The sequence below is a fragment of the Aeromonas taiwanensis genome, from assembly GCF_000820165.1.
GTDB lineage: Bacteria > Pseudomonadota > Gammaproteobacteria > Enterobacterales > Aeromonadaceae > Aeromonas > Aeromonas taiwanensis.
Map to the genome: position 1 here is coordinate 1 of NZ_CDDD01000059.1, position 56,128 is coordinate 56,128.

Sequence of the window (56,128 nt, forward strand, 5' to 3'; positions counted from 1 at the left end):
CGCTCTGGGTGATGGCGGCCAGTGCCTCGGGCAGGTGGCGCACCCGCAGGGCGGGCTCGCGGCCGCCGCGGATGAGCTGCAGCGCCTGGGCGATGAACTCCACCTCGCGAATACCGCCCGCCCCCAGCTTGATGTTGCCCTCCAGCCCCTTGCGCCGTACCTCGGCGGCGATCATCGCCTTCATCTGGCGCAGACCGTCGATGACCCCGAAGTCGATGTAGCGGCGAAACACGAAGGGGCGCAGCAGTTCGGTGAGGGCCTGGGCATGCTCGCACTGGGGCCCCAGCACCCGCGCCTTGACCATGGCGTAGCGCTCCCAGTTGCGACCGTGGTGCTGGTAGTAATCCTCCATGGCGGCGAAGGAGATGGCGAGCGGCCCGGCGTCGCCGAAGGGGCGCAGCCGCATGTCGACCCGGAACACCTGGCCGTCGACCGTGCTCTGGTGCAGGGCATTGATGAGGCGCTGCCCCAGCTTGATGAAGAACTGCTGGTTCGCAAGCTCCCGCCGCCCCCCGACCGTGTAGCCGTTCTCCGGGAAGGTGAAAATGAGGTCGATGTCCGATGAGAAGTTGAGCTCGCCGCCACCGAGCTTGCCCATGCCGAGGATGAGCAGGGGCTGGGGGTTGCCGTCGCCGTCCACCGGGGTGCCGAGCTCGTTGCACTGTCTGGCGTAGAGCCAGTCACGGGCACCGCAGATCAGGGCATCCGCCAGCCTGGTGAGATGGATGAAACTCTCCTCGACCTCGGACTCCCCGAGCAGCTCGCGCCAGGCGATCACCAGCATGCGACTGCGCCTGAACTGGCGCAGGTGGCGCTTGAGCGCCTCTTCATCCGCCACCCCGGCGAGCAGGGCTGCCAGATCCGGCTCGTAGGCGGGCCAGCGCTCGGGTCGATCCAGATCGCCGGAGGCGAGCAACGGTCCCAGCAACTCGGGCTGCTTGATAAGGGAATCGGCAACGAAGTCGGAGAGCGCGAGCAGGGTCATCAGGGTCTGTCTGGTCGCCTCTGGCAGCTCCCCATAGTCGGGGGCCAGGTCGAGCAGTCGCTGCCAGTGACGTTGGGCCTGCTCCTGCAGCAAGGGGGAAAGGGCGGAGAAAGAGGGAGAGTGCTGGGCCACGGTTGCCATCCTTGTGGTTGACGGTCTGCAGAGTGAATAAAAAGCCGGTTGCCAATCTAGCACTCCCGGGCACCGGCGTCACAGCACGGGTGTCCGGGAGGTGATCCGGATTCGAGATCCGGGTCGGGATCAGGGGCGCAGGTAGATCTCGGGGTCGTAGATCTCCATCAGGCTGGCGGGGCTGCGAGGCGGCACGAAGCCGAAGCCGGCATAGAGGCCGTGGGCATCCGAGGTGGCGAGGGAGAGGCGGCGCAGCCCCTGCAGCTCGGGATGGGCCAGGATGGCCGCCACCAGGGTCTTGCTGTATCCCTGGCCGCGATGGTCGGGCAGCACGAAGACGTCGGCGAGATAGCCGAAAGTGGCCTTGTCTGTGATGACCCGGGCGAAGGCCACCTGCTGGCCGTCGAGGTAGCCGCCGAAGCAGAGGGAGTGGTTGATGGCCCTCTGCACCGTAGAGAGGGGGATGCCGAGGCACCAGTAAGCCTCTTTGCTGAGGAAATTGTGAATAAGGGGGACGTCGAGGCGTCCCTTGTCGTCGCTGATGTCCAGCCCGGGTTCTGTGCGCTGCATCCTGGCTCCTTGCCGTGGCATGAAAATGAGAAAGGCCCCTTGCGGGGCCTTCCAGTCTAATCGGATTGCCAGGTGAAAGTCAGGCCAGCTTGAAAGCCTGGATATGCTCGTCCAGGGTCTGGCTGTGGCGCTCCACCAGTTCGGAAGCATCCTTGAGCTCGCGCAGCACCACCACAGAGCCTTCCACCACCTGCTTGACCTGCTCCAGGTTGGCGTTCATCTCCTCGGCGACCGAGCTCTGCTGCTCGGAGGCGGCGGCGATCTGGCGGTTCATGTCGGCCACCCCCTGGACGCGCTGGACTATGGTGGCGAGCTGATCCCCGGCCTGGGTCACCTGCTCCACCCCCTTGTCCGCCTGCTGCACACTTTCGGCCATCAGGCCGACGGCCTGGCGGGCGTTGCCCTGCAGCTGCTCAATCATCTTCTGGATCTCGACGGTGGCGGCCTGGGCGCGGTTCGCGAGTTCGCGCACCTCGGAGGCCACCACGGCGAAGCCGCGGCCCGCCTCGCCGGCGCGGGCGGCCTCGATGGCGGCGTTCAGGGCCAGCAGGTTGGTCTGCTCGGAGATGCTGCGGATGGTGTCCACCACGGAGCCGATGCGATCGACCCCGTGCTCCACCTCGTTGACCACGGTGGAGGAGCGCTGGATGTTGCCGGAGAGGGTATCGATGGTGTTGACGGTGGCGGCGACGCAGCGGCTCCCCTCCTCGGCCAGGGCGCTGGCGTCGGCGGTGGCGTGGGAGGCCTGCTCCGCGTGGGCGGCTACCTCGCGAATGGCGCCCACCATCTGGCTCATGGCGCTGGCGAGCTGTTCAATCTGGGTGAACTCCTCGTTGATCGCCTCGTTTGCCTCCTCCATGCAGAGGGTCACCTGGGAGGCGATGTCGTTGAGCTCCTTGCAGGCGACGCGCTGGGTGCCGAACACCTCCTTGAGGTTTTCCTGGGAGTGGGCGACCGCCTTGGCGATGTCGCCGAATTCGTCCCGGGACTTGAGCAGCACGCTGTGGCTGAGATCCTTGCGGGCGAAGCGTTCAAGCAGCCCCACCAGGTAGTGCACCTGCTTGACCATGAGACGGGAGCCGGTGAGCAGCAGTACCACGAAGATGATCCCCATCAGGGCCGTCTCCATCAGGCCGGTCCAGAGCAGGCGATCGGCGATGGCGTTGGCCATGGTGGCGTCTATGCCCTCGCTGAGCAGGGTGGCCTCCAGATTGCTCGCATCGAACCAGAGTTTGGCCAGTAACAGCAGGGTGCTGAACACCATGAGCAGCACCACCTTGGGTACCAGCCGGATGTTGCTCATATGCCGTTCCAGCGAGTTCAACTGCATAATCTCTCTCCTTTCAACGTCCATTTTTCCTTTGTCGTCATGACTATCGGCATTATCTTCCCTTTTATTAATTGGAACCGTGTTCAAAGTTGGAAAATGTATGCGACATCACTTAACGCATTTGCGTACCATGGATCTGCTGATGGCCTTCCTGTCGGTCATCTCCGTTGGCCTGGTGGCAGCCCGCTGGCTGGGGCACGGTGAGCTGAGCCCGCAGACCCTGCAACTCTTCTATGACGTCGACAGTCTGATCTGCTACTTCTTCCTGGCCCATTTCGCCTACGGCTGGGTGCGGGCCACCAACAAGATGGCCTTCCTCAAATCGAACTGGTTTTATCTGCCGGGCAGCCTGCCCATGGTGGAGCCCCTGCGATGGGCGCGGCTCATCCAGCTGTGGCGTGTCTACCAGTTGCTGCGGGATCGGCCGGATCTGCTCGGCATGTTCCGTCGGGAACGCAACGAGACCACCCTCTCCGGCATCCTCTTCCTGTTCTTCCTGCTGCTGGGGGTGGGCTCGGGTGCCATGTACTGGCTCGAGACCGGCCAGCCCGGCAGCCAGATCCAGACCCCCTACGATGCGTTCTGGTGGACACTCGTGACCCTCTCCACCGTGGGGTACGGGGATCTGGTGCCCAAGACCGAGGAGGGGCGCTTCGTGGCCAGCCTGCTGATCCTGTTCGGGGTGGGGCTGTTCGGCGCCCTCAGCGGTTTCATGGCCAGCCTGTTCGTGCATCCCGGCAAGACCAACGACGACACCGCCGTGTGGCGACGCCAGCAGAGCGAGCAGCAGGCCCAGCTGCTGGAGGAGCTGAAGGCCCTGCGGGCCGAGGTGAAGGCGCTGCAACAGAAGTAGCCTGCGGCGTCTGGAATGGTCGCGTGGCCGACGGACGATGCTGCGAGCGGGCTCTCACTCGGGGGGATGGCGTTTTTCTTTGCTTGTCCTTTGACCCGCTGGCGGCTTAACATTCGGCCTGCAACCTCATCCAACGAAGAGAATCGACCGACCATGCGCGCCCTTCTCGGGATCCTCATCTGTCTGTGTGCCCAACAGGCACTGGCCGATACCCGTTATGTCTCAGACAACATCTTTACCTATATCCACAACGGTCCTGGCACCCAGTACCGGATCCTCGGCAGCGTCAAGGCCGGCGAGCCGCTGGAGGTCAAGGCGGTGAACCAGGAGGCCGGCTTCACCCAGGTGGTGGACGGTCGTGGCCGTGAAGGCTGGATCAAGAACAGCGAGCTGCAGGGTGATATCAGCCTGCGCGAGCGCCTGCCCCAGATCGAGAAGGAGCTGGAGGAGGCCAAGGCCAGGTTGCTGAACCTCAACGGTGACAACGAGCGCCGTTTCGCCGAGAAGGATGGCAAGATCGCCGAACAGAGCCAGGAGATCACCAACCTGAAGGCTCAGCTGGCCAGCCAGAGCGAGGAGATGGGCAACCTGAAAGAGCAGAACGACGCCCTGACCCAGAGCTACGACAACCGGGAGCACGACATGCAGATGGACTGGTTCATCCGTGGTGGTGCCATGGTGGGTGGCGGCATCCTGCTCGGTATCCTGTTGCCGATGCTGCCCCGTCGCCGCAAGAGCAGCGAACGCTGGATGAACTGATCGCCCCGGCGGTCACAACGAAAAGGGTCGCCAATGGCGGCCTTTTTTCATGGGCAATCCGACCCGCCCGGGGTCGCCATGCCGCCTCATCGGTGTAAGATGGGCTCACTTGTCCGTGTCTGGCACGTCTTCTCAACAAGAGCTCTCATCTTATGTCATCGACCGAACAGGCCTTCTGGTTCGTGCTGGGGGGCGATCACCTCGTCCTGCTGGATGAACAGGGGCGCATTCCACAGGGCCCCAAGGCCTGCCTGCCAGCCGAGCTGCACGCCACTGCATTCGAACATTTCGACCAGTGGGGCGATCTGCCCTGCTACCTGCTGGATCTGGGGGAGGGCGCCGACACCGTGGCCACGTCGCCCCTGCGCCAGCTGATGGTGGCGGGGGATGAAGAGGGCTTTCGCCTCGCCGGCCGCGCCTGGCAGCTCGCCACCTTCCGTCGCACCCATCGCTTCTGCGGCGAGTGCGGGGCCCCCATGACCCCGAAGGCGGGGGAGTGGGCGCAAGGGTGTCGCCAAGGCCACCTGGTCTATCCGCGCATCTCCCCCTGCATCATAGTCGCGGTGCGCAAGGGGCCGGCCATCCTGCTGGCTGCCCATCGCCGTCACTATCAGGCCGAGGATCCCATGTATACCGTGCTGGCGGGCTTCGTGGAGGCGGGGGAGAACCTGGAGCAGTGCGTGGCGCGGGAGGTGTTCGAGGAGAGCGGCATCCGGGTGACCAATGTGCGCTACGTGGCGAGCCAGCCCTGGCCCTTCCCTCACAGCCTGATGATGGGCTTCACCGCCGACTACGAGAGCGGCGAGATCCGGGTGCAGGACGAAGAGCTGGTGGCGGCCGATTTCTTCGAGGCTGGTGCGCTGCCACGGCTGCCGCCCCACGGTACCATAGCGCGCCGGCTTATCGAGCAGTGTCTCGCCGACGTGGGCTGACGGCCCTCAGACCTGCAGGAAAAGCGGGGCGCTTGTATGCGCCCCCTCACATCTTTGTACTCGGACGGCCCAACGGCACCTTTGGGCCGCCCTCAGCCTTGCACAAAGTGGTATCATGTCCGCCATTTTATGCGTGAGATGAGTCAGGAACTGGGATGAAAGAGCTGAAGAACGATCGATACCTGCGCGCCCTGCTGCGCCAGGATGTGGACATGACCCCGGTGTGGATGATGCGTCAGGCTGGCCGCTACCTGCCGGAATACAAGGCGACCCGCGCCGTCGCAGGGGACTTCATGTCCCTGTGCCGCAACGCCGAGCTGGCCTGTGAAGTCACCCTGCAGCCCCTGCGCCGCTACCCGCTCGATGCCGCCATTCTCTTCTCCGACATCCTCACCGTGCCCGATGCCATGGGCCTGGGCCTCTACTTCGAGCACGGGGAAGGCCCGCGCTTCGAGCGCCCCATCCAGTCCATGGCCGACGTGCAGGCCCTGCCTGTGCCGGATCCGGAAGACGAACTCGGCTACGTGATGAACGCGGTGCGCACCATCCGCCGCGAGCTCAAGGGTGAAGTGCCGCTCATCGGCTTCTCAGGCAGTCCCTGGACCCTGGCCACCTACATGGTGGAAGGGGGCAGCTCCAAGGCGTTCACCAAGATCAAGCAGATGATGTACGCCGAGCCCATGACCCTGCACCTGCTGCTCGACAAGCTGGCGGACAGCGTCATCGCCTATCTCAACGCCCAGATCAGGGCGGGTGCCCAGGCGGTCATGGTGTTCGACACCTGGGGCGGCGTGCTCACCCCGCGTGACTACCGCGACTTCTCCCTGCAGTACATGCACAAGATCGTCGACGGCCTCATCCGCGAGCACGACGGTCGCCGCGTGCCGGTCACCCTGTTCACCAAGAACGGTGGCCAGTGGCTGGAGCAGATCGCCGCCACCGGTTGCGATGCGCTGGGTCTGGACTGGACCACCGACATCGCGGACGCCAAGCGCCGGGTCGGTGACAAGGTGGCGCTGCAGGGCAACATGGACCCTTCCATGCTCTACGCCGCCCCCGAGCGTATCCGCGAGGAGGTCGCCTCCATCCTGGCCGGGTTCGGTCATGGCAACGGTCACGTCTTCAACCTGGGTCACGGCATTCATCAGGACGTGAACCCGGAGCACGCCGGCGTCTTCGTCAACGCGGTACACGAGCTGTCGGCGCAGTACCATGGTCGCTGAGCGCGGCAAACAGTGCAGTGAACGGGGCCTTCGGGCCCCGTTTCGTTGCCGGCGGGGCTGCATCCCGGCCATCGCTCGGGTTACACTGCACCACCATGGAACACCGTCACGGACGGGCTGGGCGAGCGCGCCTGCCCACCGGATGATGGCGTCGCTGAACAGGGCAGGAGGCAGGATGGGCAAGAGTACGTGGGATTGGGGCATCGACCTTGGCGGGACCAAGTGCGAGTGCGTGGTGCTGGACGGCGACGAGGTGTTGCTGCGCCATCGCATCCCGACCGAACGTGCCGGCGGTTATGACCACATCATCGGCCAGATTGCCAGGCTGGTGGACGAGTGCGCCGAGCGGCTCGGCCAGCGCCCTGCCGTCATCGGCATGGGGACGCCGGGGGCGCGGGATCCGCAAACCGGCCTGATGAAGAACTGCAACACCACCGAGCTCAACGGCAAGCCGCTCAAGGAAGATCTGGAGCGCCGGCTCGGCGTGCCCGTGCTGATCGCCAACGACGCCAACTGCTTTGCCCTGGCGGAAACCCACCTGGGGGCGGTGCGTCAGCACCATCCCGATGCCAAGGTGGTGTTCGGCATCATCATGGGCACCGGGGTGGGGGCCGGCATCGTCATCAACGGCCAGATCCTCAACGGTCACCACGGCATCGCCGGCGAGTGGGGGCACAATGTGCTCTCGCCGGATGGTCCCGAGTGCTACTGCGGCAAGCGCGGCTGTGTCGAGACCATGATCAGCGGCCCGGCTCTGGAGGCCTGGTACGAGGCCAAGACCAAGCGCCGCCTCTCACTCGCCCAGATTGTGGCAGCCACGGCCCACGATCACGTCGCCAGGCTCACCATAGACAGGTTGCACCTGCTGTTCGGCCAGGCGCTCGCGAACGTGGTCAACATCCTCGATCCGGACGTCATCGTCATCGGCGGCGGGGTGGGCAATGTGCAGAGCCTCTACAGTGCCGGCCGCCAGACCGTGCTGCCATTTCTCTTCAATCCCCGTTTCGCCACCTCCCTCATCGCGCCTGCGCTGGGGGACAGTGCCGGGGTGTTCGGGGCCGCGCTGCTGGCACGCGGCGTCTTCCGGGAAGCGCTGCTCTCGTGAGCCGCCCATCCGTTCATCCCTCAGTCGCAGGTAAGGATACAGAACTTTCATGATCAAGATTGCCATCAACGGGTACGGCCGCATCGGCCGCAACGTGCTGCGGGCCCTCTACGAGAGCGGACGCGACAAACAGATCAAGATAGTCGCCATCAACGAGCTGGCGGCGCCGGAGGCCATGGTGCACCTCACCCGCTTCGACACCAGTCACGGTCGCTTCCGCTACCCGGTTCAACTGGCGGGCAGCAGCATGCTGGTGGGGGAGGACCTCATCGCCCTGTTTGCCGAGAAGGATCCGTCCAGGCTGCCCTGGCGGGCGCTGGGGGTGGACGTGGTGCTGGATTGCACCGGCGTGTTCGGTTCGCGCGCCGATGCCGAGCTGCATCTGGGAGCGGGGGCGGGCAAGGTGCTCTTCTCCCATCCGGCCGATGCGGATGTGGACGCCACCATCGTCTACGGGGTCAATCATCAGGTGCTGACGGGACGGGAGCGGATCGTCTCGAACGCCTCCTGTACCACCAACTGCGTGGTCCCCGTCATAGAAACATTGCATCGAGAATTCGAAATAAATTGTGGTACTATTACGACAATTCATTCGGCCATGCATGACCAGCAAGTCATCGATGCCTATCACGGCGACTTGCGTCGAACCCGGGCCGCCAGCCAGTCCATCATCCCGGTGGATACCAAGCTGGCCAAGGGGTTGGAGCGGATTCTGCCGCACTTTGCCGGCAAGTTCGAGGCGATCGCGGTGCGGGTACCTACCATCAATGTAACCGCCATGGATCTGAGCATTACTGTTCGTAAAAAAGTGACAGTTAGTGACGTAAATCAAGCCCTGCAACGGGCATCCAGAGGTACATTACACGGTATTCTGGACTACACGGAAGAGCCACTGGTCTCCGTAGACTTTAATCATGATGCACACTCCTGCATCATTGATGGTACCCAGACCCGGGTCAGCGATGCCAACCTCGTCAAGATGTTGATGTGGTGCGATAACGAATGGGGCTTCGCCAACCGGATGCTGGATACCACCCGGGCCATGATGGCCGCAGGCTGAGAGCCTGCACGGGTGCAAGGTTACTGTTTTTTTAACATTACCTGAAAATATAGAGGACTGAATATGTCTGTTATCAAGATGACCGACCTGGATCTGGCGGGCAAACGCGTTCTGATCCGTGCTGACCTGAACGTGCCGGTAAAAGACGGCAAGGTCACTTCCGATGCACGTATCGTCGCCACCCTGCCGACCATCAAGCTGGCTCTGGAAAAGGGCGCCAAGCTGATGATCACCTCCCACCTGGGTCGTCCGACCGAGGGTGAATACAACGAAGAATTCTCCCTGGCTCCGGTTGTCAACTATCTGAAAGACGCACTGTCCTGCCCGGTTCGTCTGGCCAAGGATTACCTGGACGGCGTAGACGTCGCCGCCGGTGAGCTGGTCGTGCTGGAAAACTGCCGCTTCAACAAGGGCGAGAAGAAGAACACCGAAGAGCTGGCCAAAAAATACGCCGCCCTGTGTGACGTCTTTGTAATGGATGCGTTCGGTACCGCTCACCGCGCCGAAGGCTCCACCTACGGTGTGGCCCAGTTCGCCCCGGTTGCCTGTGCTGGCCCCCTGCTGGCTGGTGAACTGGAAGCCCTGGGCAAAGCCATGCTGAAGCCCGAGCGCCCGATGGTTGCCATCGTCGGCGGCTCCAAGGTCTCCACCAAGCTGACCGTGCTGGAATCCCTCTCCAAGATCGCTGACCAGCTGGTCGTCGGTGGTGGCATTGCCAACACCTTCATCGCCGCTGCCGGTCACAACGTCGGCAAGTCCCTGTGCGAGCACGACCTGATCGACACCGCTAAGAAGCTGGCTGCCGAGACCAACATCCCGGTGACCACCGATGTAGTTGTCGGTGCCGAGTTCTCCGAGTCCACTCCGGCCACCATCAAGTCCGTGTCCGACGTGACCGACGGTGACATGATCTTCGACATCGGCCCGGATTCCGCCAAGGCCCTGGCCGACATCATCATGAACGCCAAGACCATCCTCTGGAACGGCCCGGTCGGTGTGTTCGAGTTCGACCAGTTCGCCAAGGGTACCGAAGTGATCGCTCGCGCCATCGCCGAGTCCCCGGCCTTCTCCATCGCTGGCGGTGGTGACACCCTGGCCGCCATCGACAAGTTCGGCATCGCCGACAAGGTCTCCTACATCTCCACCGGCGGCGGCGCCTTCCTGGAGTTCGTAGAAGGCAAGGTACTGCCGGCCGTCGCGATTCTCGAAGAGCGCGCCAAAGCCTAATTGACCCGGGACGGGGGGCAAAAGCCTCCCGTTTCGTTTATCATGTGGCCGCTGTGCCGGTTCATGATGAACCCCCCACTTTTTATTAACGGCATACGAGACAGGACGATTAAACATGTCTAAGAAAATTTTCGACTTCGTAAAACCCGGCGTGATCACTGGTGATGACGTTCAGAAAGTGTTCGCCATCGCCAAGGAAAACGGCTTCGCTCTGCCGGCCGTCAACTGCGTCGGTACCGACTCCGTCAACGCCGTACTGGAAGCTGCCGCCAAGGTGAAAGCCCCGGTTATCGTGCAGTTCTCCAACGGTGGTGCTGCATTCACCGCCGGCAAGGGTCTGAAGCTGGAAGGCCAGCAAGCTGCCATCATCGGTGCCATCTCCGGTGCCAAGCACGTGCACGCCGTTGCCGAAGCTTACGGTGTACCGGTAATCCTGCACACCGACCACGCTGCCAAGAAGCTGCTGCCGTGGATCGACGGCCTGCTGGAAGCGGGTGAGAAGCACTTCGCTGAAACCGGCAAGCCGCTGTTCTCCTCCCACATGCTGGATCTGTCCGAAGAGTCTCTGGAAGAGAACATCGACATCTGCTGCGAGTACCTGACCCGCATGGCCAAGATGAACATGACTCTGGAGCTGGAACTGGGCTGCACCGGCGGCGAAGAAGACGGCGTCGACAACAGCCACATGGATCAGTCCGCTCTGTACACCCAGCCGGAAGACGTGGCCTACGCCTACGAGCGTCTGTCCAAGATCAGCCCGCGCTTCACCATCGCTGCCTCCTTCGGCAACGTGCACGGTGTCTACAAGCCGGGTAACGTCAAGCTGACCCCGTCCATCCTGGACGCTTCCCAGAAGTACGTTTCCGAGAAGTTCGGCATCCCGGCCAAGTCTCTGGACTTCGTATTCCACGGCGGTTCCGGTTCCACTCTGGAAGAGATCCGCGAGTCCATCTCCTACGGCGTAGTGAAGATGAACATCGACACCGACACCCAGTGGGCGACCTGGGAAGGCATCCTGGACTTCTACAAGACCAACGAAGCCTACCTGCAAGGCCAGCTGGGCAACCCGGAAGGCGCCGACAAGCCGAACAAGAAGTTCTACGATCCGCGCGTATGGCTGCGTGCCGGTCAGACTTCCATGATCAAGCGTCTGGAACAGGCTTTCTCCGACCTGAACGCCATCAACGTTCTGTAATTCGTTACAGCACCTTGATTGCATGAAAAGGCGCCCCGCGGGGCGCCTTTTGCATTGGCGACGCGGTCGTTACGGACAGGTGCCCTTTGGGGCACCTTTTGCATTTCTGTGATCCTGACAGGCTGGATCGCTACTCTGGGGCTGGGTATTATCGATGACAACCGTTTAATTTAGTAAACGAATGCAACCAGGGCAGGATGCTGAACATGCAGGGAAAGCACAACACACATCAGGAGCACGTTGCCTCCTACTACGCCGCGACCCGCAACGACCATCGGCAGTGGCCCGAGCTCAGCGGCGAGCTGGAGGCCGACGTCTGCATCATCGGCGGGGGCTTCACCGGCCTCAATACCGCCATCAACCTGGCTGACGCTGGTTACAAGGTGGTGCTGCTGGAGGCGAACCGCATCGGCTGGGGGGCCTCAGGGCGCAACGGCGGCCAGCTCATTCGCGGTATCGGCCACGACACCAGCCAGTTTGCCCGCTGGATTGGTGAAGAAGGCGTGCGCGAGCTGGATCTGATGGGGCTGGCGGCGGTGCAGCTGGTGCGCGAGCGGGTCGAGCGCTTCAACATCATGTGCGATCTCACCTGGGGGTACTGCGATCTCGCCACCAAGGCGCGTCACCTGAAGGGGTTCGAGGAGGATGCAGAGCATCTGGCGAGCCTCGGCTACCGGCACGAGATCAGGATGGTTCCCAGAGAGGAGATCCGCACCGTGGTGGGGTCGGATCGCTACATCGGCGGCATGGTCGACATGGGCTCCGGTCATCTGCATCCCCTCAATCTGGCGCTCGGCGAGGCGCGCGCCGCCCAGAGTCTGGGCGTCTCCCTGTTCGAACACTCCAGAGTCACCCACATCGACTACGGCAAGCGGGTCGAGGTGACCACGGCTCACGGCCGGGTGAGCAGCGACTATCTGGTGATCGGCTGCAACGCCTATCTCAACGACCTCAACCCCGAGCTCGGCGGCAGGGTGTTGCCGGCAGGCTCCTACATCCTCGCCACCCAGGTGCTGGAGAAACGGCTGCGTCAGCGCCTGCTGCCGCAGAACATGGCGGTGTGCGATCAGAACGTGGCGCTGGATTACTACCGCCTGTCGGCGGATGGCCGTTTGCTGTTTGGCGGGGCCTGCAACTATTCCGGCCGAGATCCTCGCGATATCAAGGCCTTCATGCTGCCCAAGCTGCTGCGGGTCTTCCCCGAGCTCGCGGGCACCGCCATCGAGTTCCAGTGGGGAGGGATGATAGGGATAGGGGCCAACCGCTTGCCCCAGATAGGCCGCCTCAAGCAGCACCCCAACGTCTTCTATGCCCAGGCTTACTCGGGGCATGGGGTCAATGCCACCCACATGGCGGGCAAGCTGGTGGCGGAAGCGATCCGCGGCGAGAGCCGGGGCTTCGATCTCTTCGCCGGTGTGCCCCATATCACCTTCCCCGGTGGCCCGGCGCTGCGCTCACCGCTGCTGGCGCTCGGGATGCTCTGGCACCGGATGAAGGATCTGCTCTGAGGGCTGTTGGGGTCCACTCTTGTTGCCCGTCGGCAAACGGATACCGCCCGCTGGCAACAGGTTGCCGAGCGGTTTGCCAGCCGTCAGTTTTTCTCCTGTCGTGGTCTCTTCTGTTAGTGTTAATTCTCGAAAAATCAGCACTTATCAATTGCTTGTGCTGGTCAAGCCAATAGGTGGGATTGGCTCGGTGTTTGCCATGCCTGAACGGGGCTGGATCCGCTGATGAGCATCGGTGGCCCCCACTCAGGAGACAATAACTATGACAATGAATGTAACCGCATCGGGAGCGGCCAGTTCGCTGGCGCAACTGTTGGCGACCCGAAGCAGTGAACGGCAGGAGAGACCGGCCATGCCACCCCCTCCCCAGGGGGCGGACAATAAAATGGAGCAGGATCTTCAGTCGGTGATGGCCGAACTGGGGCTGTCTGTGGAGAGTGCGGACGAGAGCAGTGAGGCATCAGGCAGCAGCTCCCTCGACTCTTTCATGGCAAGCCTGATGGATGCCCTGCATTCCCAGTCGGACGGCAGCAGTGCCATCGCGGCGGGGAGCGCCGAGAATCCCATGAAGCTGGACCTGCAGAGTCTGCTGAGCCAGCTGGATGGGGGAGAGGAACAGAGCGATGAGGTGAGTGCTCTGCAGAGCCAGTTCTCAAGCCTGCTTGAGAGCAGCGGTGCCAGTGACAGCGGGGTCACCCTGAAGGATTTTCTGACGGCATTTGCCAGCAAGATCCCGAGCGATGCCCCGGATAGAAAGGGTTATCTGGTCGATACCCGGGCCTGATACGCCTGTTGACTCTGGCCGGATCGGTGTCAGTGAGCCGGTTCGGCCAATCGCCAGCCCTGCTCGGTCTTCATCATCCAGACCTGGCTCTCCTGGGGCAGCACCTGCCCCGCTTCGAAGTCGCCGTACTTGCGCTCCAGCTCCATCAGTCCCATCTCCTGCTGGAAGGGGCCGACCCTGTCGTAGACGAGATCTTCGTCGTGCAGGACCTGCAACTGATCCAGCCCCTGCTTGAAGTGGAGCTGGTAGCTCACCTTGACCAGATAGATCCCCTCCATCCGCTCCTCCTTGCCGAGGATGGTGAAGTCGCTGATGTCGAACAGGCTGGCGTCGGTGGCCGCCTGCAACTTCGCGGTCACCTGGCTCTGGATGGCCTCTTCACCGGGACCCGAGTTGCAGCCATAGAGCCAGAGGGCCAACAGGGGGATGAACCACTTTTTCATCAAAACTCCGGACGAACGAGACGGGAAAGGGCAAATTCTGCCATGGTGCCGGTCATATACAAGGGATGGCCGGAAAAATCAGTCAGCAAGGGATGAGATGGCGAGGGCTTGCGCAGGAGGCGAGGGGCCTATGCTGCATTCCAGCACGATCGCCTCGGCCCGATAACCGGCGAGCTCGCGGCGATAACACTCGGTGAACCCTCTGCGCAGCCAAAAAGATAGTGCAGATTCATTGCTGGCAATCACCGACAGGCGAAGCTGGGTGGCTCCCCATGAGCGGGCCAGTGTGCAGGCGTGGAGATAGAGCGCCTGACCCCGGCCGGCCCCTTGCCAGGGTTCGCCGACCAGCAACAGGCCCAGATAGGCGGTGCTCGGGTCGGGGTAAGCGCGCAGCAGATCGAGCACGGCGGTGAGCTCTCCCTGCTCCCAGCGCCCGATCACATGCTTGGCAGAGAGCGGCAGATCGGGCGGGCATGCAGCGAGTGCTTCTTGGGCCGCTTGCGCGCAGAGAGGCTCATGACTGATGGCCGCCTGATAGGCAGGGGCCAGTTCGAACAGGCGCTGCAAGGCTGGCGCATCGTCAGCCTGGAGGTGACGCAGTTCAGTTGGCATCGATCACCCTGTCGAGATGTCCCGCGAACTCCTCGGGGCCCATAAAGCCGGTCACCCGCTGGCCGCTGATTTCATTGCCTGCGCTGTCGAAGAAGATCAGGGTCGGCAGACCCAGCACGTTGAGACCGTTGAGCAGCTCGACGTCGGGGTCGTCATTGGCGGTGACGTCTGCCTGCAGCAGCACCATGTCATCGAAGCGTGCCTGCACATCGGGGTCGCTGAAGGTCTTGTGCTCGAACTCCTTGCAGGCCACGCACCAGTCGGCGTAGAGGTCGAGCAGCACCGGCTTGCCGTGGGCGGCGGCGAGCCGGGTCTTGAGATCCTCCAGGGTCTTGATGCGCATGAAAGCAGGCTCCCGCTTCTCGGCGCTGGCCTGGACGCCGGGGGAGGGATGCAGCAGATCCTTGCCCATCACCACCAGGCTCATCATGGCCAGCAACAAGGCGAAGCCGCCCAGGCTCTTGCCGACCGAATGGGGGCGGTGCTGGTTGTGGTGATAGAGGTAGGCGCACAGGGCCAGTGCCCAGCCGAGCCAGGCCAGGGTAGTGGTCTGCTCGCTCCAGAGCCTGGAAAGCAGCAGGAGGGGCACCGCCAGCAGTGCAAAACCAAAGAGTTGCTTGATCACATCCATCCAGGCACCGGCCCTGGGCAGCAGCTTGCCCCCCGAGGTGCCGAGCAGCAGCAGGGGCAGTCCCATCCCCAGCGACAGGGCGTAGAGGGCCGCGCCACCGAGCCAGAGGTCGCCACTCTGGGCCACGTAGATGAGGGCGCCGGAGAGGGGAGCCGTGGTGCAGGGGGAGCAGACTAGCCCCGAAATCATGCCCATGACCGCGACCCCGGCCACCGAGCCGCCCTGCTGGCGGTTGGAGAGGCCGGAGAGCCGGGTTTGCAGGCCGCTCGGCAGCTGCAGGGTGTAGAGCCCGAACATGGAGAGGGCCAGCAGCACGAACATGACGGAGAGCCCGATCAGCACATAGGGGTGTTGCAGCGCCGCCTGGAATTGCAGGCCGGCCGAGGCCACCACCAGGCCGAGCAGGGTGTAGGTGAGCGCCATCCCCTGCACATAGACGAAGGAGAGCAGGAAGGCGCGCCGGGTGGAGAGGTGCTGCCCCGCGCCCGCGATGATCCCGGTCAGGATGGGATACATGGGGAAGACACAGGGGGTGAAGGCGAGCCCGAGGCCGAGTGCGAAGAAGGCGGCGACGCTGAGCCAGAATCCCTGGCTACCGAGGGCGGCGGCCAGCCTGTCTTGCTGGCTGGACGAGGTGGAAGCGGTGGCCGGTGCCGTAGCATCGGGCTTGGGCGCCAGCGGCTGCACCTGGACGACCTTGGTGGTCGGTGGGTAGCAGAGGCCCTCGGTGCAGCCCTGATAGCTCAGGGTGAGGCTGGCCCCCTGGCCGGCCTGGGTCAGGGTGACGGGGATCGACAGCTCCTGATAGTAGACCCGGCTCTTGCCGAAGAAGTCATCCTCGTGCTCGGTGCCCGGAGGCAGGACGGGCTCGTCGAAGACGAGATTTTCCCCCTTGACGCGGATGCTGTGGCGATAGAGGTAATAGTCGTCGGCGATGCGAAGGCGCAGTTGCAGTCTGTCGCCCTGCCGCTCGCTCTCGAGGACGAAGGCCTCGTCCACTTTCAAAAACTTGGGCTGGGCTTGGGTCTCGATGCCGAGGCTGCTCAGCAGATCCTGGCCGCTCGTCTGGGCGGAAACCGGCAGGGTGCAGAACAGGCTCAGCAGGAGCAGCAGAGGGAAAAACAGGGGAAGGGGTCTCATGATGTCTCCTCTTTCAACCAGTCGAGGTAGGGTTGATGACCCTGGCTTGCCGAGAGCGCCAGGATCTCCGGGACCTCGTAGGGGTGATGGGTGAGGATGCACTGGCGCAGGGGGTCGAACAGGCTGGCCCGACTCTTGATGATGAGCTGAATTTCCCGCGCCCGCTCGGTTTTTCCCTGCCAGCGATAGACGGACGTGAGCCCGGGCAGTTGATTGATGCAGGCGGCGAGGCGCTGACTGAGCAGCTGCTCGCAGAGGAGGTCGGCACTGGCCTCGTCGGGGCAGGTGCAGAGCACCAGGATGGCGTCGGTCATGGGATGGACGGTCTCGGCAACGTGGGGCGTACTGGCCCTCTGGATCAGCCGTTACTATACCGGGCCGGGGGGCAAATAGCACCCGGCCTCCCGACCCGGAATAAGTCATGCGTCCGAGATAGACGCTGTGAAAAGGACAGGGCAGAATGAGCGGGCTTGTTCCCACACAACGTAAGGAAATGTATGACCCAACAGAATGAGCAGCAGAGAAACCGCATGTTGAGCCTGTTGCGCGAAGGCGAGCGACGCATGCTGGTGCAACTGGCCGGTCTGCTGCGTACCAGTGTCGACGAGATCAATGCGGAGCTGGAAAAAGAGGAGCTGTTGTCTGCGTTGGAGCAACCGATCACGGTGGAGTATCTCAACGGCGTGGTGCAGCACCATCTGTTCGAGCGTCTGCACAAGGGTGACATGGTCGCGGCCCAGCGCATGCTGAACCAGTATCAGAGCGACCTCGAAGCCATGCTGCAGCAGGAGGGCAAGCAGGACGACACGCCCCCGGAAGAGATCCAGGCCCAGGCCTGATCCCGACGAGGCAATCCTTCCTCCAGCACCATCATGCCCGTCGCATGATGGTGCCTCGTCTTGACCCGCCCTCTTTGCGTCGCTTACCCCGCTACCCTTTGCTGCGGCATCGGGATGGGGAATACCTTGTCATAGCTCCAGTTGTAGATGAAGGCATAGACCAGGTAGAACAGCACGAAGCCCAGATCCAGCACCAGCGCCTCCAGCAGACCGATGTCGAGCCACCAGGACATCACCGGCAGGGCGACGACCAGCAGACCCCCCTCGAACCCCAGCGTGTGCAGTACCCGCTGCCACAGCGCCTTGTGGGTGTGGCCCTGATAGCGCAGTAGCAGTTTGTCCACCCCGATGTTGTAGACATAGTTCCAGACGGTGGCGACCACCGAGAAGAACAGGGCCAGCGGGCCCATGTGGTTCAGACCGACGCCGGTGACCCAGCTGGCCAGCGGGGCGGCGATGAGCAGGCCAATCAATTCGAAGCCGATGGCGTGGCGCAGGCGGTCACGGGTAGTACGCATGATGGTCTCTCTCGTCTGTGAAGATGAACTACGGCGAATTTATCGCTATAAACAGATGGGTTCACGTTGGTATCCATCGTTAAAATAGATACATCTATGCAGCCACTGGAGCGCCGGAGCAGACCATGACCCCTTCACTGGAACAATTCAGGGCTTTGCTGGCGACTGCCGAGACAGGATCCTTCTCGGCGGCGGCACGCAGGCTGGGCAAGGCGCAGTCGGTGGTGAGCACCGCCATCGCCAATCTGGAGATCGATCTCGGTCTCGAGCTGTTCGATCGCCGCGGCCGCTACCCTGTACTGACCGAGGCGGGGGCCCGCATCTGTCAGGAGGCGGGCGTGCTGCTGGCCCAGAGCGAGCGCCTGCAGGCCATCGCCGGTGAGCTGGCCAGCGGCATCGAGTCCCGCCTGACCCTGGCCATCGACGACGACTCCCACCTGCCCTGGCTCGGCTCCCTGCTGGAGGCGTTCGCCAGCCGCTATCCGACGGTGGAGCTGGAGCTGCTGTTTCCGCTGATGGAGGATGTGACCGAGCTGCTCAAGAGCGGTCGGGCCCAGCTCGGCATCAGTTACCAGAAGGCGGAGCCCGAGCGGGAGCTGGTCTCCCGCTCGCTGGGCGCCGTCGCCATGCCGCTGGTGGTCTCCCCGGATCACCCGCTGGCTCGCAAGGTGCCACTGCGGGAGAGCGACCTGCAGGGGGCGCGCCAGTTGATGGTGACCGGGCGGAGGGAGGGAACGGAGCGCCACCGCTTCCGCCTCTCGGCCCAGGTGTGGTGGGTCGAGGGGGATCTCGGCATTCTGGAGCTGGTCAAGCTGGGGTTGGGCTGGGCGGCGGTGCCCGAGTTTCTGCTGCACCGGCCGCTGGCACGGGGGGAGCTGGTGGTGCTCAAGCCGGACTTCATCGCCCAGGCCGAGCTGGAGCTGGAGTTGCAGTGGTATCGCGCCCGCCCGCTGGGGCAGGCGGGACGCTGGCTGAAAGAGGCCCTGCTGGCGCGGGTGCCTCCCCAGGGAGAACTTACTCGGTGAGCTCGTAGGGCAGGGGGTGCAGGGCCAGGCTGGAACCTTCCTCCTGCTTGAGGCGGAAGCGGGCGTCGGCTTCGGTGTCCTTGGGCAGCACGGCGGTGAGCCACACCTGGCCATCCTGCTGCCAGGCGTTGAGCACCAGGCCGCTGCGGCGCCAGTTGTCACCGAGCTGGATCTCCAGGGTGTCGCCGCTGGCGACGGGGCCGCTGGCCTGACCCGCCAGCACGAACAGGGCGCGGTTGTTGGCGCCGCGATACTTGGCACGGGCCACGATCTCCTGACCCATGTAGCAACCCTTGGTGAAGCTGATGCCGTCGAGCGCCTGCAGGTTCAGCATCTGGGGAATGTACTCCCCCTGGTGCACCGCCTCCAGATGGGGGATGCCCGCCTTGATCTCCAGCCCCCACCAGAGGGATTCCTGGCCGACAGGCAGGCTCAGGGCCAGGGGCGCTTCACTGACCAACAGCCAGCGATCCGCTTCCACCTTGACCGCCATGCCGCCCTCGACAAGGCCGGTCCCGGTCAGATCGAAGTGCTGAGCGATCCAGACATCCGTACCCTGGCCGGCGACGCCGACCACAGTCCCCGTGTACTCGGCGATCTCGACCTTGGCAAACACCGCAAATTTCTTGAGCTCGGGCAGCTGGCGCGCCAGTACCGACGGTTTGGTCAGCATCAGCAGGCCGTCATCGAGGCAGAGCAGGCGAAAATCGCTCCACAGCTTGCCCTTGGGATCGCAGTGGCCACCGAGGGTGCTCTGACCCGGCTGCAGGGCGTTGACGTCGCAGGTGACCTGACCCTGCAGATACTTGGCGCGATCCGGGCCAGTGAGGAGGGTGATGGCCAGATCGGTCAGGGAAAACAGGGTCGGCTCGGCAGGAAGAAGGGGGGTCGGCAGGCTCACGATGGTCGTCCAGAGACAGAAAGTATGTGACCTGCATGGTAAAGACGTAAGGAATGTTTGTCAGCCGGAAAATCCAGCTGCTACCATTCCCGGGTCTTTGTAAGGAGAGTTCCATGTTGACCCCAAGTGAGAAGTCCCGCCTGAAGTGGGCCTGCCGCCGCGGCATGCTCGAGCTGGATGTGATCTTTATGCCTTTCTTTGAACACGAGTTCGACGGCCTGAACGAGGAGCAGCAGCAGACCTTCATCCGCCTGCTGGAGTGCGAGGATCCCGAGCTGTTCCGCTGGTGCATGGGCCACGGCGTGCCGGAAGATCCCGCCTTTGCCACCATGATCCCCCTGATCCTCGAGCGCAACCAGGCTCGTCACGACCGCCTGCGCTGAGCCCGCTCTCCTGACCCACGGCCGGACTCATTCCCATGGCCAGCCCGGTGTCCCCGATGCGGGTAGAGATACCCGTCATTGCCTCCCGCCAGCAGCACCTGCTGCTGTGCATACTGTTTCTGTTGCTGCTCTGGCCCACGGCCCACTTGATCCAGGGCTGGCAATGGGCGCTGTTTTTCCCCTGCTGGTTGCTGGGCCTCTGGTGCGCGTTGCGCCGAAGCCCGGCGGGTGAGCGACTCGTCTGGGATGGAGAGTGGCTGACGTGGCGGGGGGAGCGCCATCGGCTGGATCCCCGCAGCCGCATCCTGCCCGGGGCGCTGTGGCTGAGGCTGCGGCCCGAGAAGCCCGAGAAAGGAGCGGAACGCCAGCTCTGGCTCTTCTCCGATGCGCTCTCTCCCGAGCACTACCGTACCCTGGCTCGCGCCATTCATCTCGCCGTCCGTTAGGGGCGTCTCTCTATCCCTGCCACGTCCGGCCGCCCATAACAGATGACCCCGCCTGGGCGGGGTCATCTGGGGGGCAGGCGCCCGATTCGAGCGCAACGGTCTTATTCCCGATCCGGCGTCAGCACGGTCGGTCTGGGGTTGGACTGCATGTCTGGGTAGTCCAGGTTGTAGTGCAGACCGCGCGACTCCTTGCGCTCCAGGGCGCAGTTGACGATGAGCTCGGCCACCTGCAACAGGTTGCGCAGCTCCAGCAGGTTGTTGGAGACCCGGAAGTTGGCGTAGTACTCCTGCACCTCCTGCTTGAGCAGATCGATGCGGCGCTTGGCTCGGGCAAGGCGCTTGTTGGTGCGCACTATGCCCACGTAGTCCCACATCATCAGCCGCAGTTCGTGCCAGTTGTGCTGGATCACCACCTGCTCGTCCGAGTCGTCCACCTGGCTCTCGTCCCAGGCGGGCAGACTGGGGGGCGCCACGCTGGTGGGCAGCTTGGCCAGGATGTCGGCCCCCGCCTGGTGGGCATAGACCACGCATTCGAGCAGGGAGTTGGACGCCATGCGGTTGGCACCGTGCAGCCCGGTATAGGTCACCTCGCCGATGGCATAGAGCCCGGGAATGTCGGTCTGGCCGTTGTTGTCGATCATCACGCCGCCACAGGTGTAGTGGGCCGCCGGGACGATGGGCATCGCCTCCTTGGTGATGTCGATGCCGACCGCGAGGCAGCGCTCATGGATGGTCGGGAAGTGCTTGATGATGAAATCCGCCGGCTTGTGGCTGATGTCCAGATACATGCAGTCGGCGCCGAGCCGTTTCATCTCGTGGTCGATGGCCCGCGCGACTATGTCCCGCGGCGCCAGCTCGGCCCGCTCGTCGAAGTCCGGCATAAAGCGGCTGCCGTCGGGGCGGCGCAGGTAGGCCCCCTCGCCACGCAGGGCCTCGGTCAGCAGGAAGTTGGGGTCGTCCGGGTGGAACAGGCTGGTGGGGTGGAACTGGTTGAACTCCAGGTTTGCCACCCGGCAACCGGCGCGCCAGGCCATGGCGATGCCGTCCCCTGAGCTCACGTCCGGATTGGAGGTGTACTGGTAGACCTTTGAGGCGCCGCCGGTGGCCAGTGCCACGAAGCGGGCGCGCACTACCTCGACTTGCTCGGCGTTGCGGTTCCAGACATAGGCCCCCAGCACCTTGTTGCCCGGCAGACCCAGCTTGCGGGTGGTGATGAGATCGACCGCGTTGAAGCGCTCCATCAGGGTGATGTTGGGGTGGGCGCGCACCTGGTCGATCAGGGTAAGCTGCACCGCCTTGCCGGTGGCATCGGCCGCGTGGAAGATGCGGCGATGGCTGTGACCCCCTTCCCGGGTGAGGTGGTAGTGGGATTCCCCCTCGGCATCCTCTTCCTGATCGAAGGGGACCCCCTGCTGGATCAGCCACTGGATGGAATCGCGGGCGTTGCGGGCGGTGAACTCCACCACCGCCGGGTCGCACAACCCTGCCCCGGCGTTGAGCGTGTCGCTCACGTGGGATTCGATGCTGTCGGTCTCGTCGAACACGGCAGCGATGCCTCCTTGCGCATAGAGAGTGGCCCCCTCACTGATGGGCCCCTTGCTCAGAACCAGGACTTTGGCCTGGTCTGCCAATCGCAATGCGAGGGACAGACCGGCGGCACCGCTGCCAATGATCAGCACGTCGCAAAGGTATTCAACACTTGCTTTCATAAGTATCATTGGCCTGGATTAAGAACTGGCCCCATGGTAGCCCAAGGGGGGGCAGTGATGCAGCCCGCATCACATTTTTTTCAATGCAAGCGAACTTTCTCTGATTCCTCCTGTCTGAACTTGTGCGCTAAGAAGGGGCCGGAAAAGAAGAACGATAACCTGATGGGGGTTTTACGGCTCTGATGAGCGACCAGAATCTACTGGACGAACAGCTGGTTGAACGGGTCCAGCGTGGCGATAAAAATGCATTCAACCTGTTGGTACGCAAATACCAGCACAAGGTGGTCAACCTGGTGGCCAGGTATGTCAACAATCCGGGCGATGTACCGGATGTGGCGCAAGAGGCTTTCATCAAGGCTTATCGCGCATTGCCGACATTCCGTGGCGAGAGCGCGTTTTACACCTGGTTGTACCGGATCGCCGTCAACACGGCCAAAAATTACCTGACTTCACAGGGGCGCAGACCGCCCAGCAGTGATGTCGAAGCGGACGAGGCTGAATTTTATGGTGGTGGTGAAGCCCTGCAAGAGGTGGCCACCCCGGAAAACCTGGCGCTGACCGACGAGATCAAGCGCACCGTGTTTACCGCCATAGAAGCCCTGCCGGAAGATTTGAGAACAGCGATCACCCTTCGTGAAATGGAAGGGCTGAGCTACGAGGAGATTGCGGAGATCATGGATTGCCCTGTGGGTACGGTGAGATCCCGCATCTTCCGGGCGAGGGAAGCAATAGATAAAAGGTTGCAACCTCTGATCGAGCATTAACTGGGGAAAGACAGGCAAACTTATGGCAAATAAAGAGCAACTTTCAGCCCTGATGGATGGTGACCTCAGCGAAATGGAGGTTCTGAAGGAGCTGGGAACGGATCCCGCCCTGCAAGAAACCTGGTCGCGTTACCATCTGATCGGTGATGCCATGCGGGGAGACCTGCCGGTCAATCTGCAACTGGATCTCAGCGACAGCATCATGCTGGCGCTGGAAGACGAACCGGTCATCCTGGCGCCCAAGCCGGTACAATCCGAAGCTCCTGAGGTGAAGACCGCCGGCAAGGTGGTTCCCTTGGTGCGCCGGTTTGGCCAGCAGATGGGGCAGTATGCCATTGCCGCCTCCGTGGCTGCTGCCGTCATCTTCGGTGTGCAGCAGTATCAGGGCAAGGATGGCGTGCCGACCAACCCCGTGCTCAACACCATTCCCGTGGGAGGCAGTGCCACGCCGGTGAGCGTGCACTATCCCCAGGAAGGCAACAGGGCCAGTGTGCGTCAGCAAGGCTTGAGCGAGCAGCAGATGCAGGAGCAGCGCGAGCGGATCAATGCCTTCCTGCGAGATCACCAGCTGCAACAACGTCTGCTGCAAGACAAGCAGATTCAGGAATAACGGATTTTTAGGGATCAGATCGTGCGCCAGTCCAGTTTCATCCTGCTGGCCTCTCTCCTGTTCACTTGTGCCAAGGCCTCGGCCGACGATCTGTCGGCCGAGGCCTTGTTGCAGCAGATGCAGAGTGCCGTTTCGCAACAGAATTTCGAATTGTCCATGGTCAAGGCCCGGCAGGGACGGCTCGAGCCGATCCGTTTCAGCCACGGGGTGATCGATGGCAAGGAAGTGGCCCATCTGAGTTATCTCGATGGCAAGGCGGTGGAGTACCTGCAGCGCCAGAACGAATACACCTTCTTCGAGAACAGTCATGATCCCTACACCCTCAAGGGGGCGCGTTTTCCCGGCGTCTGGTCGAGCCTGGTGAGGATGCCGCTGCCCCGGGTGCTGGAGAGCTATGACCCCGTGCTGGCGGGCCGCAGCCGGGTGGCCGGTCTGGTGGCCCAGGTGGTGAGGCTGGTGCCCAAAGAGGCGGACAAATACGGTTTCGTGCTCTGGGTCGACGAGCAGAGCCACCTCCTGCTGCGGGTGGACATGGTGGATCGGGAAGGCAACCTGGTGGAACAGGTGCTTGGGGTGGATCTGGACAGGCAGCCGGCACCGGCGCCCTGGCTGGTCACCCTGGCGCGCAGCAAGTTGCCCGATGCGCTGGCGCTGGAAGATGCCTACCCCGCTCCCCAGCAGGCCCTCAACTGGCATCTGACCTGGCTGCCGGGTGGTTTCAAGGTGCTCTCCCAGGACAGGCACCAGCTGGTCAGTACCAGCCTGCCGGTGGATTACATGATGCTCTCCGACGGTCTGGTGGATCTCTCCATCTATGTGGCCCGTGTCGACCCCAAGCAGGCGGTGCGCCAGCAGCTGATCCGCCAGGGGGCGACCTCCCTCGTGAGCTATGTCAACGAGGTTGGTGTGGAGATCACCGTGGTAGGGGAGGTGCCCGCCGAGACTGCCAAGCGCATTGCCGAGTCGGTGCAGCCCCTGGCTCGCAACGAGGCGGTGCAGTGAGGCGTACGAAGGCACTTGCCGAACCGGGACGCGCGTGATGAGATCGGGTCATCCCCTTGCCACCCCTCTGGAGCTGTCCGGTGAGTAACATGAGTGAAGAGCTGGCCACAGTGGTGGCCATCGAAGGCACCTATGCCTGGGTGGAGTGCGAGCGGCGCTCCGCCTGCAGCGGATGCCATCAACAGTCCAACTGCGGTACCGGCACCGTCGCCAAGGCCTTTCCGATGAAGCCCCAGCGGCTGCGGGTTCCCCTCATCGGCGAGGTGGCGGTGGGCCAGCAGATCCGGCTCGGCATTCCCCAGGCGAGCATATTGCGTGGGGCCGCTCTGGTCTATGTGCTGCCGCTCTTCTGCCTGCTGCTGGGCGCCCTGCTCGGCCAGCTCTGGCTGGCTCCGCTCTTGTCGGCGGGAGAGGGTGTCACCATTCTCAGCTGCCTGCTGGGCGGCGCCATCGGATTTTTGCTGGTTCGTTACTTTTCTGACCGGCTCGAGCAGGGTGAATATGGTCCCCGCATGCTCGGGGTGGTGCTCGATACCCGTCATCTCTCCTGAGGGGCAGGGTCTGGCGGATGCCATCGTGGTGTCCAAGGCCTCGCCAGACAAGGCGCTATTTCAGGGGCCCGCCGACTAAAGATTGGCCGTCGACCGGGTTATCCAGTAAAATCCTGCCCTCATATCCGACCCTAACTTAATTTTGAGTGATTCTTGCTCGATGAAACACATTCGTAACTTTTCGATTATTGCGCACATCGACCACGGTAAGTCGACCCTGTCGGACCGTCTGATCCAGACTTGCGGCGGCCTGTCCGATCGCGAGATGCAGGCCCAGGTGCTGGACTCCATGGATCTGGAGCGCGAGCGCGGCATTACCATCAAGGCACAGAGTGTGACCCTGAACTACCAGGCACAAGACGGTAACACCTATCAGCTGAACTTTATCGACACCCCGGGCCACGTGGATTTCTCCTACGAGGTTTCTCGCTCCCTGGCTGCCTGTGAAGGGGCACTGCTGGTGGTGGATGCCGGTCAGGGGGTTGAGGCACAGACTCTGGCCAACTGCTACACCGCCATGGAAATGGATCTGGAAGTGGTGCCGGTACTGAACAAGATCGACCTGCCGGCCGCCGAGCCGGAGCGGGTTGCCGAAGAGATCGAGGACATCGTCGGCATCGATGCGGTAGACGCGGTGCGCTGCTCCGCCAAGACCGGCCTGGGCGTCGATCTGGTGCTGGAAGAGATCGTGGCCAAGATCCCGTCGCCGGAAGGTGATCCGGATGCGCCCCTGCAGGCGCTGATCATCGACTCCTGGTTCGACTCCTACCTGGGGGTCGTGTCGCTCGTGCGGATCAAGAACGGTTCCCTGAAGAAGAACGACAAGATCAAGGTGATGAGCACCGGTCAGGTGTGGGGTGTGGATCGCATCGGTATCTTCACGCCCAAGCAGGTGGACACCGACGGCCTGGGTTGTGGCGAGGTAGGTTGGGTCGTCTGCGGCATCAAGGACATCCACGGCGCGCCTGTGGGGGATACCCTGACCCTGGCCAAGCACGGTGCCGAGAAGGCGCTGGCGGGCTTCAAGAAGGTGAAGCCTCAGGTCTATGCGGGCCTGTTCCCCATTTCCAGCGATGACTACGAGTCCTTCCGCGATGCGCTGGAGAAGCTCTCCCTCAACGATGCCTCCCTGTTCTACGAACCGGAGAGCTCCACTGCGCTGGGCTTCGGCTTCCGCTGCGGCTTCCTCGGGATGCTGCACATGGAGATCATCCAGGAGCGTCTGGAGCGTGAATACGATCTGGATCTCATCACCACGGCGCCGACCGTGGTCTACGAGATCGAGCTGAATGATGGCTCCACCATCCACATCGACAGCCCGGCCCAGATGCCCGCCATCAACAACATCAAGGAGATGCGCGAGCCCATTGCCGAGTGTCACATCCTGCTGCCACAGGAGTACATGGGCAACGTCATCACCCTGTGTATCGAGAAGCGTGGCGTGCAGACCAACATGGTCTACCACGGCAAGCAGGTGGCGCTGACCTACGAGATCCCGATGGCGGAAGTGGTGCTCGACTTCTTCGACCGCCTCAAGTCCACCAGCCGCGGCTACGCCTCCCTGGACTACGGCTTCAAGCGCTTCGAAACCTCCGACATGGTCCGTCTGGACATCATGATCAACGGTGAGCGGGTCGACGCCCTGGCCATCATCACCCACAAGGAGAACGCCCAGTATCGCGGTCGCCAGGTGGTGGAGAAGATGCGCGAGCTGATCCCGCGCCAGATGTTCGACATTGCCATCCAGGCGGCCATCGGCAACCAGATCATCGCCCGCAGCACCGTCAAGGCCCTGCGCAAGGACGTGACTGCCAAGTGCTACGGTGGTGACGTGAGCCGGAAGAAGAAGCTGCTGAACAAGCAGAAAGAAGGCAAGAAGCGGATGAAGTCCCTGGGCCGTGTCGACGTGCCGCAAGAGGCCTTCCTCGCTATCCTCCACGTCGGAAAGGACTAATCGATGGCAAGCACCTTTTCCCTGATCCTTGTCGTCGTCACCCTGCTGACCGGCATCATCTGGACCGTCGACAAGCTGGTCTGGTCCAAGCAACGGGCGGCCAAGATCGCGGCCGCCCGTGCCAATGCCGGCCCGGACGTGGACGAGAAGACCCTGGCCAAGGTGGCCCCCATGCCGGTCTGGATCGAACAGACCGGCGGGGTCTTCCCGGTGATCGCGCTGGTGCTGATCCTGCGCTCCTTCATCTTCGAGCCGTTCCAGATCCCGTCGGGATCCATGATGCCCACCCTGCTGGTGGGCGATTTCATCCTGGTGGAGAAGTTTGCCTATGGACTCAAGGACCCGGTGACCAACACCAAGTTCCTCGAGACCGGCGAGCCGAAGCGCGGTGATGTGGTGGTCTTCAAGTATCCGCTGGATACCCGGGTGGACTACATCAAGCGGGTGGTCGGCATGCCTGGCGATCGGGTCATCTATCGCAACAAGGAGCTGATGATCCGGCCCAAGTGCGACGAGCAGGAAGGGAAAACGTGCCCCGGCTTCCAGAAGCTGGGCATCAAGTTCGAGCAGCGCGGCGAGTTCAGCCAGATGGGGATCCCGCTGGATCGCTACACCGAACAGCTGGGCGACGTCTCCCACGAGACCCTGCGCAACCCGCTGATGCCGGACCTGGTGGATCGCTACTATCGCCAGCCGGGCACCTATCCTGATGAGTGGGTGGTGCCGGAAGGCCACTACTTCGTGATGGGCGACAACCGTGACAACAGCACCGACAGCCGTTTCTGGGGCTTCGTGCCCGAGCAGAACCTGGTGGGCAAGGCGGTTGCCATCTGGATCAGTTTCGAATTTGAGCGCGAGGAAGGTTCCAGCTTGCCCAGCTGGGTGCCGACCGGCGTGCGCTTCAACCGCATTGGCGGAATACAGTAAATGAATATCAAGATGAACAGACTGCAGTCCCGTCTCGGGCATGTCTTTCAGGAAGCCGAGCTGCTGACCCGGGCACTGACCCATCGCAGCGCCGGTTCCAGGCACAACGAGCGCCTGGAATTCCTGGGCGACTCCATCCTGAGCCTGGTGATTGCCGACGATCTCTTCCACCGCTTCCCGCAGGCGGCGGAAGGGGATCTCAGCCGGATGCGCGCCACCCTGGTGCGCGAGAAGACCCTGGCCGAACTGGGCCGGGAGTTCGACCTCGGGGATCACCTGATCCTGGGGCCGGGTGAGCTGAAAAGCGGTGGCTTTCGCCGCGAGTCGATCCTGGCCGACACGGTCGAGGCGGTGATCGGCGCCATCTATCTGGATACCGATCTGGAGCGGGTGCGCAGCCTCCTGCTCGGCTGGTACGCCAGCCGCCTGGAAGAGATCAAGCCCGGCATCGAGCAGAAGGATCCCAAGACCCGCCTGCAGGAGATCCTGCAGGGCAGCCGCCGGTCCCTGCCGACCTATACCGTGACCAACGTCAAGGGCGAGGCCCACAACCAGGAGTTCACCGTGCAGTGCGAGGTAGACGGTCTGGATGGTCCCCTGGTCGGGGTCGGCACCAGCCGTCGCAAGGCCGAACAGGCCGCGGCGCAGCAAGCATTGGAAAGGCTGTCATGACTGCTATGAATGCAAGAGGCCGCGGTCTTTCGACACAACCAGCATTGGAAAGATTGTCATGACGGATACAGAGAGCACCTATTGCGGCTTTGTTGCCATTGTGGGCCGCCCCAACGTGGGCAAGTCCACCCTGCTCAACAAGCTGCTTGGCCAGAAGGTCAGCATCACCTCGAAGAAACCCCAGACCACCCGTCACCGGATCCTGGGGATCGACACCGAGGACAACTACCAGACCATCTATGTGGATACCCCGGGTCTGCACATCGAGGAGAAGCGGGCCATCAACCGCCTGATGAACCGCGCCGCCACCAGTTCCCTGGGGGACGTGGCCATGGTGGTGTTCGTGGTTGACGGCACCCACTGGACCAAGGACGACGAGATGGTGCTCGGCAAGTTGCGCCACCTCAAGTGCCCCGTGGTGCTGGCGGTCAACAAGATCGACAACGTGAAGGAGAAGGAAGACCTGCTCCCCCACCTCGAGTGGCTGGGTCAGCAGATGAGCTTCTCCCATATACTGCCCATCAGCGCCGAAAAGGGCACAAACGTGGAGAAGATCCGCGAGTGGGCCAAGGATCTGCTGCCGGAAAACGTGCACTTCTTCCCGGAAGACTACGTGACCGACCGCTCCTCCCGCTTCATGGCCTCCGAGATCATCCGCGAGAAGCTGATGCGCTTCACCGGCGAGGAGCTGCCCTACTCGGTGACGGTGGAGATCGAGCGCTTCAAGGTGGAGGAGACCGGTCTCTACCACATCCACGGGCTCATCCTGGTGGAGCGTGAAGGCCAGAAGAAGATGGTCATCGGCAACAAGGGCGAGAAGATCAAGACCATCGGCACAGAGGCCCGCATTGACATGGAGCGGCTGTTCCAGAACAAGGTGCACCTGGAGCTCTGGGTCAAGGTCAAGTCCGGCTGGGCTGACGATGAGCGCGCCCTGCGCAGCCTCGGGTATGGTGATGACTGATTGCTGACCCCGGCTTTCGTCATTCACAGTCGGCCCTATCGGGAGACCAGCCAGCTGGTCGAGGTCTTCACCCAGGATAGTGGCCGATTTACCCTGGTGGCTCGCGGTTCCCGCGGGCCACGCTCCTCTCTGAAGGGGCTGCTGCAACCCTTCACCCTGCTGACCATCGCCTGGCGCGGCAAGGGAGATCTCAAGAACCTCACCCAGGTGGAGTGCCCGGATCACTCCCTGCGCCTCGGCGGCGATCGCCTCTTCTACGGCCTCTATCTCAACGAGCTGGTCTACTACCTGCTGGAAGCCCACACCCCCTTCCCCGAGGTATTCGATGCCTATGCCCGCGCCATCATGGCGCTGGCGGATGGCGAAACCCCGGAGCTGCCCCTGCGCCGCTTCGAGTTCCTGCTGCTGCAGGCGCTGGGCTATGCGGTGGACTTCGAATACGCCGCCGACGACGACTCGCCCATCGACCCGACCCTGCTCTACGGCTTCGAGCGGGAGCTCGGCTTTGTCGCTTGCGAGCGGGCGCCGGATCCCCGTACCCTGTTTCTCGGCGCCCACCTGCTGGCCTTCGCCGAGGGACGCTTCGACACCCCTCCCTTGCTGCAGGCGGCCAAGCGCTTCAGTCGCCTCGCGCTACAGCCTTATCTGGGCAAGCGGCAGTTGAAGAGCCGGGAGTTGTTTTTAAAACGCAAAGCCATGCAAGGCTGACATACGGATATCGAGGCTGGCGCCAGGGCGGCAGCTGCACAGTTAACAGAGAGTATTTTCAAGGAGTTAAGTAATGAGCGAGATCTACCTGGGTGTGAACATCGACCATATCGCCACCCTGCGCAACGCCCGCGGCACCCAGTATCCGGATCCGGTACAGGCCGCCTTCGTGGCCGAGCAGGCCGGCGCCGATGGCATCACGGTGCACTTGCGGGAAGATCGCCGCCATATCACCGACCGGGACGTGGAGATCCTGCGCCAGACCATCCAGACCAGGATGAACCTGGAGATGGCGGTGACCGAGGAGATGATCGGCATCGCTTGCCGTATCAAGCCCCAGTTCGTCTGCCTGGTGCCGGAGAAGCGCACCGAGGTGACCACAGAGGGGGGCCTGGACGTGGCCGGCCAGCTGGACAAGGTGACCGATGCGGTGACTCGCCTCGCCGCCGTCGGCGCCCAGGTGTCGCTCTTCATCGATGCCGACCCTATCCAGATCGACGCAGCCGCCGCGAGCGGTGCCCCCTTCATCGAGATCCACACCGGCCGCTACGCCGACGCCACCACGGATGCGGAGCGCAACGCCGAGTTCAAGCGCATCGCCGCCGGAGCCTCCTATGCTGCGGGCAAGGGCTTGAAGGTCAATGCCGGCCACGGCCTGCACTACCACAACGTCAAGGCCATCGCCGCCATTCCCGAGCTCTATGAGCTCAACATCGGTCACGCCATTATCGGCCGCGCCGCTTTCGACGGTCTGGCCAAGGCGGTCAGCGACATGCGTGCGCTGATGCAGGAAGCCCGTCAGGGGATCTGATATCAGAAGCTCTCCTGATGACAACCCACGAGGGACGCCGCGGCGTCCCTCGTCGTTTTTGGGATCCTGGTTTGGGCAGCGAGGCCCAACCTGGGCGGTTGAAAGAGGGTCGGTATCCGGCATCCGCCACGCTGTGAAGGGATCGGGTCTCAGCCTATTGCTCGGGGAAGTAGCGCTCCAGCAAGGCCATCAGAATGGCCTGGCACTCGGCATCCGGCTCGCCGCTGACCTGGGTCGGGCGGAAGTGGAGCTGGAAGGCGCGCATCACGGCGCGGCTTTGCGCATCCCACTCACCGCTCGGCGCAATGCCATAGCCGTAGCGGGCGAGCTGCTGCTGCCAGATGAGGGGTGGCCAGGCCGGGAGCCCTTGCTGGCGCAGAGCGGCCACCCTGGCCTCGTCGGGCCAGGCGCCGACCCCGTAGCGCAGGGCCAGCTCGCGCCAGGGGAAGCGGGGGCCGGGATCCTGCTTGCGCTCGGGGGCGACGTCGCTGTGGCCCAGTACCTGGGTGGGGGGGATCTGGTAGCGTTCGACCAGCTCCCGGGCGAGGGCACCGAGGGCGGCGATCTGGGCTTCCGTGTAGGGTTGCCAGTGTCTCAGGTGGGCGGGCAGGGCCGCTTCTTTCTCGTCATACCCGAGATTCACTATCTCGATGCCCAGCGAACTGGCGTTGAGCCCGGCATATTGGTGCCAGCGGCTGCGGCCTGCGTGCCAGGCGCGCTGGTCGTCGGGTACCAGCTGGTAGACCGGGAGCGGTCGCTCATCGGTGTCGCGGGGGATCAGGTAGTGGGCGCTTACCTTGTGCTCTGACTCGGTCAGCAGGCGAAGGGAGCGAGCGTCATCCTCATCCGTGTAGTGCAGGATCAGGAAGGCGATGCGCTCGTTCTGGTTGGCGCTCTGATGGTGGGAGGAGAGACGATAGGCGTCGGGCTGGCAGGCGCCGAGCAGCAGGAGGAGGCAGAGTGACCAGAGCCAGCGCGCGCCACCGCTCCCCCGGACACGGGGGACCAGGGGGCTGCGACGCCGGCTCATGGCTCAGCCCCGCACCTTGCCAGGAGCGGTGATCACGGCTCGGACCTGTACTTGGCGGTGAGGCCGATGAGGAAGTTGCGCAGGATCTGATCCCCGCAATCCTGGTAGTGCTTGTGGTCCCGTGAGCGGAACAGGGCGCTCAGCTCGGACTTGGAGAGGTTGAAGTTCGCGAGCTTGAGGGTGCCCAGCATGTCCTCTTCCTTGTAGTTGAGGCCGATGCGCAGCTTGCGCAGGATCAGGTTGTTGTTGATCCGGTTCGGGATCACCTGAGGCGGCGCATCCTCACGCACGCCGCGGCGCAGGGCGATGAAGCCGTCGAGGAACTGGCTCAGGGCCGAGTCCGGACAGGCGGCGTAGCCCGGATCCTGTGCCTCGCCCTCTGCGGCCTCCTTCATCAGCCAGCCGTGCAGCTGGGCGTGGGTGACGGCCAGGTTGCCCTTGGCAAACATCTCGACCATCTGGTCGTTGCTGATAGTAAGGGCATAGCGCAGGCGGCGCAGAATATCGTTGTTGGTCATGTTGACTCCTGTAGAAACGGCGCCGATGTTACCACCAGCTGGCTGCGCCGTCAGAAAAAGCGCCTCAGTCGGTCAGGGCCAGGTAGCGGGGGGCCTCCTGCCTCACCTGTTCCAGGGCGTCCTGCAGCTCCAGCAATTCGGGCTCCAGATCGCGGACGGCGACCCCGTCACGCAGCTGCTGCTCGAGCTGGGAGAGCAGGCGCTGCAGGCCCGGCACCCCGGAGTAGGCGCAGCCGCCGTTGAGGCGATGGATCTGGGCCAGTACCTCGGCGTCATCGGCGCCCCCCTCCAGAGCGGCCTCCAGGAGGGGATCCACCTCGTCGAAGCTGGCGAGCAGCATGGTCAGCATCTCCCTGGCCAGTGCCGGCTTGCCGGCGGCCTGGCGCACGGCGAGGGCCCAGTCTATCTGCTGTACGCCGTGATTCTGGTGACGCCGGTGGGCGAAGTCGGTGATGAGCTGTGCCAGCATCCCCTCGTCGATGGGTTTGGCGAGGTAGTCGTCCATCCCCTGGCGGATCAGCCGCTCCCGCTCGCCGGGAATGGCGTGGGCGGTGACCGCCACTATGGGGGTCTCGGTATTGAGGGAGTGGTGGCGGATAGCCTGGGTGGCGCTGATGCCATCCATGATAGGCATCTGGATATCCATGAAGATGATGTCGAACGCCTGACTCTGGGCCAGGTTGACCGCCTCCTTGCCGTTCTTGCACACCACCACCTCGGTCACCATCTCCTTGAGCATGGCGGCGATGAGCTTGAGGTTGGCGGCGTTGTCATCCACCGCCAGCACCCTGACGGCCTGCACCGCCATCGTCTGTTCGTGGCGTGGCGACGAGGCGTGCAGGGTCGTGTTCCTGGCCGCGTCGGGGGAGAGCAGGGCATCCAGCAGCTTGCGGTGGTTGATGGGTTTGGAGAGGCAGTGAGAGGCACCGTGGGCCAGCATGGCGTCATAGAGGGCAGGCTCGTGGCTGCTGAGCATCACTATGGTGTTCTGTTGCCCGTCGAGGCCGTCGAGGCGGGCGATCACCTGCTGCGGGCTCTGCAGGGTGCTGCTGCCGATGAGCACCATGTCCTGGCTGCCCATCTGCGGCCACTCCTCGTCCACCGTCAGGGAGTGCACGTCCAGTTGCCACTCCGCCAGCAGGGCGAGCAGGGAGGCGTGGGTGAAGGGATCCGGCTCCAGCAGCCAGACCCGCTTACCGAGGATGCGATCCAGCGGGAGCGGCTCGCCCTGGGGCAGGGGGGAGACATCCAGCTCCAGGTTGAAGGAGAAGACGGAGCCCTTGCCAAGCTCGGACTCGAACCGTATCTGGCCCCCCATCTGCTGCACCAGCTTCTGGGTGATGACGAGCCCAAGCCCGGTGCCGCCGTAGCGGCGGGAGATGGAGGAGTCGGCCTGGTTGAAGGCCTGGAACAGCTGGCGCTGCTGCTCCTCGGAGATGCCGATGCCAGTGTCGCGGATGAGGACCCGCAGGCGCACCTTGCTGCCGTTGGGGGCCCCCGTCTGCTCGACGCGCACATCCACGTTGCCGCGCTCGGTGAACTTGATGGCATTGCCGGTGAGGTTGGTGAGCACCTGCTGCAGGCGCATGGGGTCGCCGGTGAGGTAGTCCGGCACGGCGGCATCCACCTGCAGGGAGAGCTCCAGCTGCTTGTCGTGGGCACTGGGGCCGAGCAGGTGCATGGTCTCGTTGAGGGTGTCGCGCAGGCTGAAGGGGATGTGCTCGAGCTGCAGCTTGCCGGCCTCCAGCTTCGAGAAGTCGAGGATGTCGTTGATGATGCCGAGGAGGTTGCGCGCCGACTTCTCTATGGTCTGCATGTAGTCGGTCTGGCTCGGGGTCAGGCTGGTCTTGAGCAGCTGACGGGTGAAGCCGATGACGCCGTTGAGGGGGGTGCGCAGCTCGTGGGACATGTTGGCGAGGAACTCGGACTTGACCCTGGCCGCCTCCTGGGCGCGCTTCTTCGCCATGTCGAGCTCGACGTTCTGGATCTCGATCTGCTCGAGCGTCTCCCGCAGATCCGAGGTTGCCTGATCGATGTTCTGCTGCATCTCTTCGTGGTATTCCGACAACGCCTTGGCCATGGCGTTGATGCCGTTTTTGAGCATGTCCAGCTCGCCAGTGAGCTGGCCGCTGACCCGGGTGTCGAGTCGCCCCTCCCGGATTCGGTGCACCGCCTGCACCATATCGGTGATGGGCTGGGTCACGCTCTTGACCAGACGGAAGCCGAACAGGGCGCTGATGGCCAGCCCGATGAGCACGATGATGACCGCGAAGAAGGCATCCCGGTATTGCAGGACGATGGCCCTGTCCGTGGCGAGCTGCATGGAGATGTAGCCGATGACCGGCGGTTCCAGGTCGCTCGGCAGGGGGAAGCCGTCCAGGCTGGTCTCGGCCTGGATGGGGGTGCGCAAGATGATGTCATCGCCATTGAAGGAGACGCTCGTCAGGGCCGGGATGATGCTGCCGTCGGGCAGGCGCAGCTGGCTGAAATCCCGGTGGTAATTGGAGGTGACGAACAGCTGGTTGTCCTGGGTGAAGACGGCGATGGACTTGATGAAGGGCGAGTTCTTGCGATGGGTGAGGCCGATCAGTCGCTTGAGGGACTCGCGGCTGTGCTGGGTCATGCCGTATTCGCTGGCAATCGCCAGCGGTTCTATGATGTTGATGCCCTGATCGATCAGGTTGTTTTCCAGCTGATGGTAGCGATGGAAGGTGAAATAGCCGGCGATCAGGCCGCCGATGATCAGGGTCGGCAGAATGGTAAAGGCCAGCACCCGGGCTCTGAGGCCGTACTTGGTCATGCTGATAAACCGTTGGCAAGGATGATGAAGGCGGGCGCGCCCATGGCGTGCCGGCAGAAGGAGAGGGCAGGCAGGGCGGTGGAGGTCGCCGCTCGGAATGTCAGGCCATATCCGGTCATATCAGTGAGCCACTTCTGGTCAGAATGGGCGATGGGGCGGACGCCGCAGTGCGGGCCCTCAGGCCGTATTTGGTCATACGATTATTCTTGTGGGACAATGGTCTGCCGCAGATTCCACAATCATGACATAGCCACCTATAGGCACCAAGTTTTATGGCCCAGTTTTTCAAGCCCGAAAAGAAATCCACCCAGCCCCAACGTATTGAATTTACGATAGACAGTCTGGATCACCACTGTGTCGGTGTCGGCCGTCATCAGGGCAAGGCGATCTTCGTCGAAGGGGCGCTTCCCGGCGAGGCCATCAAGGCCCGCATCATCGATGACAAGAAGCATTATGCCCATGGCGCCCTGCAACAGGTGATGACCCCGGCGGCCAATCGCATCGCCCCCTTCTGCGGCCACTATCGCGAGTGCGGCGGGTGCAGCGCCCAGCACCTGGGGGAGGCGGATCAGCAGGCGGCCAAGGAGGCCGGGCTGGTCAGCCTGTTCGAGCGCCTCGGCAATATTCAGGCGCCGGCGCTGGAGCCCGTGCTGAGAGGGGAGTCCCGCGCCTACCGCCGGGTCTGCCGCCTGGCCATCAAGTTTGACAAGAACGGCCGCTGCACCCGGGTGGGCTTCCGCCGTCGCCAGTCCAACGATCTGGTGGAGATCGCCGGCTGCCCCGTGCTGGCCGAGCCGCTCTCGGCCCTCATCGCGCCGCTGCGCGAGTGTCTCAACCGCCTCAAGAGCCAGCGCGAGCTGGGTCATGCTGAACTTATTCAGGCCGAGCAGGGCATCATGATGCTGCTGCGCCACACCGGCCGCCCGAACGAGGCGGATCGCGCCCTGTTGATCGCGTTCGCGCAAGAGCAGGGGATCGACCTCTATCTGCAGGCGGCGGACGATCGCATCGAGCCCCTGCATCAGCAATTTCAACCGAGCTACTCCCTCGATGGCCTGTCTCTTGCATTTGCCCCCGGTGACTTCATCCAGGTCAATGGCCCCATCAACCAGCGCATGGTCGATCAGGCGCTGGCGTGGCTGGGCGCTACCGGGGATGACAAGGTGCTGGATCTCTTCTGCGGCATCGGCAACTTCACCCTGCCGCTGGCTCGTCAGGCCCGCGAAGTGGTCGGGGTCGAAGGGGAGCTTGCCATGGTGGAGCGTGCCACGGAGAACGCCAGGCGCAACGGCATCGACAACGCCCGCTTCTACAAGGCGGACTTGAGCGGCGACATTGTCGGCATGTCCTGGGCCCGGGAGGGATTTGACCTGGTGCTGCTGGATCCGGCGAGGCCCGGCGCCCTCGAGGTGATGAGCCACGTAGTGGCACTTTCGCCCAAACGGGTGGTCTATGTTTCCTGTAACCCGGTCACCCTGGCCCGTGACAGCAAGGTGCTGGTGCAGGGGGGCTACCAGCTGACCCGGCTGGGGATGCTGGACATGTTCCCGCACACCGGTCATCTGGAATCCATGGCACTGTTTGAACGGGGTTGAATGGCCCGCCCTTCGGGAGAAACGACAGAGGCGGTTGCATCGGTTTTTCGATGGTGGCAGTGCTGTCTGAGCAGGAGTGATTAGGGTAATCTAGAGCGTCGAAAATGGATCGGATGTGGGGGAGAGCCCTGTTGTCTTGCGCGACAGCATGCCTTGAAAACTCTCTTCTGCATCCCCATTTGAGGCAGTCATCAGTTGATGAGGGGAAGGGGAAGCATCGGCTTTCGGCCCCACACTTTTAAGGATTGATACCATGGTTGCGGTGCGCGATATTCATTTGAAAGACAATTTCACTCTGGATGAGTGGGTCAGTTCCCTCTCCTTAAGTGAAAATGACAAGAATCAGCTGCGAACCGTCTACCAGTACTGTCTGACGCTCGGCGACGAGGCCCTCACCAACCGCCTGCTGGTGCGCGGCGTCGAGATGGTGGGCATCCTGCTGATGCTCAGCATGGATCTCGCTACCCTCAAGGCGGCCATTCTCTACCCCTTCGTCGAAGCGGGCCTCATCAGCCAGGAGAAGGTGAGCGAGGACTTCGGCGCCAAGATCGCCAAGCTGGTGGAAGGGGTGCTGGAGATGGAGGCCATCCGCTCCCTGCAGACCCTGCACCGCAGCGAGACCTCCCCGGAGCAGGTGGACAACGTGCGCCGCATGCTGCTCGCCATGGTGGAAGACGTGCGCGCCGTGGTGATCAAGCTGGCGGAGCGGATCGCCTGCCTGCGGGAGGCGAAGAAGGCGGATGAAGAGACCCGGGTGCTGATGGCCCAGGAGATCACCAACATCTATGCGCCGCTGGCCAACCGCCTCGGTATCGGTCAGCTCAAGTGGGAGCTCGAGGATCTCGCCTTCCGCTACCTGCACCCGGACACCTACAAGCAGATCGCCAAGCAACTCGACGAGAAACGCCTCGATCGGGAGCGCTACATCCGCGAGTTCGTGCAAACCCTGCGGGATGCCCTGGCAGAGGCGGGGGTCGAGGCCGAGGTCTACGGCCGGCCGAAACACATCTACAGCATCTGGCGCAAGATGCAGAAGAAGCACCTCGAGTTCAACGAGCTGTTCGACGTGCGCGCGGTGCGGGTGATCACCAAGCGGCTGCAGGATTGCTACGCGGCGCTCGGCATAGTCCACACCCACTTCCACCACATTCCCCGCGAATTTGACGACTATGTCGCCAACCCCAAGCCCAACGGCTACCAGTCCATCCACACCGTCGTGGTGGGGGAAGAGGGCAAGACGGTGGAGATCCAGATCCGCACCGAGCAGATGCATCAGGATGCGGAGCTCGGCGTCGCTGCCCACTGGCGCTACAAGGAAGGGGCCCAGGCGGCCACCAAGACCAATACCTTCGAAGACAAGATCGAGTGGCTGCGAAAACTCCTCGCGTGGCAGGAGGATCTCTCTGAGAGCGGCTCCCTGCTGGACGATCTGCGCAGTCAGGTGTTCGAGGACAGGGTCTATGTGTTCACCCCCAAGGGAGATGTCATCGACCTGCCGGCGGGCGCCACGCCGCTCGATTTCGCCTATCACGTGCACAGCATGATCGGCCACCGCTGCATCGGCACCAAGATCGACGGCCGCATCGTGCCCTTCACCTACACGCTGCAGACCGGCGACCAGGTGGAGGTGATCACCCAGAAGGAGCCGAACCCGAGCCGCGACTGGATGAACCCCAACGCGGGCTTCCTGCGCTCCAGCCGGGCGCGCGCCAAGGTGGCGACCTGGTTCCGCAAGCTGGATCGGGACAAGAACATCGCCGCCGGCAAGGAGCTGCTGGAGAAGGAGCTGGACAGGCATAACCTGACCCTCTCCAAGGTGGACAAAGTGGTGCTGGAGCGCTTCCACGCCGAGGAGCTGGAAGACCTGCTGGCCGGGATCGGCAGCGGCGACATCCGCATCAACCAGCTGCTCAACTATCTGGACACCCGTTACAACAAGCCGACCGCCGAGGAAGAGGATCGCCGGCTGCTGGAGAAGCTGGAGCAGAAGGCCAACGTGCCGTTCCGCCCCAAGCCCAAGGATCACATCGTGGTGGAAGGGGTCGGCAACCTGATGACCCACATCGCTCGCTGCTGCCAGCCCATTCCGGGGGATGCCATCCAGGGCTTCATCACCATGGGGCGGGGGGTCTCCATCCACCGGGAGGATTGCGAGCAGCTCAAGGAGCTGTCGCGTCGCAACCCGGAGCGGCTGATTGACGCGGTCTGGGGGGAGAACTACTCCGGCGGTTACGGCCTCACCATCCGCATCCTCTCCAACGACAGATCCGGCCTGCTGCGCGACATCACGACAGTGCTCGCCAACGAGAAGATCAACGTGATGGGGGTGCGCTCGCGCTCCAACGTGCGCGAGCAGACCGCCGAGATCGACATGGAGCTGGAGATCTACAACATCAACGCCTTCAACCGGGCGTTGGCCAAGCTCAGCCAGCTCAACGACGTGATCAGCGCCAAGCGCCTCTGATCTTACCCGACACCGCCCCCGTGACCGACCGCCAAGTCGGTCACTGTTTTTCCCCGGTAGCATCAATAAAAGCGAAGATCCCATGTCTCAACGTTACGACCTGCCCCAACTGCTCGACATGAGATTGATCGGCTGCGCGGCTTGATGTCGCTTTATCCCCATTTAACGAATCGAAAGTGAGTAGCCCATGTCTCAACGTTACGACCTCTCTCAATTGCTCGACATCATGGCTCGCCTGCGGGATCCGCAAGGGGGTTGCCCTTGGGATCTCAAGCAGAGCTTCCAGACCATAGTGCCCCACACCCTGGAGGAGGCCTACGAGGTGGCCGATGCCATCGAGACCGAGGACTGGAATGGGCTGAAGGGGGAGCTCGGCGATCTGCTGTTCCAGGTGGTCTTCTATGCCCAGCTTGGCAAGGAGCAGGGGCTGTTCGACTTTGCCGACATCGTCGATGCGGTGAGCGAGAAGCTGATCCGCCGCCATCCCCATGTCTTCTCCGATGCCGACCTCGGCGACGAGCAGGCGGTCAAGGTGAACTGGGAGGCGGAGAAGGCCAAGGAGCGGGCGGCGCTCGACAAAGAGAGCGTGCTCGACGACATCCCCCTCTCGCTGCCGGCCCTGACCCGGGCCGCCAAGATCCAGAAGCGCTGCGCCACCGTCGGTTTCGACTGGAAGACCCTGGGCCCCGTGGTGGACAAGATCCACGAGGAGATCGAGGAGGTGATGGAAGAGGCGCTGATGGTCGACGTGGACGAGGCGCGGGTGAGCGACGAGCTCGGCGATCTGCTGTTTGCTACCGTCAACCTGGTGCGCCACCTGGGCAAGGATCCCGAGCAGGTGCTGCGGGGCGCCAATGCCAAGTTCGAGCGACGTTTTCGTCAGGTTGAGCAGTTTATCGCCGCGGAAGGGCTGAAAATGACCGACTGTACCCTGGAGAAGCTGGATGACGCCTGGGGTCGGGCCAAGGAAACCGAACAGAGTTGAGTGCTGAGAAGGACGGATTGCCCCGAAGACACTGGATGTCATCCGGGACAGGGCCAAAGAAACCGAGCAAAGTTGATTTGGCGCAAGACGGGGGGGCGGCGAGCCTGATAGATTTTTGTTCATTGTTTGGGAGTGGGGGTTTTGGTATACTGTTTCCCCGTCCTGCTTCATCCCCGAAGCACCCCTTAAAATTCCCTAAACTTCTTTCAGGTTCAGCATGACGACCAAATATATTTTTGTGACTGGTGGCGTTGTTTCATCCCTCGGCAAAGGCATTGCCGCAGCTTCTCTGGCAGCCATTCTGGAAGCCCGTGGTCTGGATGTGACCATCATGAAACTGGACCCGTACATCAACGTGGATCCGGGCACCATGAGCCCGACCCAGCACGGTGAAGTGTTCGTAACCGAGGACGGGGCCGAGACCGATCTGGATTTGGGCCACTACGAGCGTTTCATCCGCACCAAGATGACCCGTCGCAACAACTTCACCACCGGTCGCATCTATGCCGACGTGCTGCGCAAGGAGCGTCGTGGTGACTACCTGGGCGCCACCATCCAGGTGATCCCGCACATCACCAACGCCATCAAGGAGCGGGTGATCGCCGGTGCCGAAGGCCACCAGGTTGCTATCGTCGAGGTGGGCGGTACCGTGGGCGACATCGAGTCCCTGCCGTTCCTCGAGGCCATTCGTCAGCTGGCGGCCATCGTGGGTCGCAACAATGCCATGTTCATGCACCTGACCCTGGTTCCTTACCTGGCCGCCGCCGGCGAGGTGAAGACCAAGCCGACCCAGCACTCCGTCAAAGAGCTGCTCTCCATCGGTATCCAGCCGGACGTGCTGATCTGCCGCTCCGACCGTGCCATTCCGGCCAACGAGCGCGCCAAGATCGCCCTGTTCTGCAACGTGCCCGAGCGCGCCGTCATCTCCATGAAGGACGTCGACTCCATCTACAAGATCCCGGCGCTGCTGAAGTCCCAGGGTCTGGACGGCTACATCACCGAGCGCTTCGGCATCGAGTGCAAGGAAGCGGATCTGGCCGAGTGGGAACAGGTCATCTATGAAGAGGCCAACCCGACTGCGGAAGTGACCATCGGCATGGTGGGCAAGTATGTCTCCCTGCCGGACGCCTACAAGTCCGTCAACGAGGCGCTCAAGCACGGCGGCCTGAAGACCCGTCTCTCCGTCAACATCAAGTACATCGACTCCCAGGACATCGAGACCCGTGGCGCCGAGCTGCTGGAAGGTCTGGATGCCATCCTGGTGCCGGGCGGTTTCGGCGAGCGTGGCGTGGAAGGCAAGATCCTGGCCGCCAAGTATGCCCGTGAGAACAAGATCCCCTACCTCGGTATCTGCCTCGGCATGCAGGTCGCGCTGATCGAATACGCCCGCAACGTGGCGGGCATGGAAGGGGCTCACTCCTCCGAGTTCAAGAAAGACAGCCCGTACCCCGTGGTCGGTCTCATCACCGAGTGGGTGGATGACGAAGGCAACGTCGAGACCCGGACCGAGAAGTCCGATCTGGGCGGCACCATGCGCCTGGGTTCCCAGCTCTGCCACCTGGTGGAAGACTCCAAGGTGCGCCAGATGTACGGCAGCCCGACCATTTACGAGCGTCACCGCCACCGTTATGAAGTGAACAACAAGCTGCTGCCGCAGATCGAGGCAGCAGGCCTGAAAGTGACCGGTCTCTCCGCCGACAAGAAGCTGGTGGAAATCATCGAGATCCCGGATCACCCCTGGTTCGTGGCCGCGCAGTTCCACCCGGAGTTCACCTCGACTCCCCGTGATGGCCACGCCCTGTTCGCCGGTTTTGTGAAGGCGGCGGGCGAGTATCAGAAGCGTAATTTGAAGTAATTGAAAATAAATGCGGTTGGGGCTCTGTGCCACAGCCGCTTTTTTTGGCATATTTTTGTTGTTTTTTTACGAAACCTGAGGAAATACACATGTCCAAGATCGTTAAAGTGATCGGTCGTGAAATCATCGACTCCCGTGGTAACCCGACCGTTGAGGCCGAAGTTCACCTGGAAGGTGGTTTTGTTGGTATGGCAGCCGCTCCGTCTGGCGCGTCCACCGGTTCCCGCGAAGCGCTGGAACTGCGTGACGGCGATAAGAGCCGTTTCCTGGGTAAAGGCGTGCTGAAAGCCATCGAAGCCGTCAACGGCCCGATCGCCCAGGCTCTGCTGGGTAAAGATGCCAAGGACCAGGCCACTGTCGACCAGATCATGATCGACCTCGACGGTACCGAGAACAAATCCAAGTTTGGCGCCAACGCCATCCTGGCTGTTTCCCTGGCCAACGCCAAGGCTGCTGCCGCTGCCAAGGGCATGCCGCTGTACGCCCACATCGCCGAGCTGAACGGCACCCCGGGTGTCTACTCCATGCCGCTGCCCATGATGAACATCATCAACGGTGGTGAGCACGCCGACAACAACGTCGACATCCAGGAGTTCATGATCCAGCCGGTTGGCGCCAAGACCCTGAAAGAAGCCGTCCGCATGGGCGCAGAAGTGTTCCACAACCTGGCCAAAGTGCTGAAGTCCAAGGGCTACAACACTGCCGTCGGTGACGAAGGTGGTTTCGCTCCGAACCTGAAATCCAACGCCGAAGCGCTGGAAGTGATCGCCGAAGCCGTTGCCGCTGCCGGTTACAAGCTGGGCACCGACGTGACCCTGGCCATGGACTGCGCTGCTTCCGAGTTCTACGACGCAGAGAAGAAAGAGTACAACCTGAAAGGCGAAGGCCGTGTCTTCACCTCCAACGGTTTCTCCGACTTCCTGGCTGACCTGACCGAGAAGTTCCCGATCGTCTCCATCGAAGATGGCCTGGACGAATCCGACTGGGAAGGCTTCGCCTACCAGACTGCCGAACTGGGCAAGAAAATCCAGATCGTGGGTGACGACCTGTTCGTAACCAACACCAAGATCCTGAAGCGCGGTATCGACAACGGCATCGCCAACTCCATCCTGATCAAGTTCAACCAGATCGGTTCCCTGACCGAAACCCTGGCTGCCATCAAAATGGCCAAGGACGCTGGCTACACTGCCGTCATCTCCCACCGCTCCGGTGAGACCGAAGACGCGACCATCGCCGACCTGGCCGTGGGTACCGCTGCTGGCCAGATCAAGACCGGTTCCATGAGCCGTTCTGACCGTGTTGCCAAGTACAACCAGCTGATCCGTATCGAAGAAGCCCTGGGTGCCAAGGCTCCGTTCCGCGGTCTGAAAGAAGTGAAGAACCAGGCTTAATTTTCGCCTGCTTCCGAGCCTCCCAAAGCCCCGCCATCTGGCGGGGCTTTTTCGTATCCGCCTCCTCCATGAACGAGTCCCGTGTTTTTTATTCCGACCAACCCATCCGGCACACAGGCTTTCTTTTGTCTTGCCTGCGAATATGGGAAACTAGGCCGCTTGAAGGAGACTCAGTGCATGCGGCTACTCACTCTTATCCTGCTCCTCCTGTTGGGAGGGCTGCAATATGACTTCTGGCTGGGGAAGAACGGCCTCTCCGACTATCGGGATCTCTCCAATGCCATTGAGCGGCAGCAGCAGGACAACCTGGTGCTCAAGGACCGCAATAACCTGATCTACCGGGAGATCGACGATTTGACCTCGGGCCTGGAGGCCATCGAGGAGCTGTCGCGCAATGACCTCGGCTACATCAAGCAGGGCGAGACCTTCTACCGGATCATCCCCAAGGAAAAAGACCAGGCGACCGAGCCTGACGGCGTTCCCTACGATGACTGATCACCAGAGCGGACTGACCGCGATAGTCCCGGCCGCCGGCATCGGCAGCCGCATGGGCGCCAGCTGCCCGAAACAGTATCTGTCGCTGGCAGGGAAGTGCATCCTGGAGCATACCCTGGAGCGCCTGCTCTCCCATCCGGCCATCGCCCGGGTGATCGTGGCGCTGGCTCCCCACGATGCCTGGTTCGAGACGCTGGCCGTGGCCGCCGACCCGCGCGTGCTGCGGGTGGAAGGGGGTTGCGAGCGTGCCCATTCGGTGCTCAACGGGCTGCATGTTGCACAAGGGGAGTGGGTACTGGTGCATGACGCCGCCCGTCCCTGTCTGACCCACGACGATCTCGACAGGCTCATCGCCACCGCCATGGCGTGCGACGGCGCCATCCTCGGCAGCCGGGTGCGCGACACCATGAAACGTTCCGACGGGGCGGGCAACATTCTCGCCACCGTGGATCGCGAGCAACTCTGGCATGCCCTGACGCCACAGATGTTCCCCCGCCTTGCGCTCAAACGTGCGTTGGAGGAGGGGCTGGCCCTGGGGGCGGACATCACCGACGAGGCGTCGGCCATGGAGCGCGCCGGTTTCACCGTCAGGATGGTGGAAGGGCGTGCCGACAACATCAAGGTGACCCGGCCGGAAGATCTCTCCCTGGCCGGGCTCTTTTTACAGCAACAGTGTGCGCGCCAGCCGGCGCGACCCGATTCACCCGCAGAGGAGCAGGCATGATCCGCAGTGGCCATGGTCTTGAGGCATACACATTGGACGGGAAAGGTATCCACATGATGAGGGGGCACCGGGCATGATGCGAATCGGTCATGGTTTTGACGTACACAAGTTTGGCGGAGTCGGTCCCTGCATGCTGGGCGGGGTGGCAGTGCCCTATGAACAGGGGCTGCTGGCCCACTCCGATGGCGACGTGGTGCTGCACGCAGTGAGCGATGCCCTGCTGGGAGCCATCGGGGCCGGTGACATCGGCCGCCACTTCCCGGATACCGCCGCCGAATTCAAGGGGATCGACAGCCGCATCCTGCTGCGGGATGTCTTTGCCCGGGTGCAGAAGGCGGGTTATGCCATCGGCAACCTGGATGTGACCATCATCGCCCAGGCCCCCAAGATGGCGCCCCATATCGCGGCCATGTGCGCCGTGCTGGCCGCCGATCTGCAATGTGATTCGAACCGGGTGAATGTCAAGGCGACCACCACGGAACAACTCGGGTTTACGGGGCGCAAGGAAGGGATCGCCACCGAAGCCGTCGTCTTACTGGTGAAACAATAATGCTGGAACAACTTGCCTACCTGCACGGCGCGCCCGGCGCCCGTGGCATCCTCAAGGCCGAGGCCGCCGACTTCGTGGTCAATGAAGATCTCGGGTTTGAACCCTGTGGCGAGGGGGAGCATATCTTCGTCCGGGTGCGCAAAACCGGCGAGAACACCGCCTGGGTGGCGGGCCTGCTGGCGGATGCGGCCGGAGTGGCGCGCAATGCGGTGACCTGGGCGGGTCTCAAGGATCGGCACGCGGTGACCGAGCAGTGGTTCGGCATCCACCTGCCTGGCAAGGCAGAGCCGGATCTGTCGGTCATCCAGAGTGACAGCATCCAGATCCTCGAAAGCAAGCGTCACAACAAGAAGCTGCGGGTGGGCTACCTCAAGGGTAACCACTTCACCCTGCGTCTCACCGGACTGGAGCAAGCTGACGGGCTGGAATCCCGCCTGCAGGCCATCGCCGCCCAGGGGGTGCCGAACTACTACGGTGAACAGCGTTTCGGGCGCGAGGGCAACAACCTGGAAGCGGCCAAGGCGATGTTTGCCGGCAAGCGGATCAAGGATCGCAACAAGCGCTCCCTCTACCTCTCCGCCGCCCGCAGCATGCTGTTCAATACCATCGTCAGCGCCCGCATCGAGCAGGGGCTGGCACACCAGCTGCTGGCCGGTGACTGCGTGATGCTCAAGGGTAGCCACTCCATCTTCAGCGAAGAGGTGCTGACCCCCGAGCTGGAGGCGCGCCTTGCCTCCGGCGACGTACAGCTGACCGCCCCCCAGTGGGGTCGGGGCCGTCTGGCCAGCCAGGGGGCCGCCGCCGAGTTCGAGCAGGGGGTGCTGGCACCCTATGCCGACTGGTGTGACGGGCTGGAGAAGGCCGGGCTGGATCAGGACAGGCGCCCGCTGTTGCTCAAACCCGAGCAGATGAGCTGGCAGCTGGAAGGGGAGGTGCTGACCCTGTCGTTCTTCCTGCCGGCCGGAGCCTTTGCCACCAGCGTGGTACGCGAGTTAATGCAGGCCGAAGAGGCCGATCACGGTTTCAGGAACCCAACCGATGCGAATTCTGGTCAGTAATGACGATGGAGTACATGCCGAGGGCATTCGCGCCCTCAGCGAGGCCTTGACGGCCTGTGGCGAGGTCATCGTGGTGGCGCCGGATCGCAACCGCAGTGGCGCCAGCCACTCTTTGACGCTGGAAGTGCCGCTGCGGGTCACCCGCATCGCCGAAACCGGATACCATGCGGTGAAGGGGACCCCGACCGACTGCGTACACCTGGCGGTCAACGAGCTGGTGCGCCCTGAGCCCGACATGGTGGTAGCCGGCATCAACCACGGTGCCAACCTGGGGGATGATGTCATCTACTCCGGTACCGTGGCGGCCGCGACAGAGGGGCGCCACCTGGGCTTCCCGTCGCTGGCCATCTCGCTGGTAGGGCGGACCCATTTCGCCACGGCAGCCCACTACGCGGCCCTGCTGGTGAAGGGTATGATGGTGCATCCGCTGCCCGCCGATCAGATCCTCAACGTCAACGTGCCCGACCTGCCCCTCGATCAGATCAAGGGGATCAGGGTGACGCGCCTTGGCAATCGCCACCGTGCAGAGTCGGTGATCTGCACCGAGGATCCCCGTGGCCAGCCCATCTACTGGATCGGCCCCCCGGGCAGTCAGCAGGATGCAGGCGAGGGTACGGATTTCGCTGCCATCGAGCAGGGCTATGTCTCCATCACTCCGCTGACCATCGACATGACTGCCTACAGCAGTCTGGCGAGCCTGGGTGCCTGGCTGGATCTGCAGGGATGACGTTGTGATAGTACAGCGCCTGTTGAATCAACTGATTGCCCAGGATGTGCGTGATTTCCGCGTGCTGGCGGCGATTGCGAAAGTGCCGCGCCAGCTGTTCGTGGACGAGGCCATGGCCCACAAGGCCTGGGACAATACGGCCCTGCCCATCGGCCATGGCCAGACCATCTCCCAGCCCTACATAGTGGCGCGCATGACCGAGCTGCTGATCCAGAACGATCCGGCCCATGTGCTGGAGATCGGGACGGGCTCCGGTTATCAGACCGCGGTGCTGGCCCATCTGGTGGAGCATGTCTACACGGTGGAGCGGATCAAGTCGCTGCAGTTCCAGGCCAGGCGCCGGCTGCGCCAGCTTGATCTGCACAATGTCTCTGCCAAGCATGGCAACGGCTGGCTGGGCTGGCCGAACAAGGGGCCTTTCGATGCCATCCTGGTGACGGCGGCGGCGAGCGAGGTGCCCAAGGCCCTGACCGATCAGCTGGCCGATGGCGGTCGCCTGGTGTTGCCGGTGGGAGATAACCAGCAGACCCTGCAGCTGATCGAGCGATCCGGCTCGCAGCTCACCAGCCGGATCCTGGAGCCGGTGCGTTTTGTTCCCCTGATTGACGGAGATGTCGAGTGAAGTTGTTTTCCCGCCTTTATTTACGGGTGATGCAGTGGGCTCGCCACAAGCATGCCCCCCGGTACCTTGCCATCACCGCGTTTATCGAGTCCATCTTCTGGCCCATCCCGGTGGATGTGATGCTGGCCCCCATGGCGCTCGGTAAGCCCCAGCGGGCTTGGCAATATGCCGCGATCGCGACCCTGTTTTCTGTGCTGGGTGCCCTGCTGGGCTATCTGCTCGGCTATGCCCTGTGGGAGCCTGTCGTCCAGCCGCTGGTGGCCTCGGTCGGTTATGAGGACAAGATTGCCCTGGCCGAACAGTGGTTCGAGCAGTGGGGCATCTGGGTGATTTTTATTGCCAGTTTCACGCCGATCCCCTACAAGGTGTTTACCGTCACGGCCGGCTTGCTCCACATGGCACTGCTGCCCTTCATCCTGACCTCGCTCATCGGCCGTGGCATGCGCTTCTTCCTGGTGGCGGGGCTGATGCGCTGGGGTGGCGAGAAGATGGAGCGCAAGCTGATGCACTATGTGGACGTGCTCGGTTGGCTCTGTATTGGTTTGGCCGTTGCGGCCTATTTCTGGTTTAGTCGTTAAGGATCCACTATGTGTTCGCATGTTTGGCAAGGTAGCGGAGTCGTCGTGTTGTCATGGCTGCTGCTCGCCTGTTCCTCCAGCAAGACTGCTGCCCCGGTACACAGTCTGGGCAATGATCAGATCGCCTCGACCATCCCGGTCCGTCAAGGCGTGGCCAAATCCGGCATTCAGGGCAGCGGTTACACTGTGGTCAAAGGGGACACCCTCTACTCCATCGCGTTTCGCTCTGGCATGGACGTGGATACGCTGATCAGCCTCAATGGCATCACGCCTCCCTACAGCATCTATCCCGGTCAGCAGCTCAGACTGGATGGCAGAGCCCCCACCGCGGTGGCGAGTGTCGGCAGCCCGGTCAGTCGTGGCAGCGTGACGGGGACGGGCAGTTATCAGGTCCGCCGTGGCGATACTCTGAGCAGCATAGGCCGCCAGTTTGGTGTCTCCAATCAGGTGCTGGCACAGCGCAACAACCTTCAGGCTCCCTATGACCTGCACGTGGGTCAGGTACTCAACGTGGGGGCTGCGGGGGCCTCCAGCGGCCAGATGGTGGCGGCGGTTACCCCGACCGTGACCAGCACGGGCCCCAAACCGCTGGCGACGGCGCCAGCAGGTACGACCACACCATTTATTGCTCAGAAAACGATTGCTCCTGCCCCGTCAACAGCATACGCTCAGGCGAAAGAACAAAAAAGCGTCAGCTCCCCGTCAACACTCTCCTGGCATTGGCCTACCAAAGGTCGGATCGTCGAAGGCTTCTCCGTTGCGGAGCAAGGCAACAAGGGCATCGACATTTCTGGCCAGAAGGGTCAGCCCATCTATGCCGCCAGCGGCGGCAAGGTGGTCTACGCGGGCAGTGCTCTCAGGGGCTATGGCAAGCTGATCATTCTCAAGCACAACGATGACTACCTCTCTGCCTACGCTCACAATGATGAGCTGAGGGTCAAAGAGGGAGACAGCGTCAAGGGCGGAGCAGTTATCGCCAATATGGGTAGCACGGATGCGCCGGATGTGCGCTTGCACTTTGAAATCCGGTACAAAGGCAAGTCGATCAACCCGATGGGCTATTTGCCAAAGCGTTAACTCAGAGAGCTAGGTCTTACTCTGGTGCAGGTCAGGGAGACATATCATGAGCCAAGAACAACTGGTAATGCAGGATGCAGAGTTAGAGTTCGACGAAGAGCTGGAGGATCAGGAGGCAGAAGAAGTTCAGGAGGTGGCGGCCGAGGCCGAAGAGACCATTTCCGATGAACTGATGGCGCCCGAACTGAACAAGGTGATGGACGCCACCCAGCTCTATCTGGGGGAGATAGGTTTCTCCCCCTTGCTCACGGCTGAAGAGGAAGTCTATTACGCCCGCCGTGCCTTGCGCGGCGACAAAGCGGCGCGCAAGCGCATGATCGAATCCAACCTGCGCCTGGTGGTCAAAATTGCCCGGCGCTACAACAACCGCGGCCTGGTGCTGCTGGATCTCATCGAAGAGGGCAACCTCGGTCTCATCCGCGCGGTCGAAAAGTTCGACCCCGAGCGCGGGTTCCGTTTTTCCACCTATGCCACCTGGTGGATCCGCCAGACCATCGAGCGGGCCATCATGAATCAGACCCGCACCATTCGTCTGCCCATCCATGTGGTCAAAGAGCTGAACGTCTACCTGCGCACCGCGCGCGAGCTTTCCCATCGTCTCGATCATGAGCCGACCGCCGAGGACATCGCCTCCGCGCTGGATCGCTCGGTCGACGACGTGAATCGCATGCTCAAGCTCAATGAAAAGATCACCTCGGTGGATACCCCTATCGGCGGCGATCGCGACAAGGCGCTGCTGGACGTGCTCTCCGACGAGCGCGGCATGGGGCCCGAGCTGGAGTCCCAGGAAGATGACATGCGCAGCAGCATAGTGCACTGGCTGGAAGAGCTTAACCCCAAGCAGCGCGAGGTGCTGGCCCGTCGTTTTGGCCTACTCGGCTATGAACCGGCGACCCTGGAGGACGTAGGGGCCGAGATCGGTCTGACCCGCGAGCGGGTGCGCCAGATCCAGGTGGAAGGGTTGCGCCGTCTGCGGGAGATCCTGCTGGGGCAGGGGCTCTCTATCGAGGCCCTGTTTAGAACCAACTAGCCAACGGCGATAGTGCCGTCAGACACGAAAAAGGGGCCATGGGCCCCTTTTTATTGAAACAGGATCTTGTGGATCACACCGGATCCAGCGTATCCAGCGGCCAGCGCGGCACGGCCTTGACGACCAGGGGTTCGAATACGCCCGCCTTCAGGCGCTGCATGCCTGCATAGGCGATCATGGCGCCGTTGTCGGTGCAGTATTCGGTGCGCGGGTAGAAGACTTCACCGTTCAGGCTCTCCATCAGCTCGGCGAGCTGGGCCCGCAGATGACGGTTGGCACTGACGCCACCGGCCACCACCAGACGATTGAGGCTGGTCTCCTTCAGGGCGCGGCGGCACTTGATGGCCAGCGTATCGACAACCGCATCTTCAAACGCCCGGGCGATGTCGGCACGAGTCTGCTCGTCATCGCCATTGGCGGCGATGGTGTTGGCGGCGAAGGTCTTGAGGCCGGAGAAGCTCATGTCGAGCCCGGGGCGGTCGGTCATGGGACGCGGGAAGGTGAAACGTCCCTTGGAGCCTTTCTCGGCAAGACGGGAGAGCAGGGGGCCACCGGGGTAGTCCAGGCCCATCAGCTTGGCGGTCTTGTCGAACGCTTCGCCGGCAGCATCGTCGATGGATTCCCCGAGCAGCTGGTAGCTGCCGATGCCATCGACTCTGACCAGCATGGAGTGGCCGCCGGAGACCAGCAGTGCCACGAAGGGGAACTCGGGAGCCTTCTCTTCCAGCATGGGGGCCAGCAGGTGGCCTTCCATGTGGTGTACCGCCACGGCGGGTTTGCCCCAGGCCATGGCCAGGGAGCGGCCTATGGTAGCCCCGACCAGGATGGCGCCCACCAGACCCGGACCTGCGGTATAGGCGATGCCGTCGATCTCATCCTTGCCGATTCCGGCCTCCTTCAGGGCGGCCTGGATCAAGGGGATCGTCTTGCGGACATGATCCCGGCTGGCAAGCTCGGGAACGACGCCGCCGTAGTCCGCATGCAGCTTGACTTGGCTGTATAACTGGTGGGAAAGGATCCCTTTTTGATCATCGAAGATCGCGATCCCGGTTTCGTCACAGGATGTCTCTATGCCCAATACACGCATTGCTAAAAAATTTCACTGCTAAAATGAGACGGCTATGGTAACCTTCGCGGGTTTTTTAAACCAGAGCGATCTCTGCGGGTTTACTTTCATTCCCTGTCCAGAGTATAATTTCGCACCATTTTAAGACATGCTGATCGATTGAAGGTCAGCTAACAATTTATCACTGAGGTGAAAGGCACATGCCAGTAATCAAAGTCCGTGAAAATGAGCCGTTTGACGTTGCTCTGCGTCGCTTCAAGCGTTCTTGCGAAAAGGCCGGTATCCTGTCCGAAGTTCGTAGCCGTGAGTTCTACGAGAAGCCGACTACCATTCGCAAGCGCGCCAAAGCGTCCGCTGTCAAGCGTCACGCCAAGAAGCTGTCCCGCGAAAACGCACGTCGTATCCGCCTGTACTAATCAAGGGATCATGCCGTGTCTCTGAAGGATCAACTCAAGGATCAGCAAAAGCTCGCCATGCTTGCCAAAGACAAGGCTCGCCTGGGAGCGATCCGTTTGTTGATGGCCGAGATCAAGCAGCGTGAAGTTGACACTCGTGTCGAGCTCGGTGATCAGGAGATCCTCGCCGTTGTGACCAAGATGGTCAAACAGCGTCGTGATTCCATCACCCAATTCGAAGCTGCCGGTCGCCAGGATCTTGCCGACAAAGAGTCCGCAGAGATCGTTGTGCTGCAGGAATTCCTGCCACAACAGCTGACCGAAGCCGAGATCGACGCTCTGATTGAGCAAGCCGTCGCCGAAAGCGGGGCTGCCGTCATGGCTGACATGGGCAAGGTCATGGCTGTCTTGAAGCCGAAAATTCAGGGGCGTGCCGATGTCGGCGCCGTCAGTGCGCAGGTGAAAACCCGCTTGGCGTAACAGGCAACTCTCTTGTTTGGTCAAAGAAGCCGTGCTTCCCTGGGAATGCGCGGCTTTTTTATTTTCTATGCAATGAAACAGGACGGTTATGGCAGGCAGGATCCCGCAATCCTTTATCGATGATCTGCTCGTACGCACCGACATAGTCGAACTAATCGACTCCCGTGTGCGGCTGAAGAAAGCCGGTAAGAATTACCAGGCTTGCTGCCCCTTTCATAACGAAAAAAGCCCCTCCTTTACCGTCAGCCAGGAGAAGCAGTTCTACCACTGTTTCGGCTGTGGCGCCCACGGCAATGCCATCGGCTTTGTCATGGAGTACGACGGGCTCGAGTTTCCCGATGCCATCGAGGAGCTGGCCAGCCTGCATGGCATGCAGGTGCCGCGCGAGCAAACCTCGGGTGGGTCTGGCAATAGCCAGCCGGCCGTCAGCAAGGATCTGTTCGAGCTGATGAACCAGATCGCCCGCTTCTACGAGAGCAACCTGAAAAGTGCTCCCCAGGCAGTGGAGTACCTTAAAGGGCGCGGTCTGACTGGCGAGGTGGTCAAGCGCTTCAACATAGGCTATGCCCCGGGTGACTGGGATCAGGTGAGGAGGCGGTTTGGTGCCAGCCGGGATCACGAGCAACTGCTTATCTCCGGTGGCATGTTGATCCCCCGCGACAGCGGCCCCGGCAGCTATGATCGTTTTCGCGATCGCATCATGTTCCCGATCCGGGACAAGCGCGGCCGGGTCATCGGCTTTGGCGGTCGTGTGCTGGGTGACGGCACCCCCAAGTACCTGAACTCCCCTGAAACCCCCATCTTCCACAAGGGGAGGGAGCTGTTCGGTCTCTACGAGGTGAAGCAGGCACACAAGGATCCTCGCCGGATCCTGGTGGTGGAGGGCTACATGGATGTGGTGGCACTCGGTCAGTACGACATCGACTACGCGGTGGCGGCGCTGGGCACCGCCACCACCAGCGACCATATCCACACCCTGTTTCGCACTACCGCCGAAGTGGTCTGCTGCTATGACGGGGACAATGCCGGTCGTGAGGCGGCCTGGCGGGCGCTGGATAACGCGCTGTCCCATCTGCAGGATGGTCGTGAACTCAAGTTCGTCTTTCTGCCGGATGGGGAGGATCCCGACTCGCTGGTACGCCAGATTGGCAAGGAGGGGTTCGAAGCCCTGCTGGACAAGGCCCAGCCTTTTGCCGACTTCATGTTCGAGCGCCTGGGGCGCGATGCCGCCCTCTCGGGTGAAGCGGGCAAGTTCGAAGTGGCCAACAAGGCTGCGGAACTGATACGCCGCGTACCGGAAGGCTTCACCCGCGAGGGGTTGATCACCCGCCTCTCCAGCATGATGCGCTGGGGGGAGAACAAGCAGCGGATCGCCGAGTTGTTTGCCAGAAGCAGTCAGCCCAAGGCCGAGGTGAGCAAGCCCAAGGCGGCCAAACTGACCCCGCTGCGCCGGGCGTTGGCCCTGATGGTGCAATATCCGGCGATCACCGCCGAGTTGCCGGCCATGCCTGAGCTGGCCGATCTGCGTCTCCAGGGGATCCGGTTCCTGCTGCAGCTGCACCAGCAGATCCTGACTCAGCCCGGGGTGACGACGGGCATCCTGCTGGAGCATTGGCGTGGCACCAAGGAAGGAGAAATCCTGGCCCAGCTGGCGATGCACGATCTGTTTGAAGAGGTAAAGCTCGACCAGGAGCCCGATATTCTGGGAGAATTGCAGGATACCTTCGTCGGTTTCATCAACCTGTTCCTGAAGCAACGCATCGAGGAATTACAGGCCAAGGTGGTGCAAGAAGGGCTAAGCTCTGAGGAGACACAAGAGCTGATGATGCTGATCAGAGAGGTGCAGATTGAGAAAAGAAATGAGAGTGGGGCTTGATATTTGAGTGAGTAGTCCCAATATGAATAGCGTTGCCCGAATCGACGGGATTGAAAGCAAACACTTTATAACCACCTGGCCCCGACAACACTGCGGGCAGGGGTTTCTCATGACCGACGCCGCAACCAGACATAGCATGTCTGGCGGTTTTCTATTAGAATTGGCTATTTGCGCAGCAGCGCACTGTACGCGCAACCTAGCAACACCAACCGGATGAGTTCTATGGAGCAAACCCCGCAGTCTCAGCTTAAACTCCTCGTTGCCAAAGGTAAAGAACAGGGCTACCTGACTTATGCCGAGGTGAACGATCACCTCCCGCAAGACATTGTCGATTCAGACCAGATCGAAGACATCATCCAGATGATCAATGATATGGGCATTCAAGTGGTTGAAAACGCTCCGGATGCCGATGACCTTATCATGGCTGAAGGTGGTACCGCCGATGAAGACGCTGCCGAAGCAGCGGCCCAGGCACTGGCATCTGTTGAATCCGAGATTGGTCGCACGACCGATCCCGTCCGCATGTACATGCGAGAAATGGGTACCGTCGAACTGTTGACCCGTGAAGGCGAGATCGATATCGCCAAGCGGATCGAAGACGGGATCAACCAGGTACAAAGCTCCGTGGCCGAGTACCCGGAAGCCATCACCTATCTGCTCGAGCAGTACGACAAGTATGAAGCCGAGCAACTGCGCCTCTCCGACATCATCTCTGGCTTTATCGACCCGAACGAAGTGGATGACGTGGCGCCGACCGCCACCCACATCGGCTCCGAGCTCAGCGAAGATGACCTCGCCGATGAGGATGAAGACGAAGACGAAGACGAAGACGAAGACGGCGACAATTCCGACGACGACGGCGACGGCGGTCCGGATCCGGAAGTCGCGCGCGAGAAGTTCGGTGAACTGCGCGCCCAGTATGAAGTGACTCGTCTCTCCATTCAGCAGAATGGTCGTGCCCACGACGACACCCAGAACGCCATCGCCCAGCTGGCCGATGTCTTCCGTCAATTCCGCCTGATGCCCAAGCAGTTCGATCGCCTGGTCAACAACATGCGGGAGATGATGGAGCGTGTCCGCGTGCAGGAACGCATCATCATGAAGCTCTGCGTTGAACAGGCCAAGATGCCGAAGAAGACCTTCGTCGCTGCCTTCACCAACAATGAGTGCGAGACTGCCTGGTTCGAATACCAGAAGCAGGCCGGCAAGGCCTGGTCTCCCCGCCTGCTCGAGATGGACGAAGAGATCCTGCGTTCCATCGGCAAGCTGCAGCAGATCGAAGAAGAGACAGGCCTGTCGATTGCCCAGATCAAGGATATCAACCGTCGCATGAGCATCGGTGAGGCCAAGGCCCGCCGTGCGAAGAAAGAGATGGTCGAGGCCAACCTGCGTCTGGTTATCTCCATCGCCAAGAAGTATACCAACCGCGGTCTGCAGTTCCTGGATCTGATCCAGGAAGGCAACATCGGCTTGATGAAGGCGGTCGACAAGTTTGAATATCGTCGTGGCTACAAGTTCTCGACCTACGCCACCTGGTGGATC

56 protein-coding genes (1 of these 56 cut by a window edge) are annotated in these 56,128 nt (G+C 62.3%); 42 read left to right on the top strand and 14 right to left on the bottom strand.

The window, feature by feature from the left end; all coding sequences use genetic code 11:
- From glnE to BN1136_RS11155, 3 genes are all read right to left on the bottom strand, one after another.
- Window positions 1-1,117, bottom strand: a 1,117-nt coding sequence (gene glnE / locus BN1136_RS11145; RefSeq protein ID WP_043808505.1) for a bifunctional [glutamate--ammonia ligase]-adenylyl-L-tyrosine phosphorylase/[glutamate--ammonia-ligase] adenylyltransferase, incomplete at its 3' end; no start/stop codon positions are given.
- A 129-nt stretch (window positions 1,118-1,246) separates the two neighbouring features.
- Window positions 1,247-1,687 carry a GNAT family N-acetyltransferase gene (locus BN1136_RS11150; RefSeq protein ID WP_043763212.1) on the bottom strand — a complete coding sequence of 147 codons (441 nt, stop codon included), beginning with the start codon at window positions 1,685-1,687 and terminating at the stop codon, window positions 1,247-1,249.
- A 79-nt stretch (window positions 1,688-1,766) separates the two neighbouring features.
- Complete coding sequence (locus tag BN1136_RS11155; RefSeq protein WP_043763213.1) at window positions 1,767-3,017, bottom strand: methyl-accepting chemotaxis protein; 1,251 nt, start codon at window positions 3,015-3,017, stop codon at window positions 1,767-1,769.
- A gap of 100 nt (window positions 3,018-3,117) precedes the next feature.
- On the opposite strand from BN1136_RS11155, the gene BN1136_RS11160 reads away from it, so the two are divergent.
- The 10 genes from BN1136_RS11160 (at window position 3,118) to BN1136_RS11205 (ending at window position 13,660) form a co-directional block, all read left to right on the top strand.
- A complete protein-coding gene (locus BN1136_RS11160; RefSeq protein WP_043763220.1) occupies window positions 3,118-3,870 on the top strand; it encodes a potassium channel family protein in 753 nt (250 codons plus the stop codon).
- A gap of 153 nt (window positions 3,871-4,023) precedes the next feature.
- Window positions 4,024-4,629, top strand: coding sequence for a TIGR04211 family SH3 domain-containing protein (locus tag BN1136_RS11165; protein ID WP_043763221.1), 606 nt, complete (start codon window positions 4,024-4,026; stop codon window positions 4,627-4,629).
- 152 nt (window positions 4,630-4,781) lie between these two features.
- Window positions 4,782-5,561 carry an NAD(+) diphosphatase gene (gene nudC, locus BN1136_RS11170; protein ID WP_043763224.1) on the top strand — a complete coding sequence of 260 codons (780 nt, stop codon included), beginning with the start codon at window positions 4,782-4,784 and terminating at the stop codon, window positions 5,559-5,561.
- 155 nt (window positions 5,562-5,716) lie between these two features.
- A complete protein-coding gene (hemE, locus tag BN1136_RS11175) occupies window positions 5,717-6,784 on the top strand; it encodes a uroporphyrinogen decarboxylase (protein WP_043763226.1) in 1,068 nt (355 codons plus the stop codon).
- A 175-nt stretch (window positions 6,785-6,959) separates the two neighbouring features.
- Window positions 6,960-7,889: an ROK family protein gene (locus BN1136_RS11180; protein WP_043763228.1), complete on the top strand. Its 930-nt coding sequence runs from the start codon at window positions 6,960-6,962 to the stop codon at window positions 7,887-7,889.
- A gap of 49 nt (window positions 7,890-7,938) precedes the next feature.
- Window positions 7,939-8,949: an erythrose-4-phosphate dehydrogenase gene (gene epd / locus BN1136_RS11185; RefSeq protein ID WP_043763230.1), complete on the top strand. Its 1,011-nt coding sequence runs from the start codon at window positions 7,939-7,941 to the stop codon at window positions 8,947-8,949.
- A gap of 63 nt (window positions 8,950-9,012) precedes the next feature.
- Window positions 9,013-10,176 carry a phosphoglycerate kinase gene (locus tag BN1136_RS11190; RefSeq protein WP_042016220.1) on the top strand — a complete coding sequence of 388 codons (1,164 nt, stop codon included), beginning with the start codon at window positions 9,013-9,015 and terminating at the stop codon, window positions 10,174-10,176.
- 115 nt (window positions 10,177-10,291) lie between these two features.
- Window positions 10,292-11,371 (top strand): class II fructose-bisphosphate aldolase, encoded by a 1,080-nt coding sequence (gene fbaA, locus BN1136_RS11195; RefSeq protein ID WP_005309342.1) that lies wholly within the window; start codon window positions 10,292-10,294, stop codon window positions 11,369-11,371.
- A gap of 206 nt (window positions 11,372-11,577) precedes the next feature.
- On the top strand, window positions 11,578-12,879 hold the full coding sequence (locus BN1136_RS11200; RefSeq protein ID WP_043763232.1) for an NAD(P)/FAD-dependent oxidoreductase: 1,302 nt from the start codon (window positions 11,578-11,580) through the stop codon (window positions 12,877-12,879).
- 349 nt (window positions 12,880-13,228) lie between these two features.
- Complete coding sequence (locus BN1136_RS11205; protein ID WP_043763235.1) at window positions 13,229-13,660, top strand: hypothetical protein; 432 nt, start codon at window positions 13,229-13,231, stop codon at window positions 13,658-13,660.
- A gap of 29 nt (window positions 13,661-13,689) precedes the next feature.
- Here the strand turns inward: BN1136_RS11205 and BN1136_RS11210 are convergent, their stop codons facing one another.
- From BN1136_RS11210 to cutA, 4 genes are all read right to left on the bottom strand, one after another.
- Window positions 13,690-14,103, bottom strand: coding sequence for a hypothetical protein (locus BN1136_RS11210; protein ID WP_043763237.1), 414 nt, complete (start codon window positions 14,101-14,103; stop codon window positions 13,690-13,692).
- 78 nt (window positions 14,104-14,181) lie between these two features.
- A complete protein-coding gene (locus tag BN1136_RS11215) occupies window positions 14,182-14,715 on the bottom strand; it encodes a GNAT family N-acetyltransferase (protein WP_043763240.1) in 534 nt (177 codons plus the stop codon).
- Window positions 14,705-16,486 carry a protein-disulfide reductase DsbD gene (locus tag BN1136_RS11220; RefSeq protein WP_043763243.1) on the bottom strand — a complete coding sequence of 594 codons (1,782 nt, stop codon included), beginning with the start codon at window positions 16,484-16,486 and terminating at the stop codon, window positions 14,705-14,707. The genes BN1136_RS11215 and BN1136_RS11220 overlap by 11 nt, the downstream gene beginning before the upstream one ends.
- The gene (gene cutA / locus BN1136_RS11225) at window positions 16,483-16,800 is read right to left on the bottom strand and encodes a divalent-cation tolerance protein CutA (protein WP_043763245.1); all 318 of its coding nucleotides are present in this window, start codon (window positions 16,798-16,800) and stop codon (window positions 16,483-16,485) included. Before cutA ends, BN1136_RS11220 begins: the two co-directional genes overlap by 4 nt.
- A gap of 183 nt (window positions 16,801-16,983) precedes the next feature.
- On the opposite strand from cutA, the gene BN1136_RS11230 reads away from it, so the two are divergent.
- Entirely contained in the window at window positions 16,984-17,325 is a 342-nt protein-coding gene (locus BN1136_RS11230) for a hypothetical protein (protein ID WP_043763247.1), read from the top strand.
- 83 nt (window positions 17,326-17,408) lie between these two features.
- Here BN1136_RS11230 and BN1136_RS11235 read toward each other — a convergent pair whose 3' ends face one another.
- Window positions 17,409-17,843, bottom strand: a complete 435-nt coding sequence (locus BN1136_RS11235; protein WP_043763248.1) for a PACE efflux transporter — start codon at window positions 17,841-17,843, stop codon at window positions 17,409-17,411.
- A gap of 125 nt (window positions 17,844-17,968) precedes the next feature.
- Here BN1136_RS11235 and BN1136_RS11240 point away from each other — a divergent pair, with 125 nt between their 5' ends.
- A complete protein-coding gene (locus BN1136_RS11240) occupies window positions 17,969-18,868 on the top strand; it encodes a LysR family transcriptional regulator (RefSeq protein WP_043763250.1) in 900 nt (299 codons plus the stop codon).
- Here the strand turns inward: BN1136_RS11240 and ygfZ are convergent.
- The gene (gene ygfZ / locus BN1136_RS11245) at window positions 18,858-19,769 is read right to left on the bottom strand and encodes a tRNA-modifying protein YgfZ (protein WP_043763253.1); all 912 of its coding nucleotides are present in this window, start codon (window positions 19,767-19,769) and stop codon (window positions 18,858-18,860) included. The genes BN1136_RS11240 and ygfZ overlap by 11 nt on opposite strands.
- Window positions 19,770-19,882: 113 nt before the next feature.
- Here ygfZ and BN1136_RS11250 point away from each other — a divergent pair, with 113 nt between their 5' ends.
- Both BN1136_RS11250 and BN1136_RS11255 read left to right on the top strand, forming a co-directional pair.
- The gene (locus BN1136_RS11250) at window positions 19,883-20,152 is read left to right on the top strand and encodes an FAD assembly factor SdhE (protein ID WP_043763255.1); all 270 of its coding nucleotides are present in this window, start codon (window positions 19,883-19,885) and stop codon (window positions 20,150-20,152) included.
- A 56-nt stretch (window positions 20,153-20,208) separates the two neighbouring features.
- A complete protein-coding gene (locus BN1136_RS11255) occupies window positions 20,209-20,598 on the top strand; it encodes a protein YgfX (protein WP_043763288.1) in 390 nt (129 codons plus the stop codon).
- A gap of 101 nt (window positions 20,599-20,699) precedes the next feature.
- Here the strand turns inward: BN1136_RS11255 and nadB are convergent, their stop codons facing one another.
- On the bottom strand, window positions 20,700-22,307 hold the full coding sequence (gene nadB, locus BN1136_RS11260; RefSeq protein WP_043763257.1) for an L-aspartate oxidase: 1,608 nt from the start codon (window positions 22,305-22,307) through the stop codon (window positions 20,700-20,702).
- 182 nt (window positions 22,308-22,489) lie between these two features.
- Between nadB and rpoE the strand changes: the two genes are divergently transcribed.
- From rpoE to pdxJ, 10 genes are all read left to right on the top strand, one after another.
- Window positions 22,490-23,071, top strand: coding sequence for an RNA polymerase sigma factor RpoE (rpoE, locus tag BN1136_RS11265; RefSeq protein WP_043763259.1), 582 nt, complete (start codon window positions 22,490-22,492; stop codon window positions 23,069-23,071).
- Between the two features lie 22 nt (window positions 23,072-23,093).
- On the top strand, window positions 23,094-23,681 hold the full coding sequence (locus BN1136_RS11270; protein ID WP_043763261.1) for a sigma-E factor negative regulatory protein: 588 nt from the start codon (window positions 23,094-23,096) through the stop codon (window positions 23,679-23,681).
- Between the two features lie 21 nt (window positions 23,682-23,702).
- A complete protein-coding gene (locus BN1136_RS11275) occupies window positions 23,703-24,683 on the top strand; it encodes a MucB/RseB C-terminal domain-containing protein (RefSeq protein WP_043763263.1) in 981 nt (326 codons plus the stop codon).
- Window positions 24,684-24,772: 89 nt separating this feature from the next.
- On the top strand, window positions 24,773-25,234 hold the full coding sequence (locus BN1136_RS11280; protein WP_043763265.1) for a SoxR reducing system RseC family protein: 462 nt from the start codon (window positions 24,773-24,775) through the stop codon (window positions 25,232-25,234).
- A 160-nt stretch (window positions 25,235-25,394) separates the two neighbouring features.
- Window positions 25,395-27,188, top strand: a complete 1,794-nt coding sequence (gene lepA, locus BN1136_RS11285; protein ID WP_043763267.1) for a translation elongation factor 4 — start codon at window positions 25,395-25,397, stop codon at window positions 27,186-27,188.
- 3 nt (window positions 27,189-27,191) lie between these two features.
- A complete protein-coding gene (gene lepB / locus BN1136_RS11290; RefSeq protein ID WP_043763269.1) occupies window positions 27,192-28,115 on the top strand; it encodes a signal peptidase I in 924 nt (307 codons plus the stop codon).
- Window positions 28,116-28,787 (top strand): ribonuclease III, encoded by a 672-nt coding sequence (gene rnc, locus BN1136_RS11295; protein ID WP_043763271.1) that lies wholly within the window; start codon window positions 28,116-28,118, stop codon window positions 28,785-28,787.
- A gap of 58 nt (window positions 28,788-28,845) precedes the next feature.
- On the top strand, window positions 28,846-29,751 hold the full coding sequence (gene era / locus BN1136_RS11300) for a GTPase Era (protein WP_043763272.1): 906 nt from the start codon (window positions 28,846-28,848) through the stop codon (window positions 29,749-29,751).
- On the top strand, window positions 29,752-30,459 hold the full coding sequence (recO, locus tag BN1136_RS11305; RefSeq protein ID WP_043763275.1) for a DNA repair protein RecO: 708 nt from the start codon (window positions 29,752-29,754) through the stop codon (window positions 30,457-30,459).
- A gap of 73 nt (window positions 30,460-30,532) precedes the next feature.
- Window positions 30,533-31,270 carry a pyridoxine 5'-phosphate synthase gene (gene pdxJ, locus BN1136_RS11310; RefSeq protein WP_043763278.1) on the top strand — a complete coding sequence of 246 codons (738 nt, stop codon included), beginning with the start codon at window positions 30,533-30,535 and terminating at the stop codon, window positions 31,268-31,270.
- A gap of 154 nt (window positions 31,271-31,424) precedes the next feature.
- Here the strand turns inward: pdxJ and BN1136_RS11315 are convergent, their stop codons facing one another.
- The 3 genes from BN1136_RS11315 to barA form a co-directional block, all read right to left on the bottom strand.
- Window positions 31,425-32,300: an N-acetylmuramoyl-L-alanine amidase gene (locus BN1136_RS11315; RefSeq protein ID WP_043763280.1), complete on the bottom strand. Its 876-nt coding sequence runs from the start codon at window positions 32,298-32,300 to the stop codon at window positions 31,425-31,427.
- 32 nt (window positions 32,301-32,332) lie between these two features.
- Window positions 32,333-32,818 carry a YehS family protein gene (locus BN1136_RS11320; protein WP_043763282.1) on the bottom strand — a complete coding sequence of 162 codons (486 nt, stop codon included), beginning with the start codon at window positions 32,816-32,818 and terminating at the stop codon, window positions 32,333-32,335.
- A 64-nt stretch (window positions 32,819-32,882) separates the two neighbouring features.
- On the bottom strand, window positions 32,883-35,618 hold the full coding sequence (barA, locus tag BN1136_RS11325) for a two-component sensor histidine kinase BarA (RefSeq protein WP_043808507.1): 2,736 nt from the start codon (window positions 35,616-35,618) through the stop codon (window positions 32,883-32,885).
- A gap of 272 nt (window positions 35,619-35,890) precedes the next feature.
- Here barA and rlmD point away from each other — a divergent pair, with 272 nt between their 5' ends.
- The 14 genes from rlmD (at window position 35,891) to rpoS (ending at window position 50,769) form a co-directional block, all read left to right on the top strand.
- Complete coding sequence (rlmD, locus tag BN1136_RS11330; RefSeq protein WP_043764142.1) at window positions 35,891-37,213, top strand: 23S rRNA (uracil(1939)-C(5))-methyltransferase RlmD; 1,323 nt, start codon at window positions 35,891-35,893, stop codon at window positions 37,211-37,213.
- 253 nt (window positions 37,214-37,466) lie between these two features.
- A complete protein-coding gene (relA, locus tag BN1136_RS11335) occupies window positions 37,467-39,677 on the top strand; it encodes a GTP diphosphokinase (protein WP_043764143.1) in 2,211 nt (736 codons plus the stop codon).
- Between the two features lie 187 nt (window positions 39,678-39,864).
- Complete coding sequence (mazG, locus tag BN1136_RS11340) at window positions 39,865-40,662, top strand: nucleoside triphosphate pyrophosphohydrolase (RefSeq protein ID WP_043764144.1); 798 nt, start codon at window positions 39,865-39,867, stop codon at window positions 40,660-40,662.
- 217 nt (window positions 40,663-40,879) lie between these two features.
- Window positions 40,880-42,517, top strand: a complete 1,638-nt coding sequence (gene pyrG, locus BN1136_RS11345; RefSeq protein ID WP_039041042.1) for a glutamine hydrolyzing CTP synthase — start codon at window positions 40,880-40,882, stop codon at window positions 42,515-42,517.
- Between the two features lie 89 nt (window positions 42,518-42,606).
- Window positions 42,607-43,908 (top strand): phosphopyruvate hydratase, encoded by a 1,302-nt coding sequence (eno, locus tag BN1136_RS11350; RefSeq protein WP_043764145.1) that lies wholly within the window; start codon window positions 42,607-42,609, stop codon window positions 43,906-43,908.
- Between the two features lie 177 nt (window positions 43,909-44,085).
- Window positions 44,086-44,403 carry a cell division protein FtsB gene (ftsB, locus tag BN1136_RS11355; protein WP_041211065.1) on the top strand — a complete coding sequence of 106 codons (318 nt, stop codon included), beginning with the start codon at window positions 44,086-44,088 and terminating at the stop codon, window positions 44,401-44,403.
- Window positions 44,396-45,127, top strand: a complete 732-nt coding sequence (gene ispD / locus BN1136_RS11360; RefSeq protein WP_043764146.1) for a 2-C-methyl-D-erythritol 4-phosphate cytidylyltransferase — start codon at window positions 44,396-44,398, stop codon at window positions 45,125-45,127. The genes ftsB and ispD overlap by 8 nt, the downstream gene beginning before the upstream one ends.
- Before the next feature lie 73 nt (window positions 45,128-45,200).
- Window positions 45,201-45,677: a 2-C-methyl-D-erythritol 2,4-cyclodiphosphate synthase gene (ispF, locus tag BN1136_RS11365; RefSeq protein ID WP_043764147.1), complete on the top strand. Its 477-nt coding sequence runs from the start codon at window positions 45,201-45,203 to the stop codon at window positions 45,675-45,677.
- Entirely contained in the window at window positions 45,677-46,735 is a 1,059-nt protein-coding gene (truD, locus tag BN1136_RS11370) for a tRNA pseudouridine(13) synthase TruD (RefSeq protein WP_043764148.1), read from the top strand. The genes ispF and truD overlap by 1 nt, the downstream gene beginning before the upstream one ends.
- Window positions 46,716-47,462, top strand: a complete 747-nt coding sequence (gene surE / locus BN1136_RS11375) for a 5'/3'-nucleotidase SurE (RefSeq protein WP_043764149.1) — start codon at window positions 46,716-46,718, stop codon at window positions 47,460-47,462. The genes truD and surE overlap by 20 nt, the downstream gene beginning before the upstream one ends.
- Before the next feature lie 4 nt (window positions 47,463-47,466).
- Complete coding sequence (locus BN1136_RS11380; RefSeq protein WP_043764150.1) at window positions 47,467-48,084, top strand: protein-L-isoaspartate(D-aspartate) O-methyltransferase; 618 nt, start codon at window positions 47,467-47,469, stop codon at window positions 48,082-48,084.
- A complete protein-coding gene (locus BN1136_RS11385; RefSeq protein WP_043764152.1) occupies window positions 48,081-48,662 on the top strand; it encodes a YqaA family protein in 582 nt (193 codons plus the stop codon). Before BN1136_RS11380 ends, BN1136_RS11385 begins: the two co-directional genes overlap by 4 nt.
- 9 nt (window positions 48,663-48,671) lie before the next feature.
- A complete protein-coding gene (locus BN1136_RS11390; RefSeq protein WP_043764153.1) occupies window positions 48,672-49,739 on the top strand; it encodes a LysM peptidoglycan-binding domain-containing protein in 1,068 nt (355 codons plus the stop codon).
- A 46-nt stretch (window positions 49,740-49,785) separates the two neighbouring features.
- Entirely contained in the window at window positions 49,786-50,769 is a 984-nt protein-coding gene (gene rpoS / locus BN1136_RS11395; protein ID WP_043764154.1) for an RNA polymerase sigma factor RpoS, read from the top strand.
- A gap of 73 nt (window positions 50,770-50,842) precedes the next feature.
- Here rpoS and tsaD read toward each other — a convergent pair whose 3' ends face one another.
- A complete protein-coding gene (gene tsaD, locus BN1136_RS11400; RefSeq protein WP_043764155.1) occupies window positions 50,843-51,856 on the bottom strand; it encodes a tRNA (adenosine(37)-N6)-threonylcarbamoyltransferase complex transferase subunit TsaD in 1,014 nt (337 codons plus the stop codon).
- A gap of 179 nt (window positions 51,857-52,035) precedes the next feature.
- On the opposite strand from tsaD, the gene rpsU reads away from it, so the two are divergent.
- The 4 genes from rpsU to rpoD all read left to right on the top strand — a co-directional run.
- Window positions 52,036-52,251, top strand: a complete 216-nt coding sequence (gene rpsU, locus BN1136_RS19890) for a 30S ribosomal protein S21 (protein WP_005309452.1) — start codon at window positions 52,036-52,038, stop codon at window positions 52,249-52,251.
- A 15-nt stretch (window positions 52,252-52,266) separates the two neighbouring features.
- On the top strand, window positions 52,267-52,710 hold the full coding sequence (locus BN1136_RS11405) for a GatB/YqeY domain-containing protein (protein WP_043764157.1): 444 nt from the start codon (window positions 52,267-52,269) through the stop codon (window positions 52,708-52,710).
- A gap of 88 nt (window positions 52,711-52,798) precedes the next feature.
- Window positions 52,799-54,586 carry a DNA primase gene (dnaG, locus tag BN1136_RS11410; protein ID WP_043764158.1) on the top strand — a complete coding sequence of 596 codons (1,788 nt, stop codon included), beginning with the start codon at window positions 52,799-52,801 and terminating at the stop codon, window positions 54,584-54,586.
- Between the two features lie 183 nt (window positions 54,587-54,769).
- On the top strand, window positions 54,770-56,128 hold the 5' portion of the coding sequence (gene rpoD / locus BN1136_RS11415; protein ID WP_289711753.1) for an RNA polymerase sigma factor RpoD. Its footprint extends 537 nt past the window's final position; 1,359 of the gene's 1,896 nt are visible here — the first part of the coding sequence; it begins with the start codon at window positions 54,770-54,772; its stop codon lies off the right edge, out of view.

Excerpts from the sequence above, each read along its gene's own strand:
- BN1136_RS11150 (WP_043763212.1), bottom strand. The coding sequence starts at position 1,687 with ATGCAGCGCACAGAACCCGGGCTGGACATCAGCGACGACAAGGGACGC.
- BN1136_RS11155 (WP_043763213.1), bottom strand. The coding sequence starts at position 3,017 with ATGCAGTTGAACTCGCTGGAACGGCATATGAGCAACATCCGGCTGGTA.
- BN1136_RS11160 (WP_043763220.1), top strand. The coding sequence starts at position 3,118 with ATGCGACATCACTTAACGCATTTGCGTACCATGGATCTGCTGATGGCC.
- BN1136_RS11165 (WP_043763221.1), top strand. The coding sequence starts at position 4,024 with ATGCGCGCCCTTCTCGGGATCCTCATCTGTCTGTGTGCCCAACAGGCA.
- nudC (WP_043763224.1), top strand. The coding sequence starts at position 4,782 with ATGTCATCGACCGAACAGGCCTTCTGGTTCGTGCTGGGGGGCGATCAC.
- hemE (WP_043763226.1), top strand. The coding sequence starts at position 5,717 with ATGAAAGAGCTGAAGAACGATCGATACCTGCGCGCCCTGCTGCGCCAG.
- BN1136_RS11180 (WP_043763228.1), top strand. The coding sequence starts at position 6,960 with ATGGGCAAGAGTACGTGGGATTGGGGCATCGACCTTGGCGGGACCAAG.
- epd (WP_043763230.1), top strand. The coding sequence starts at position 7,939 with ATGATCAAGATTGCCATCAACGGGTACGGCCGCATCGGCCGCAACGTG.
- BN1136_RS11190 (WP_042016220.1), top strand. The coding sequence starts at position 9,013 with ATGTCTGTTATCAAGATGACCGACCTGGATCTGGCGGGCAAACGCGTT.
- fbaA (WP_005309342.1), top strand. The coding sequence starts at position 10,292 with ATGTCTAAGAAAATTTTCGACTTCGTAAAACCCGGCGTGATCACTGGT.
- BN1136_RS11200 (WP_043763232.1), top strand. The coding sequence starts at position 11,578 with ATGCAGGGAAAGCACAACACACATCAGGAGCACGTTGCCTCCTACTAC.
- BN1136_RS11205 (WP_043763235.1), top strand. The coding sequence starts at position 13,229 with ATGCCACCCCCTCCCCAGGGGGCGGACAATAAAATGGAGCAGGATCTT.
- BN1136_RS11210 (WP_043763237.1), bottom strand. The coding sequence starts at position 14,103 with ATGAAAAAGTGGTTCATCCCCCTGTTGGCCCTCTGGCTCTATGGCTGC.
- BN1136_RS11215 (WP_043763240.1), bottom strand. The coding sequence starts at position 14,715 with ATGCCAACTGAACTGCGTCACCTCCAGGCTGACGATGCGCCAGCCTTG.
- BN1136_RS11220 (WP_043763243.1), bottom strand. The coding sequence starts at position 16,486 with ATGAGACCCCTTCCCCTGTTTTTCCCTCTGCTGCTCCTGCTGAGCCTG.
- cutA (WP_043763245.1), bottom strand. The coding sequence starts at position 16,800 with ATGACCGACGCCATCCTGGTGCTCTGCACCTGCCCCGACGAGGCCAGT.
- BN1136_RS11230 (WP_043763247.1), top strand. The coding sequence starts at position 16,984 with ATGACCCAACAGAATGAGCAGCAGAGAAACCGCATGTTGAGCCTGTTG.
- BN1136_RS11235 (WP_043763248.1), bottom strand. The coding sequence starts at position 17,843 with ATGCGTACTACCCGTGACCGCCTGCGCCACGCCATCGGCTTCGAATTG.
- BN1136_RS11240 (WP_043763250.1), top strand. The coding sequence starts at position 17,969 with ATGACCCCTTCACTGGAACAATTCAGGGCTTTGCTGGCGACTGCCGAG.
- BN1136_RS11250 (WP_043763255.1), top strand. The coding sequence starts at position 19,883 with ATGTTGACCCCAAGTGAGAAGTCCCGCCTGAAGTGGGCCTGCCGCCGC.
- BN1136_RS11255 (WP_043763288.1), top strand. The coding sequence starts at position 20,209 with ATGCGGGTAGAGATACCCGTCATTGCCTCCCGCCAGCAGCACCTGCTG.
- nadB (WP_043763257.1), bottom strand. The coding sequence starts at position 22,307 with ATGAAAGCAAGTGTTGAATACCTTTGCGACGTGCTGATCATTGGCAGC.
- rpoE (WP_043763259.1), top strand. The coding sequence starts at position 22,490 with ATGAGCGACCAGAATCTACTGGACGAACAGCTGGTTGAACGGGTCCAG.
- BN1136_RS11270 (WP_043763261.1), top strand. The coding sequence starts at position 23,094 with ATGGCAAATAAAGAGCAACTTTCAGCCCTGATGGATGGTGACCTCAGC.
- BN1136_RS11280 (WP_043763265.1), top strand. The coding sequence starts at position 24,773 with ATGAGTGAAGAGCTGGCCACAGTGGTGGCCATCGAAGGCACCTATGCC.
- lepA (WP_043763267.1), top strand. The coding sequence starts at position 25,395 with ATGAAACACATTCGTAACTTTTCGATTATTGCGCACATCGACCACGGT.
- lepB (WP_043763269.1), top strand. The coding sequence starts at position 27,192 with ATGGCAAGCACCTTTTCCCTGATCCTTGTCGTCGTCACCCTGCTGACC.
- rnc (WP_043763271.1), top strand. The coding sequence starts at position 28,116 with ATGAATATCAAGATGAACAGACTGCAGTCCCGTCTCGGGCATGTCTTT.
- era (WP_043763272.1), top strand. The coding sequence starts at position 28,846 with ATGACGGATACAGAGAGCACCTATTGCGGCTTTGTTGCCATTGTGGGC.
- pdxJ (WP_043763278.1), top strand. The coding sequence starts at position 30,533 with ATGAGCGAGATCTACCTGGGTGTGAACATCGACCATATCGCCACCCTG.
- BN1136_RS11315 (WP_043763280.1), bottom strand. The coding sequence starts at position 32,300 with ATGAGCCGGCGTCGCAGCCCCCTGGTCCCCCGTGTCCGGGGGAGCGGT.
- BN1136_RS11320 (WP_043763282.1), bottom strand. The coding sequence starts at position 32,818 with ATGACCAACAACGATATTCTGCGCCGCCTGCGCTATGCCCTTACTATC.
- barA (WP_043808507.1), bottom strand. The coding sequence starts at position 35,618 with ATGACCAAGTACGGCCTCAGAGCCCGGGTGCTGGCCTTTACCATTCTG.
- rlmD (WP_043764142.1), top strand. The coding sequence starts at position 35,891 with ATGGCCCAGTTTTTCAAGCCCGAAAAGAAATCCACCCAGCCCCAACGT.
- relA (WP_043764143.1), top strand. The coding sequence starts at position 37,467 with ATGGTTGCGGTGCGCGATATTCATTTGAAAGACAATTTCACTCTGGAT.
- mazG (WP_043764144.1), top strand. The coding sequence starts at position 39,865 with ATGTCTCAACGTTACGACCTCTCTCAATTGCTCGACATCATGGCTCGC.
- pyrG (WP_039041042.1), top strand. The coding sequence starts at position 40,880 with ATGACGACCAAATATATTTTTGTGACTGGTGGCGTTGTTTCATCCCTC.
- eno (WP_043764145.1), top strand. The coding sequence starts at position 42,607 with ATGTCCAAGATCGTTAAAGTGATCGGTCGTGAAATCATCGACTCCCGT.
- ftsB (WP_041211065.1), top strand. The coding sequence starts at position 44,086 with ATGCGGCTACTCACTCTTATCCTGCTCCTCCTGTTGGGAGGGCTGCAA.
- ispD (WP_043764146.1), top strand. The coding sequence starts at position 44,396 with ATGACTGATCACCAGAGCGGACTGACCGCGATAGTCCCGGCCGCCGGC.
- ispF (WP_043764147.1), top strand. The coding sequence starts at position 45,201 with ATGATGCGAATCGGTCATGGTTTTGACGTACACAAGTTTGGCGGAGTC.
- truD (WP_043764148.1), top strand. The coding sequence starts at position 45,677 with ATGCTGGAACAACTTGCCTACCTGCACGGCGCGCCCGGCGCCCGTGGC.
- surE (WP_043764149.1), top strand. The coding sequence starts at position 46,716 with ATGCGAATTCTGGTCAGTAATGACGATGGAGTACATGCCGAGGGCATT.
- BN1136_RS11390 (WP_043764153.1), top strand. The coding sequence starts at position 48,672 with ATGTGTTCGCATGTTTGGCAAGGTAGCGGAGTCGTCGTGTTGTCATGG.
- rpoS (WP_043764154.1), top strand. The coding sequence starts at position 49,786 with ATGAGCCAAGAACAACTGGTAATGCAGGATGCAGAGTTAGAGTTCGAC.
- tsaD (WP_043764155.1), bottom strand. The coding sequence starts at position 51,856 with ATGCGTGTATTGGGCATAGAGACATCCTGTGACGAAACCGGGATCGCG.
- rpsU (WP_005309452.1), top strand. The coding sequence starts at position 52,036 with ATGCCAGTAATCAAAGTCCGTGAAAATGAGCCGTTTGACGTTGCTCTG.
- dnaG (WP_043764158.1), top strand. The coding sequence starts at position 52,799 with ATGGCAGGCAGGATCCCGCAATCCTTTATCGATGATCTGCTCGTACGC.